47 protein-coding genes and 3 pseudogenes (1 of these 50 running past the window's edge) are annotated in these 57,671 nt (G+C 72.5%); 23 read left to right on the top strand and 27 right to left on the bottom strand.

All coding sequences use genetic code 11. The features are described 5' to 3' along the window. Positions 1-444 precede the first annotated feature (444 nt). From TU30_RS08955 to panD, 3 genes are all read right to left on the bottom strand, one after another. Complete coding sequence (locus TU30_RS08955; protein ID WP_042167160.1) at positions 445-1,083, bottom strand: aspartate/glutamate racemase family protein; 639 nt, start codon at positions 1,081-1,083, stop codon at positions 445-447. Positions 1,084-1,099: 16 nt separating this feature from the next. Next, the gene (locus TU30_RS08960; RefSeq protein WP_042167161.1) at positions 1,100-1,453 is read right to left on the bottom strand and encodes a GNAT family N-acetyltransferase; all 354 of its coding nucleotides are present in this window, start codon (positions 1,451-1,453) and stop codon (positions 1,100-1,102) included. Positions 1,454-1,529: 76 nt separating this feature from the next. Then, positions 1,530-1,949 carry an aspartate 1-decarboxylase gene (panD, locus tag TU30_RS08965; protein WP_042166874.1) on the bottom strand — a complete coding sequence of 140 codons (420 nt, stop codon included), beginning with the start codon at positions 1,947-1,949 and terminating at the stop codon, positions 1,530-1,532. Positions 1,950-2,489: 540 nt separating this feature from the next. Between panD and TU30_RS08970 the strand changes: the two genes are divergently transcribed. Continuing rightward, positions 2,490-2,735 (top strand): hypothetical protein, encoded by a 246-nt coding sequence (locus tag TU30_RS08970; protein WP_042166875.1) that lies wholly within the window; start codon positions 2,490-2,492, stop codon positions 2,733-2,735. 31 nt (positions 2,736-2,766) lie between these two features. On the opposite strand, the gene TU30_RS08975 is transcribed toward TU30_RS08970, so the two are convergent. From TU30_RS08975 to paaA, 9 genes are all read right to left on the bottom strand, one after another. Further along, a complete protein-coding gene (locus tag TU30_RS08975) occupies positions 2,767-4,032 on the bottom strand; it encodes a kynureninase (protein WP_042166877.1) in 1,266 nt (421 codons plus the stop codon). Further along, positions 4,029-4,877, bottom strand: a complete 849-nt coding sequence (locus TU30_RS08980) for a S9 family peptidase (protein WP_042166878.1) — start codon at positions 4,875-4,877, stop codon at positions 4,029-4,031. The genes TU30_RS08975 and TU30_RS08980 overlap by 4 nt, the downstream gene beginning before the upstream one ends. Further along, complete coding sequence (locus TU30_RS08985) at positions 4,867-5,715, bottom strand: tryptophan 2,3-dioxygenase (protein WP_042166880.1); 849 nt, start codon at positions 5,713-5,715, stop codon at positions 4,867-4,869. The genes TU30_RS08980 and TU30_RS08985 overlap by 11 nt, the downstream gene beginning before the upstream one ends. Before the next feature lie 25 nt (positions 5,716-5,740). After that, positions 5,741-6,517 (bottom strand): SDR family oxidoreductase, encoded by a 777-nt coding sequence (locus TU30_RS08990; RefSeq protein WP_042166883.1) that lies wholly within the window; start codon positions 6,515-6,517, stop codon positions 5,741-5,743. A 76-nt stretch (positions 6,518-6,593) separates the two neighbouring features. Then, on the bottom strand, positions 6,594-7,727 hold the full coding sequence (locus tag TU30_RS08995) for a 2Fe-2S iron-sulfur cluster-binding protein (RefSeq protein ID WP_042167163.1): 1,134 nt from the start codon (positions 7,725-7,727) through the stop codon (positions 6,594-6,596). Between the two features lie 8 nt (positions 7,728-7,735). Next, positions 7,736-8,257 carry a 1,2-phenylacetyl-CoA epoxidase subunit PaaD gene (gene paaD, locus TU30_RS09000; protein WP_370626598.1) on the bottom strand — a complete coding sequence of 174 codons (522 nt, stop codon included), beginning with the start codon at positions 8,255-8,257 and terminating at the stop codon, positions 7,736-7,738. Further along, the gene (gene paaC, locus TU30_RS09005; protein ID WP_176726176.1) at positions 8,251-9,042 is read right to left on the bottom strand and encodes a 1,2-phenylacetyl-CoA epoxidase subunit PaaC; all 792 of its coding nucleotides are present in this window, start codon (positions 9,040-9,042) and stop codon (positions 8,251-8,253) included. Before paaC ends, paaD begins: the two co-directional genes overlap by 7 nt. A 10-nt stretch (positions 9,043-9,052) precedes the next feature. Continuing rightward, a complete protein-coding gene (gene paaB, locus TU30_RS09010; protein WP_042166889.1) occupies positions 9,053-9,364 on the bottom strand; it encodes a 1,2-phenylacetyl-CoA epoxidase subunit PaaB in 312 nt (103 codons plus the stop codon). Beyond that, positions 9,361-10,404 (bottom strand): 1,2-phenylacetyl-CoA epoxidase subunit PaaA, encoded by a 1,044-nt coding sequence (gene paaA, locus TU30_RS09015; RefSeq protein ID WP_042166891.1) that lies wholly within the window; start codon positions 10,402-10,404, stop codon positions 9,361-9,363. The genes paaB and paaA overlap by 4 nt, the downstream gene beginning before the upstream one ends. Positions 10,405-10,776: 372 nt before the next feature. Between paaA and TU30_RS09020 the strand changes: the two genes are divergently transcribed. Together TU30_RS09020 and TU30_RS09025 are read left to right on the top strand one after the other, a co-directional pair. Then, positions 10,777-11,025: an acyl carrier protein gene (locus TU30_RS09020; RefSeq protein WP_042166893.1), complete on the top strand. Its 249-nt coding sequence runs from the start codon at positions 10,777-10,779 to the stop codon at positions 11,023-11,025. Continuing rightward, positions 11,025-12,509, top strand: coding sequence for a class I adenylate-forming enzyme family protein (locus tag TU30_RS09025; protein ID WP_042166895.1), 1,485 nt, complete (start codon positions 11,025-11,027; stop codon positions 12,507-12,509). Before TU30_RS09020 ends, TU30_RS09025 begins: the two co-directional genes overlap by 1 nt. A gap of 13 nt (positions 12,510-12,522) precedes the next feature. Here the strand turns inward: TU30_RS09025 and TU30_RS09030 are convergent, their stop codons facing one another. Beyond that, positions 12,523-13,731 carry an RNA-guided endonuclease TnpB family protein gene (locus tag TU30_RS09030; protein ID WP_042166899.1) on the bottom strand — a complete coding sequence of 403 codons (1,209 nt, stop codon included), beginning with the start codon at positions 13,729-13,731 and terminating at the stop codon, positions 12,523-12,525. A gap of 346 nt (positions 13,732-14,077) precedes the next feature. On the opposite strand from TU30_RS09030, the gene TU30_RS09035 reads away from it, so the two are divergent. Then, positions 14,078-14,707 (top strand): hypothetical protein, encoded by a 630-nt coding sequence (locus TU30_RS09035; protein WP_052479761.1) that lies wholly within the window; start codon positions 14,078-14,080, stop codon positions 14,705-14,707. Positions 14,708-14,755: 48 nt separating this feature from the next. On the opposite strand, the gene TU30_RS09040 is transcribed toward TU30_RS09035, so the two are convergent. The 4 genes from TU30_RS09040 to TU30_RS09055 form a co-directional block, all read right to left on the bottom strand. Continuing rightward, positions 14,756-14,953, bottom strand: coding sequence for an antitoxin (locus TU30_RS09040; RefSeq protein WP_042166900.1), 198 nt, complete (start codon positions 14,951-14,953; stop codon positions 14,756-14,758). A 67-nt stretch (positions 14,954-15,020) separates the two neighbouring features. Then, complete coding sequence (ccrA, locus tag TU30_RS09045) at positions 15,021-16,250, bottom strand: crotonyl-CoA carboxylase/reductase (RefSeq protein WP_042166903.1); 1,230 nt, start codon at positions 16,248-16,250, stop codon at positions 15,021-15,023. After that, positions 16,216-20,163, bottom strand: coding sequence for a type I polyketide synthase (locus TU30_RS09050; RefSeq protein ID WP_199816834.1), 3,948 nt, complete (start codon positions 20,161-20,163; stop codon positions 16,216-16,218). Before TU30_RS09050 ends, ccrA begins: the two co-directional genes overlap by 35 nt. Beyond that, complete coding sequence (locus TU30_RS09055) at positions 20,156-28,798, bottom strand: non-ribosomal peptide synthetase (protein WP_042166906.1); 8,643 nt, start codon at positions 28,796-28,798, stop codon at positions 20,156-20,158. Before TU30_RS09055 ends, TU30_RS09050 begins: the two co-directional genes overlap by 8 nt. Positions 28,799-29,270: 472 nt before the next feature. On the opposite strand from TU30_RS09055, the gene TU30_RS09060 reads away from it, so the two are divergent. Both TU30_RS09060 and TU30_RS09065 read left to right on the top strand, forming a co-directional pair. Then, the gene (locus TU30_RS09060; protein WP_042166908.1) at positions 29,271-30,578 is read left to right on the top strand and encodes a condensation domain-containing protein; all 1,308 of its coding nucleotides are present in this window, start codon (positions 29,271-29,273) and stop codon (positions 30,576-30,578) included. Positions 30,579-30,641: 63 nt separating this feature from the next. Continuing rightward, on the top strand, positions 30,642-31,160 hold the full coding sequence (locus tag TU30_RS09065) for an RNA polymerase sigma factor (RefSeq protein ID WP_042166910.1): 519 nt from the start codon (positions 30,642-30,644) through the stop codon (positions 31,158-31,160). A gap of 100 nt (positions 31,161-31,260) precedes the next feature. Here the strand turns inward: TU30_RS09065 and TU30_RS09070 are convergent, their stop codons facing one another. Continuing rightward, the gene (locus TU30_RS09070) at positions 31,261-31,941 is read right to left on the bottom strand and encodes a PAS domain-containing protein (protein ID WP_042166912.1); all 681 of its coding nucleotides are present in this window, start codon (positions 31,939-31,941) and stop codon (positions 31,261-31,263) included. Between the two features lie 687 nt (positions 31,942-32,628). Between TU30_RS09070 and TU30_RS09075 the strand changes: the two genes are divergently transcribed. From TU30_RS09075 to TU30_RS33860, 3 genes and pseudogenes are all read left to right on the top strand, one after another. Next, positions 32,629-33,975, top strand: coding sequence for a helix-turn-helix domain-containing protein (locus TU30_RS09075; protein WP_063837623.1), 1,347 nt, complete (start codon positions 32,629-32,631; stop codon positions 33,973-33,975). Between the two features lie 1,015 nt (positions 33,976-34,990). After that, on the top strand, positions 34,991-37,441 hold the full coding sequence (locus TU30_RS09080) for a SpoIIE family protein phosphatase (protein ID WP_042166914.1): 2,451 nt from the start codon (positions 34,991-34,993) through the stop codon (positions 37,439-37,441). 210 nt (positions 37,442-37,651) lie between these two features. After that, positions 37,652-37,852 (top strand): annotated as a pseudogene (locus TU30_RS33860) (leucine zipper domain-containing protein); the annotation flags it as partial. A 14-nt stretch (positions 37,853-37,866) separates the two neighbouring features. Here the strand turns inward: TU30_RS33860 and TU30_RS09085 are convergent. The 8 genes and pseudogenes from TU30_RS09085 to TU30_RS09115 form a co-directional block, all read right to left on the bottom strand. After that, positions 37,867-38,526 carry a nucleotidyl transferase AbiEii/AbiGii toxin family protein gene (locus TU30_RS09085; protein WP_042167176.1) on the bottom strand — a complete coding sequence of 220 codons (660 nt, stop codon included), beginning with the start codon at positions 38,524-38,526 and terminating at the stop codon, positions 37,867-37,869. Next, entirely contained in the window at positions 38,523-38,888 is a 366-nt protein-coding gene (locus tag TU30_RS09090; RefSeq protein ID WP_042166916.1) for a hypothetical protein, read from the bottom strand. Before TU30_RS09090 ends, TU30_RS09085 begins: the two co-directional genes overlap by 4 nt. Positions 38,889-39,094: 206 nt before the next feature. Then, positions 39,095-39,853 carry an STAS domain-containing protein gene (locus tag TU30_RS37025; RefSeq protein WP_370626606.1) on the bottom strand — a complete coding sequence of 253 codons (759 nt, stop codon included), beginning with the start codon at positions 39,851-39,853 and terminating at the stop codon, positions 39,095-39,097. A gap of 63 nt (positions 39,854-39,916) precedes the next feature. Beyond that, positions 39,917-41,008, bottom strand: a pseudogene (locus tag TU30_RS37030) (SulP family inorganic anion transporter); the annotation flags it as partial. Positions 41,009-41,029: 21 nt separating this feature from the next. Then, positions 41,030-41,374 (bottom strand): hypothetical protein, encoded by a 345-nt coding sequence (locus tag TU30_RS09100; protein WP_052479762.1) that lies wholly within the window; start codon positions 41,372-41,374, stop codon positions 41,030-41,032. A 10-nt stretch (positions 41,375-41,384) separates the two neighbouring features. Then, positions 41,385-41,996 carry a DUF1214 domain-containing protein gene (locus TU30_RS37035; RefSeq protein WP_234307813.1) on the bottom strand — a complete coding sequence of 204 codons (612 nt, stop codon included), beginning with the start codon at positions 41,994-41,996 and terminating at the stop codon, positions 41,385-41,387. Positions 41,997-42,071: 75 nt separating this feature from the next. After that, positions 42,072-43,304 (bottom strand): MFS transporter, encoded by a 1,233-nt coding sequence (locus TU30_RS09110; RefSeq protein WP_042166921.1) that lies wholly within the window; start codon positions 43,302-43,304, stop codon positions 42,072-42,074. A gap of 227 nt (positions 43,305-43,531) precedes the next feature. After that, a complete protein-coding gene (locus TU30_RS09115; RefSeq protein ID WP_042166924.1) occupies positions 43,532-44,461 on the bottom strand; it encodes a LysR family transcriptional regulator in 930 nt (309 codons plus the stop codon). Between the two features lie 124 nt (positions 44,462-44,585). On the opposite strand from TU30_RS09115, the gene TU30_RS09120 reads away from it, so the two are divergent. The 11 genes and pseudogenes from TU30_RS09120 (at position 44,586) to TU30_RS09165 (ending at position 53,627) form a co-directional block, all read left to right on the top strand. Next, a complete protein-coding gene (locus TU30_RS09120) occupies positions 44,586-45,584 on the top strand; it encodes a fumarylacetoacetate hydrolase family protein (protein ID WP_042166926.1) in 999 nt (332 codons plus the stop codon). After that, the gene (locus tag TU30_RS09125) at positions 45,581-46,543 is read left to right on the top strand and encodes a cyclase family protein (RefSeq protein WP_042166928.1); all 963 of its coding nucleotides are present in this window, start codon (positions 45,581-45,583) and stop codon (positions 46,541-46,543) included. Before TU30_RS09120 ends, TU30_RS09125 begins: the two co-directional genes overlap by 4 nt. A gap of 24 nt (positions 46,544-46,567) precedes the next feature. Then, a complete protein-coding gene (locus TU30_RS09130; RefSeq protein ID WP_042166930.1) occupies positions 46,568-47,698 on the top strand; it encodes an FAD-dependent oxidoreductase in 1,131 nt (376 codons plus the stop codon). Next, positions 47,695-48,696 (top strand): amidohydrolase family protein, encoded by a 1,002-nt coding sequence (locus TU30_RS09135; RefSeq protein WP_042166932.1) that lies wholly within the window; start codon positions 47,695-47,697, stop codon positions 48,694-48,696. The genes TU30_RS09130 and TU30_RS09135 overlap by 4 nt, the downstream gene beginning before the upstream one ends. Before the next feature lie 2 nt (positions 48,697-48,698). Further along, positions 48,699-49,637, top strand: coding sequence for a VOC family protein (locus TU30_RS09140; RefSeq protein WP_042166935.1), 939 nt, complete (start codon positions 48,699-48,701; stop codon positions 49,635-49,637). Positions 49,638-49,744: 107 nt separating this feature from the next. Then, on the top strand, positions 49,745-50,716 hold the full coding sequence (locus TU30_RS09145) for a fumarylacetoacetate hydrolase family protein (protein ID WP_042166938.1): 972 nt from the start codon (positions 49,745-49,747) through the stop codon (positions 50,714-50,716). Continuing rightward, on the top strand, positions 50,713-51,465 hold the full coding sequence (locus TU30_RS09150) for an SDR family oxidoreductase (protein ID WP_042166941.1): 753 nt from the start codon (positions 50,713-50,715) through the stop codon (positions 51,463-51,465). Before TU30_RS09145 ends, TU30_RS09150 begins: the two co-directional genes overlap by 4 nt. Positions 51,466-51,755: 290 nt before the next feature. Next, positions 51,756-52,511 (top strand): CoA transferase subunit A, encoded by a 756-nt coding sequence (locus TU30_RS09155; protein ID WP_042166943.1) that lies wholly within the window; start codon positions 51,756-51,758, stop codon positions 52,509-52,511. Next, positions 52,508-53,158 (top strand): CoA transferase subunit B, encoded by a 651-nt coding sequence (locus tag TU30_RS09160; protein ID WP_042166946.1) that lies wholly within the window; start codon positions 52,508-52,510, stop codon positions 53,156-53,158. The genes TU30_RS09155 and TU30_RS09160 overlap by 4 nt, the downstream gene beginning before the upstream one ends. A 74-nt stretch (positions 53,159-53,232) precedes the next feature. After that, positions 53,233-53,385, top strand: a pseudogene (locus TU30_RS33865) (LuxR C-terminal-related transcriptional regulator); the annotation flags it as partial. A gap of 65 nt (positions 53,386-53,450) precedes the next feature. Further along, positions 53,451-53,627, top strand: a complete 177-nt coding sequence (locus TU30_RS09165) for a hypothetical protein (protein ID WP_370626600.1) — start codon at positions 53,451-53,453, stop codon at positions 53,625-53,627. A gap of 322 nt (positions 53,628-53,949) precedes the next feature. Here the strand turns inward: TU30_RS09165 and TU30_RS09170 are convergent, their stop codons facing one another. Then, complete coding sequence (locus tag TU30_RS09170; protein WP_107068405.1) at positions 53,950-54,885, bottom strand: SDR family oxidoreductase; 936 nt, start codon at positions 54,883-54,885, stop codon at positions 53,950-53,952. Positions 54,886-55,063: 178 nt separating this feature from the next. Here TU30_RS09170 and TU30_RS09175 point away from each other — a divergent pair, with 178 nt between their 5' ends. From TU30_RS09175 to TU30_RS09185, 3 genes are all read left to right on the top strand, one after another. Further along, positions 55,064-55,510 (top strand): hypothetical protein, encoded by a 447-nt coding sequence (locus TU30_RS09175; RefSeq protein WP_052479763.1) that lies wholly within the window; start codon positions 55,064-55,066, stop codon positions 55,508-55,510. Between the two features lie 517 nt (positions 55,511-56,027). Beyond that, the gene (locus TU30_RS09180) at positions 56,028-57,395 is read left to right on the top strand and encodes an ABC transporter substrate-binding protein (RefSeq protein ID WP_042166952.1); all 1,368 of its coding nucleotides are present in this window, start codon (positions 56,028-56,030) and stop codon (positions 57,393-57,395) included. Between the two features lie 82 nt (positions 57,396-57,477). Further along, on the top strand, positions 57,478-57,671 hold the 5' end (the start) of the coding sequence (locus TU30_RS09185; protein WP_042166954.1) for a carbohydrate ABC transporter permease. It continues 754 nt past the right edge of the window; 194 of the gene's 948 nt are visible here — the first part of the coding sequence; its start codon is at positions 57,478-57,480; the stop codon falls past the right edge of the window.

Here is a 57,671-nt window from a genome sequence, read left to right on the forward strand (position 1 = left end):
GGGCGCCCGCGTGCAGTGCCGGCCGTCAGGTGAGCGGCGGGCCCGGCTCCGGGTTCGGCACGGGTTCCGGGCCCGGCGGAATCGGCGAGGGCGACGGTTCGGGCGGCCCCGGCGTCGGCGGCGGACCGGGAACGGGCGGCCCCGGGGCCGGCGGGCCCGGCGTCGGCGGCGGGGGCGTCGGTGCCGGGCCGGGGGGCGGCTCCGGGAGCGGGACCGGGTCGGGGTGGGGAGGCTGAGGAGCCGGGCCCGGGGCGGGTCCCGGCGGAACCGGATCCGGTGCGGGTCCGGGTGGGGCGGGGTCCGGGTGGGGTTGCGTCATGGCGGTGTCCTCCGGCCAGTCGGTCGGCCTCGGCTCTGGTGTGTCGGCTCTGGGCTACTCCCCCGCCTACCCGATGGCCGCGTCCCCAGTCACCCGCCCGCCTGAAGGGGGAGACCCGGGTGGCGCTACCGGCGCCCCACCCTCTCCGCGCCCGCCGCGAGTCCCGCCCGCGGGCTGGACAGCACCGGGACGGTGGTCGTGGTGAGGCGCTCCGCCGGGGCCATCGAGGCCTGGGCGAGCACGATCACGTCGGCGCCGGTGACGGCGTCGGCCGTGGCGGCGACCTGCCGCGCGTACGCCTTTGGGTCGCCCGCCTCGAAGCGGGCCCAGGCGCCCTCGACCAGCAGGGTGCGTACCTCGACGGGGCGGCCGGCGCGGTGTGCCTCCTCCACGACGAGTGCGGCCGTCGGCCCGAGCGTGCTCGCCAGGGCGGCGAGGACGGTCACACGCGGCCCGGCGGTCACGGCCGCGCGCGCCATCGGCCGGTCGACCCGCAGCACCGGCACACCGATCCGGTCGGCCGACGCCTCCGCGACCGAGCCGATGGTCGAGCACGTGCACAGCACGGCCCGAGCACCCGCGGCGACGGCCTCCCGCAGCCTCGCCCGTACGTCGTGGGCCACGGCCTCGGGCCCCTCCGCACGGGCCCGGACCAGCAGCTCCTCGTCGACGAGGTGCCGCAGCTCCAGCTCCGGACGGGTGTCGTCGCGCAGGGCGTCGAAGACCGGGACGTGGACAGGCGAGGTGTGCAGGAGGGCGAGCACGGGGGCGTCCAACGGCTCAGAAGCGCTCGGGACGCGCCGCCGGCCACTGCGTCGCCGTCCGGATCGGATCCGGGAGGACGGCCGGGGCCCGGCCTGGGTGACGTGCGGCCCACTGGGGGACGTACGGGCAGAGCGGGGCGACCACGACGCCCTCGTGGGCGGCGATGGCGTACAGCCCGCCCGCCGGGGAACCCGCGATGCCCTTGCCCTCGTGGGCGGGCCCGACAGCGGTGTGCGCCGGCACGAGTGCGCGCTCGGGGGATTCGAGGACGACGTACTCGACGATCCGGCCGACGGCCTCGCCGCCCTCGCCCGCCACCGCTTCCGGACGGCCCGCCGCCCTGTCGTCGCGGATCCCGATGTCACTCATGAACACGCCACGCCCCTGCCGCTGTCCGTCACGGGTACCACCGTGCGACTGCCACCGCCCGCTCCGGTCATGTCTCTCAGACCGTGGCGGCCTGTGGGCTGCGCTCCTGGTCCGACCCCGGCACCGGTGCGGACGGGTCGGCTCCCAGGGCGACGATGCGGTTGTCGCGGTCCACGTGCACCACCCGGGGTTCCAGCGCCCGCGCCTCGGCGTCGGTCACCTGAGCGTAACTGATGATGATCACCAGGTCCCCGGGGTGGACGAGATGCGCGGCGGCCCCGTTGATCCCGACGACACCCGAGCCGCGCTCCCCCTCGATGACGTACGTCTCCAGCCGGGCCCCGTTGGTGATGTCGACGATGTGCACGAGCTCACCGGGCAGCAGATCAGCGGCGTCGAGCAGATCGGCGTCGATCGTCACGGATCCCACGTAGTGCAGGTCGGCCTGGGTGACGGTGGCGCGGTGGATCTTGGACTTGATCAAAGTTCGCAGCACTTTAGACTCCTAGAAGACGGCTCCCCGCCAGCTTTCTGCAGGTCAGGGGCGTTGCTCACTGTACACCGGCACTCTTCACACTCGAAGATTCTGAGGAACATCGATCCCACTGGGCAAGAAGGTTCTCCACCTGCGCTTCCGCGTAGAATCAGGCTGTTTTGCCATCGCCGTCCAAGGAGCCGCTCGAGCACCTGCCTCGGAGTGTGCGAGGACTCATGCTGACCAGATGCCAGGCTCCCGACCGTGACCGGTCGATCGCGATCGCTACCACCTGGTGGGCAGCTGCGTTCCGGCCGCCTGCCCAGACTGCTACTCCAAGCCGCAAGGCAACGACAAGGAGAAGGAAGTGGAAAAACCCGAGCCGCAGAACGTCCCGCTGCACGTCTCGACAACAACCGGCGCCCCCCGAGTGATGACAGCAGGATGTTCGTCGAGGTACAGCGCGCGGATACGAAAGCGACAGCACTGAGTGGAGTAACCGGTGCCCTACTTGCGATCACTGCAGGGACGGCACTGTCCACACCGGTGAACTCGTCGCGCATGCTCAGCGTGGCTGTGGCGCTGGTGGGCGCACTGCTCGGGGCAGCCCTGGTATCGGCACTGATGGCCCTCCGCCCCATCTTCCCGAAGGACGACGGGCTCGTTTGGCGTGAGGAGTTCGTCGGCGGAGGCAGCGGAAGCAGGCACTCGCCGGCAGCCCTCCCGCCACGTCCGGTGAACTGCACCGCCCTGGTCGGTCCGGGCGCCGGTCCGGCACTGGGATCGCTCCTGCGCGGCCGACGCTGAGGGTGTTGGCCACACGTCCGGTCCGCCCCGTTCAGGTCACCGGGCCCGTGGTGGGCGGTGCCGGATCGTAGGCGGCCTGTTCGGTGAGGTCGCGCAGGCGCGTTGCGGCGGTGAGCATGTCCCGGTGGCTGGTGTAGAGGGCGTTGACGCCGAAGCGGAGCAGGTCGGGCGCGCGCATGTCCGCGATGACCCCGACCTCCGCGAGGGCGGCGGCCAGACCGCGGGCGTGGGCGTGGGCGTGGCGGAGGGTGACCTGGCTGCCGCGGCGGCCGGGTTCGGCCGGGGTGACGGGGGTGAAGCCCAGAGGGGTCAGGAGTTCGTCCGCGCAGCGCAGGAAGAAGCACGTCAGCGACAGGCTCTTGGTACGGAGCCGGGCCAGGTCGACGCCGTCGAAGGCGGTGAGGGCCGCTTCCAGGGCGAGCAGGGAGAGGATCGGCGGGGTGCCGATGCGGGCGCGGGCGATGCCGGGGGCAGGCGTGTAGGAGTCGGCCAGGGCGAAGGGATCGGCGTGGCCGGTCCAGCCCGGCAACGGGGTTTCCAGCGTGGTGTGGTGGCGTCGGGCGACGTAGAGGAAGGCGGGAGCGCCGGGGCCGCCGGAGAGGAACTTGTAGCCGCAGCCGACCGCCAGGTCCACGCCCAGGCCGTCGACGTCCAGGGGCAGGGCGCCGGCGGCGTGGCACAGATCCCACAGCGCCAGGGCCCCGGCGTCCTGCGCGGCCCGGGTCAGCGTCCGCATGTCGTACAGCTCGCCGGTGCGGTAGTCGACGGGCGAGTAGCTGACGACGGCGACCCGTTCACCCTCGGCGGCGAGGAAGTCCGGAAGGTCCCCCGGGCGCACGTGCCGGACCTCCAGGTCGCGGCGGCGGGCGACCGCGTCGGCGAGGTAGCGGTCGGTCGGGAAGTGCCCGGGGTCGGTGACCAGCAGCGGGCGGTCCGGGCGGAGGGCGGCGGCGGCGTCGAGGGCGGTGAACAGCTGCACGCTGGTGGAGTCGCCCGCGATCGTCTGCCCCGGCGCCGCCCCGATGAGCCTTCCGACGGCGTCGCCGACGCGCAGCGGCGCCTCCCACCAGCCGGCCGCGTTCCAGGAGCCGATGAGTCCGGTCGCCCACTGGCGCCGTACGACGTCGTCCAGGGCCGCCGGCACGGCTGCGGGCAGCGGGCCCAGGGAGTTGCCGTCGAGGTACACGACGTCCGGCGGGAGCAGGAAGCGGGCCCGGAGGTCGGCCAGGGTGTCGTCGGCGTCCAGCCGTGCGGCCTGCTCGTGCAGGGTGGCGGTTGCGGAGAGTGCGGTGGTCATCGATGTGCGGCCTCCTCGTCCGCGCGGCCGGCGTCCGCTGGGAAGTGGGCGGCCGCCATGTCCCGGAGGGTGTCGGCGACCGCGCGGGCGCCGGGTGCCCCGGGTTCGACGAGGGTGTAGTGGCCGGTGCCGGGCAGGACGACCGTCCTGAGGTCCTGGTGCGCGGCCGTGTAATCGCTGAACTGCGTGAGGGGGACCTCCTCGTCCGCGGAGCCGTGCAGGAGCACGGTGGGCACGCCCGTGGTCCCCGTGCCGCGCAGCAGGGTGAGGGGGTCGACCTCGGGCAAGCGGGCCGTGAAGTGCTCCTCGCCGCCGAGGAGTTGCAGGGCGGCGTCATCGCTGAGGCGGTCGCGGCGGGTGGCGGTGAGGTCGGTGATCGGGGCGAGGGCGAGCACGCTCGTCGGCAGGGTGCGGGTGTGCCAGCGGGAGGCGGGCGGCAGCAGGCCCCGGGCGGCGCACCACAGGGCCAGGTGGCCGCCGGAGCAGTGGCCTGCCAGGACGTAGGGGCGGCCTTCGGGCAGCGTGTCGACGATGCGGGCGATGTCGTCGAAGGTCTCGGGGTAGCCGCCCGCACCGCCGGACCGTCTGAAGCCCGGGAGCAGCACATGGAACCCCTGCGTGGACAGCCAGTCCGCGAAGGGGGTCAGGTGCATCCGGTCGTAGCGCCAGTAGCCGCCGTGCAGGAGGATCACCAGCGGGGCGTTCGGGTCCTCGGACGGCCAGGCGTCGTAGGACTGGTGGGGGTGGTCGCCGTAGCGGCCGTGCACCGGGGCCAGGACCGGCTTCAGGCTCAGGACCCGTCGCTCCTCCTCGGCCGCGAAGGCGGAGATCGGCCTAGAGGTCACCGCGCACCTCCCACAGTTCGGGAAAGACCGGCCGGGCCGCGCGCTGTTCGAGCCAGGCGAGCCCGGCGGATCCGGCGCTGCCCGGTTTGGCTCCCATGGCGCGGCGGACCACCAGGACGTGGTCGAACCGCCAGCGGGTGACGAGTTCGGCGATGTCGGTGAGCAGTTCGCCCAGGGCGAGGTGGGGGTGGTGCCGCGGACCGGCGTAGACGTTCCTCCACGCCTCCACCACGCCGGGGTCTGCGTCGTAGGGGCGAGTCACGTCCCGTTCGCGGACGTGGGCCGGGACCGGCAGTCCCTGGCGGTGGAGGTGGGCCAGCACGTCGTCGTACAGGGACGGTTCGCGGTAGGTCTCGGCGAGCGCCTCGTGGACGGCCGGGTCGCCGCGGTGGGCGCGCAGCAGCCCGGCGGACTTGTCGCCGAGGAGGAACTCCATGTGCCGGTACATCGCCGACTGGAAGCCCGAGGCCCGGCCGAACGCGGCCCTGAAGCCGTTGAACTGGGCAGGCGTCAGGGCGGCGATGGGCTCCCAGGCGCCGCTCAGAGCGGTCAGCGCGCGGCGGCTGCGCACCAGCGCGTCCATGGCGGCGGGCAGGTCGTCCTTGGCGAGGGCGACCTTGCCGGTGCGCCACTCGTGCACGATCAGGGTGAACCACAGCTCCATCACCTGGGTGGTGACGAGGAAGCCCATCTCGTCCGGGGCCTCGGTGAGCGGGTGCTGCAGCGTGTTGAGGACCGAGGCGCGCACATACGTGTCGTAGGGGCTGGCGCCCTCGAAGGGGCAGGTCAGGGTGGAGTCGGTGGCCGGTGCGTCGAGGGTGGTCGTGCGGTCGTTCATCACATCTCCCAGGAGTGCGTAGGGGTCACACACCGAGGTGGGCGCCGCCGGAGGCGTCGATCCACTGGCCGGTCACCCAGCGGGCGTCGTCGCTCGCGACGAAGGAGACGACGTCCGCGATGTCCACCGGGTCGCCGAGCCGGCCGAGCGTGGAGGCCTCGGAGTAGCGGCGGCGGATCTCCGGGACGGCGAGGGTGGGGTTGATCTCCGTCTCGGTGTAACCGGGTGCGACGGCGTTGACGGTGATGCCCCGCGGGCCGAGCTCCTGGGCCAGGGAGAGGGTGAGGTGGTCAAGGGCGGCCTTGGTCATGGTGTAGGAGACGATCGCCGGGAAGGCGACGCGGGTCGCGACGGAGGAGATGTTGACGATCCTGCCGCCGTCCCGCAGGCGGTCCAGTCCGCGCTGGATGATGAAGAACGGCGCCTTGGCGTTGATGGCGAAGACGCGGTCGTAGTCGGCCTCCGTCACCTGGGCGATCGGGCGGGGGACGGTGATGCCCGCGTTGTTGACGAGGATGTCCAGGCCCGCCGGGGCGTCCTGCTGCGCCAGGGCCTCGTCGAAGGCGGACCACAGGGTGTCGGCGTCGCCGGGGACGCCGAGTTCGGCGTGGACGGGGAAGGCGCGGCCGCCGTCGGCCTGGATCTCCTTGACGGTCCGTTCGGCTGCCGTCAGGTCGTGGCCGTAGTGGACCGCGACGAGGGCGCCTTCGCGGGCGAGGCGGTGACTGATGGCTCTGCCGATGCCCCGGCTGCCTCCGGTGACCAGGGCGGTCTTCCCCGTGTGGCGGGCGGTGGCGGTCATCGTGGGTCTCCTTCGCTGAGGGGTGGCGTGGCGCTGACGGATCAGGCGTGGAGTCGAACGTGCTCGGGATCGCCGATCAGGCGTCGAAGTCGAGGGTGATCTCGGGAGTGCGGGGCCTGGCGCGGCAGACGAGCGTGTAGCCGGCGGCGCGGTCGCGTTCGTCCAGGGCGTGCTGGCCGTCCGCCGTCACCTGTCCGGATACGACCTTCGCGCGGCAGCTGCCGCAGACGCCCTCCCGGCAGGCGTAGGGCACGTCGGGGTGGCTGCGCAGCAGTGCGTCGAGCAGGACCGGGTCGTCCGGCAGGACGGTGGCGGCACGGCGGCGCCCGTCGAGCAGGGCGGCGACCCGGTACTCCCCCGCCCTCGGCGCCTGCCCGGCCGGCTCCGGCTCCGGTGGCTGCCTGCCCTCGGCGGTGAACAGCTCCCAGCGGACGAGCGAGGGATCCGCGCCGAGGCCTGCCAGCGCGTGCCGGGCGGTGGCGACGAGGCCGGGCGGTCCGCACAGGGCGAACGTGGTGTCCGGGCCCGGCCGGGCGTCCACGGCGGCCAGCAGCCGGCGCACCCCGGACGCGTCCAGCCGCCGTGCGAGCGGACCGCCCCCACTCCCCCGGTCCTCCCGCGTCAGCACGTACAGGACGGTGAAACGGTCGACGAACTCGTCCTTGACCTCCGCCAGTTCATCGGCCAGCACGGCGTCGGCGGAGGTGCGCACCGAGTGGACCAGACTGACGCGGCAGGTCGGGTCCCGGCGCAGCGCGTGGGCGGCCATCGGGGCCAGGGGGGTGATGCCGGTGCCGCCCGCGAGGAGCACGTGATGGGCGCCCGGCAGCCGCGGCAGGGCGAAGGCGCCGGTGGGCGCGGAGAGTTCCAGACGCGCGCCCGGTACGAGCCGGGTGGTGGCGTACTCGCCGAAGCCGCCCGGGCCGGAGCGTTTGATCACCAGGCGGAGCGCCGAGGGGGCGTGCGGTGGTGGGCAGATCGAGTAACTGCGGCGCAGTTCGGTGCCGGAGGCCTGCCGGTGCCGGACGACGACGTGCCGACCGGGGTGGTGGGCGAAGACATCGCGCAGGTCGGTGGGCACGTGCAGGGTGACGGCGACCGTGTCGGCGCTCAGGTGACGGACCTCGCGAACGTCCAGCGGGTGCCAGCCGAAGCGGCGGGGCGGGCCTGCCGGTGCCTCGTCGAGGAGGGCGGGCGGGGCGGTGTTCACGGTGTGCCTCACAGCGCGGTCAGGTGGGGGAAGGGCTCGCGGCACGCGGTGCACCACAGCACCGACTGACAGCGGGCCGGGCCGAAGGCGCTGTGCGGCCGGGTGGCCCTTGAGCCGCAGTGCGGGCAGGGCACGGCGCCCAGCGCGACGGGGACCGGACTGTCGGGTGCCGGTGTCACGGGTGGCGCGATGCCGTGCGCGGCGAGGGCGCGCCGCCCCTCGGGGGTGATGCGGTCCGTCGTCCAGGGAGGCGTCAGGACGTGCCGGACGCGGCCGTCCGGGTGGCCGCAGGAGGTCAGGACCTCCCGCACGGCGGCGGTGATCTCGGGCAGCGCGGGGCAGCCGAGGTAGGTGGGCGTGATCTCCACCTCCAGCGCGCCGTCGGCGCCGGGGGCGACACGGCCCACCACGCCGAGGTCGCCGAGGCCGATCACCGGCAGTTCCGGGTCCGGGAGCGCGGCCACCCGCTCGCGCACCTCCTGGGCGGAGCGGCGGGCTGTGACCGGTGCGGGGGTGGGTGCGTTCACCACGTACCTCCGGGGAACTGCCGCCGAACAGACTGCAGTTCGGCGATCAGTGGCCCGAACTCCTCGGTGTGCAGGCCCGCGCGGCCGCCGGTGGCCGACCAGGTGGGAGCGGGCACGGCGAGGCCCGCCTCGGTGACGACGCCGGTGACCCGCCCGAGCCACGTGTCACGCAGGGGTGCCGGGGAGGGCACGGCGCCGGAGGCGGCCAGGCGGCGCAGGAGGTCGTCCTCCTCGAAGAGTTCGCCGGTGTAGGGCCACACCCGCTCCAGGGCGTGTCGCATGCGGCGCGCGCTCTCGGCGGTGCCACGTCCCAGCGTCACCGTCCAGCGGTCGGCGTGCAGCCGGTGGAAGGCGACCTCCTTGGCGGCCCGGGCCCCGAACGCGGCGAGCTCGGGGTCGGTGCAGTGCGCGAGGCTCTCGTAGTGGAGGACGGCGTAGTGGGTGTAGGCGAGTTGCCGGGCCACGGTCACGGCGAAGTCGCCGTTGGGCAGCTCGGTCAGCAGGGCGTTGGTGAACTCGCGCTCCGAGCGAGTGTAGGCGAAGTCGTCCTCGGTGCGGCCGGTTCCGTCGAGGCGGCCGGCGCGGGTGAGCAGCGCGCGGGCGTGGCCGATCAGATCGAGGGCGATGTTGGACAGGGCCAGGTCCTCGTCGATGGTCGGCGCACGGGTGATCCACTGGCACAGCCGCTGCCCGAGGATGAGCGCGTCGTCGCCGAGGCGCGTCACGTACCGGGCCAGATCGGGGTCGGCAGCGGACGGCGGCACGTCCGGCAGGGTGCCGGGGCGCACTGCCACAATGTCACTCGTCGTGCTCACCTTCGGGGCCTTTCTCGGTCAGCGGCGCGTAGTGCTCGGGGTAGCGGTACGGCTTGTGGCGGGCGCCCGCGAAGTACGGGTCGCGTTCGTCCGGCGAGGCCGTGTGCACGGCGTCGGAGCGGACCACCCACAGCGACAGGGGCTCGCCCCGGCGCGTGTACAGGTCGCGGGCGGCGGCCAGTGCCGTGTCCGGGCCGGCGGCACGCACCGACCCCACGTGCTGGTGCGCCAGGCCCCTGCGGGCGCGCAGGAACACCTCCCAGGACGCCGGCGCGCCCTGTCGTGCCGCGCTCATGCGGCCGCTCCCCGCGGCTCGTCCGTCCTCGCGGCGTACGCGACGGCGGCCTCCCTGACCCAGGCGCCGTCCTCGTGCGCGGCCAGGCGGCTCGCGATGCGCTGCCGCGCCCAGTGGGTGTCGTCGCCCAGGGCCGTGCGGTAGGTGTCCCAGTCGACGGGCGTGAAGTCGTAGTGCTCGCGCTCCTCGTTCCAGCGGATCGCCGGGTCGGGCAGCGTCAGGCCGAGGCGCTCGGCCTGCGGGACGCAGGTGTCGACGAAACGCTGGCGCAGCTCGTCGTTGGTGTGGCGCTTGATGCCCCAGGCCATCGCGCGGCGGGAGACCGCGGCCCCCAGCGCGGCGGTCCGCGCGTCGGTGCCGCCCGCCTCCGTGTCGGGCGGTCCGAACATCAGCGCCACCGCCGGCAGCCACCAGCGGTTCACCGCGTCCTGCGCAATCTCCTTCTGCTCCGGGGTCCCCTCGCACAGGGCGCGCATCAGGTCGTAGCCCTGACGCACGTGGAAGGCCTCCTCCTGGCAGACACGGCGCATCGCCCGGGCATAGGGCCCGTAGGACGTACGGCACAGGGGTGCCTGGTTGATGACGGCGGCGCCGTCCGTCAGCCAGGCGATGGCGCCGGTGTCCGCCCAGGTCAGCGCGGGATGGTTGAAGGTGGCCGAGGCGCGCTGCCGACCCTTGTGCAGGGCGTCCAGCAGGTCGGCGCGGTCCACGCCGAGTGTCTCGGCCGCGGAGTACAGGTACAGGCCGTGGCCCGCCTCGTCCTGCACCTTGGCGAGCAGGACCGACTTGCGATGCAGGGACGGGGCTCGGGTGAGCCAGGCGCCCTCGGGCTGCATGCCGATGATCTCGGAGTGGGCGTGCTGGGCGATCTGACGGACCAGCATGCGGCGGTAGCCGTCGGGCATCCAGTCGCGCGGTTCGATCGCCTCGCCGTCGGCGATGAGCGCGTCGAAGTGGGCGAGCAGGTCGTCCTCGTCCGCGGTGGCGGAGGCCGTGGTGGTGGCGGTGGCGGTGGTGGTGGCGGTGGTCGACGCGGTCACCGGACACCGCCCGGACGTGCGGCGGCCATCGTCACGGTGCTGTGCTCCCGGGCACCGCCCGGGCGTGCGGTGACCGTCGCGGCGGTGTCGTGCTGCGGGCACCGTCGCGGGGACCGGACCCGTACCGGCTGCCTGGGCACGCACATCACTCCTTCGGTTCGACGACCGCCCGTGCGGGGTGCCGGGCGGAGCGGGTTGCTTCGTTGCGGTAAGAGGCCGGGCGCGCGGCCCGGCTATCCCCGGCCCGCGAGGTTCGGGTGCGTGACAAAGCTCACGGGGCGGTCCGGGGAGTGCGGCCGGGCGCGGCGGCCTCTTGAGGAGGTGACAGTCGTAGACCGCGGCGGCCGGCACGCCGAGGCGAAAGGGGAAACCATGAGCACCATCAGGGAGTTGCTGGTCGAACTCACCGGCACCGTCGAGTACGCCGACCGGATCGGCAACGACGCCGACCTGGCCGCCAGCGGCATCGACTCCGGGGACCTGGTGCGCCTGGTCCTGCTGGTCGAGCAGCGGCTCGGGGTCGAGATCACCGCCGAGGACATGGAGGAGCTGCGCACGATCGGTGACTACGAGCGTTTCGTGGCCCAGCGCGCGGGCGCCGGCGCGAGCGGCGGTGCGTGATGTGGCTGACGCAGCTGCTGGAGCGCAACCGCCAGTGCCGGCCCGGCCGGATCGCGCTGGTCGACGACGAACGCAGCGTCACCTGGGCCGAGCTGCACAGCCGTACACGGCAACTGGCCTACGGCCTAGCTGAGTTGGGCATCGGGCGGGGTGACCGGGTGGCCGTGCTCTCCAAGGACCGGATCGAGGTCCTGGAGAGCTACTTCGCGCTGGCCCGCCTCGGCGCGCTGTTCGTGCCGCTCAATCACAGCCTGACCGAGCCCGAGGTCGCCGGGATCGTCGAGCGGGTCGGCGCGGTGGCCATCCTCGGCGAGTCCGAACTGCTGGACCGCCACGCCGAACTGCCGAAGTCGGTGCGCCTGCGGGTCGCCTTCGACAAGCCCGCCTTCGCGGCGCTGGGCACCCTGGCCGAAGAGCGGGAGCTGCCGGACGTCGCCGACACCGACCCCATCGCCGTACTGCACACCTCGGCGACCACCGGGCAGGCCAAGGGGGGCACGGTCGACAGCGCGTCCTTCCGCGCGATCGCCCTCGGCTGGCTGGTGATGGCCCGCCCCACCGACGACATCGTCATGGTCAACTGCTGCCCGCTGTACCACGGCAGCATGGTCGTGTCCCTCACCTACCTGGCGGCCGGCGCGACGATCGTGCTGATGCCCGGATTCACTCCGCAGCGGGCGCTGTCGGCGGTGGAGCGGCACCACGCCACGCACATGTGGCTGGTGCCTCAGATGCTGCGCTTCATGCTCCAGGCGAAGGCGTCCGGGCACACCGACCTGTCCTCCCTGCGGGAGGTGCTGTACGGGGCCGCCCCCATGCCGCTCGACGTCTACGCCGACGCGGTCGAACGGCTCGGGTGCGGCTTCCGGCAGGTGTACGGCATGACCGAGGTGGGGGGCCCGTTCGTCACGCTCGGTCCCGACGAGCACCCCGCGCCCGGGGACGTGACCGCCCGCATCCCGTGCGGACGGGTCGTGCCGGGCATGTCCGCCCGCGCCGTCGACGAAGCAGGCCGGGAACTGCCGCCCGGCGAGATCGGCGAGATCGTGGTGCGCGGGCCGGGCGTCATGCAGGGCTACTGGAACGACCCGGAGGCCACCCACGAGATCACCCGCGACGGCTGGATCAGGACAGGTGACCTCGGCTTCATGGACGACGAGGGCCGCATCAGCCTGGTGGACCGCACCAAGGACGTGATCATCCGCGCGGGTCAGAACGTCTACCCCTCCGAGATCGAGCGCGCCCTGATGACCCACCCGGCGGTCCGGGACGCGGCGGTCGTCGGCATGCCCGACGAGGACTACGGCGAGGTGCCGCTGGCCTACGTGTCCCTGGAGGCGGGCGCGGAGCCGAACACCGCGGAGTTGCTCGCACACGTGACGGGGCTGCTCGCGCCGTACAAGCGGCCGCGACGGGTGGAGTTCATCGAGCAGGTGCCGCGCAATCCCGCCGGCAAGATCATCAAGAAACTGTTGCGGGTTTGACTTCCTCCCCCGCCTAAAGGCGGGGGATTCCAGCGGTCGCCCGCTGGGGTTCCTGCTTCACCGACGACCGCCCCGTCCGGGAGGACTCCCGTTGAGGTCTTACACCGTCTCCACAGGCAGATGCCGCCAGCCCGGCGGCCAGGATGTTGCGTGCCGCGTTCACGTCGCGGTCATGCACCGCACCGCAGGTGCACGTCCACTCACGGACGTTCAGCGGCAGCTTCGCCGCGACCGTGCCGCAGCTTCCGCACAGCTTCGAGCTGGGGAAGAAGCTGTCGATCACCACGAGTTCGCGCCCGTACCAGACGCACTCGTACTCCAGCATCATGCGCAGCCCCGACCACGAAGCATCGGAAATGGCGCGCGCGAGCGCGCCGTTCTTCAACAGGTTGCGCACGGTGAGATCCTCGATCACGACCACTTGGTTCTCGTGGACGATGCGCGAGGTCAGTTTGTGCAGGAAGTCGCGGCGCCGGTCAGCGATCCGCGCATGGACCTTGGCAACACGACGACGGGCTTTCTCCCGGTTCGCCGAGCCCTTCGCCTTGCGGGACAACTCCCGCTGCGCCCTGGCGAGACGGGCACGGTCGCGGCGTTCGTGCCGGGGGTTGGCGATCTTCTCCCCGGTGGACAGGGTCACCAGGGAGGTGATCCCGGCGTCCAGACCGACCGCCGCATGCGTGGCAGGGGCCGGGGCGATGGCGTCCTCGACGAGCATCGACACGAACCAACGGCCCGCGGCGTCACGGGACACCGTCACCGTGGTCGGCTCCACACCCTCGGGCAGCAGACGCGACCAGCGGACGTCCAAGGACTCCGCCATCTTGGCCAGAGTCAGTCGCCCGTCGCGCCAGGTGAAAGCGCTGCGGGTGTACTCGGCCGAAGCACGGGACTCCTTGCGCGACTTGAAGCGCGGATACTGCGCGCGCTTGGCGAAGAAGTGGGCGAACGCCGTCTGCAGGTGGCGCAGCGCCTGCTGGAGTGGAACGGAGGACACCTCCGTCAGGAAGGCCAGCTCCTCCGTCTTCTTCCACTGGGTGAGCGCGGCGGAGGACTGCACGTAGGAGATACGGCGCTGCTCGCCGTACCAGGCCCGGGTGCGCTCCTCCAACGCCTTGTTATAGACGAGGCGGACGCAGCCGAACGTGCGCGACAGCTCCGCCGCCTGCTCGTCCGTGGGGTAAAAGCGGTACTTGAACGCCCGCTTGACCTGCTCCACCATATCTCACACTCCATCAGCTCCCTTGTGAGAGGCGGATGTTGGCCGGTGGGCGGTGGACGCCGATCCGCCCCGGAGGCGAACCGACTCCTCTTGCCCCGCTCCGCAGGAGCTTCGTTTCCTCCCCGGCCTGAAGGCCGGGGTATCCACGAAGGAAGACCCCGATGAGCGCGCGCGAGGGCTGACGGCGATGAACGAACGCCCGACGCGCACCGGGCCGGCCACGACGCGGACGCCGTGGCCGGCCCGAGCTGGTGCGGAGCTTGTGCCGGCGGTTCAGGGCTGCGGGAGACCCCTGTGGCCTGGCCGGGCTGAAGAGGGGCCGCACTGTGGCAAGCCGTTGCCGTGGGTGCGCGATGACCTGGCCGCGCTGCGTCCGCTCCTTCTCGCGGCCGGGCTCGGGCTCGGTGTCGCGGCCGTATCCGAACCGGGTGCGGAACCGGCCGGGCCCGCCGAGGCGGCTGCCGCGGCCTCGATGCCGGAGCAGCGGCGGCGGGAGTTCCTGGCCGGCCGGCGGGCCGCCCGGCGGGCCCTGTGGGCGGTGGGGCTGGACTGCGGTGAGATCCCCCGGTCGGGGCGCCTGCCGGTGTTCCCGCCGGGCCGGGCCGCGTCGATCTCGCACAGTGCGGGGATCGCCGTCGCCGTGGCGCGCGGTGCCGACGGGTTATTGCCTCTCGGCTGTGACCTGGAGCTGCGGCCCCTCCCCCGCGCAGCGGACCGTCTGGTGCTGCGTGCGGACGAGGAGCCGCTGCTCGCGGTCTGGTCGGTGACCGCGTTGTTCTCCGCCAAGGAATCTGCCTGGAAGGCCCTCGCCGTGGCGGACGGGGGCCTGCGGGACTTGCGGGCCTCGTCCTGCGGGGACGAACTGCGTGTCTGCCTTCGTGTGGATCCCGCGCGTGCCGTGCGGGTGCGGGTCGTGCACGTCGGGGCGGCGGGAGTCTTCAGCTACGTGACCGGCCGGGATGCCATCCCCGGCTGACGGAAGCCGCCCGTCCCCGGGTGCGCCGGGGACGGGCGGGGCGACGGGTCAGCGCTCCGGCGTCGTGCCGCCGTCCCGGTAGGAACGCCGCACTGCGTCGGCCGCCTTGTCGGTCTGGGCGTCGTACTTGTTGCCCGTGCGCTCGTCGGCCATGCGCTCGGCGCCCGAGACGCCCTTGTCCGCCTGGTCGGGGTGGCCCTTGGCCATCTCCTTGGCCTTGTGCATCATGTCGCCCAGCTTGCCCATGGGGGGTACCTCCAAGAGGTCGCGTGCGTCGTACCCCGCCGCAGGTACCCCTCAGGCCACGGGCGAATCACCCCAGGTCGCCGACCCGGGCCGCCATGTTGCCCGCCGGGTGCCGGTTGTCGTGGATGAGCTGGTGGGCGAGGCCGATCTCGTCGAAGTCGAAGGTCTGGGACAGGCACGGATCGATGATCCCCTGGTCGATCAGCCGGGTGACCTCACGTGCTTCCCGTGCCGTGGCGACGTGCGAGCCCTGCAGCCGCTTCTGTCGCATCCACAGGAACCGCAGGTCGACGTCGCCGTTGTAGCCGGTGGTGCCGCCGCACAGCACGACCATGCCGCCGTTGCCGCACAGGTACAGGGAGGTGGGGATGGTGTCGGCGCCGGAGTGTTCCAGCACGATGCGCGGGCTGCGGCGCTCGCCCAGCACCTCCCAGAAGGCCCGTCCGAAGGCCCTGGCTCCCGACAGCCAGCGTGCCATCGCCGCTTCGTCGGAAGTGTCCGGGAGCCTCCCCCAGTGGTCGAACCTCCGCCGGTCGATGAAGCCCTCGGCGCCCAGCTTGAGGCAGAACTCGCCCCGTTCCTCGCTGGAGACGACCGCGACGGGGATGCCGCCGACGTGCCGGACGAGCTGGATGGCGATGCTGCCCAGTCCGCCCGCACCACCCCAGATCAGTACCGGGTCGCCGGGGCGGACCGTGTGCGGCGGCCAGCCGAAGAGCTGGCGGTAGGCGGTGGCGGCGGTCGCCATGTAGCACGCGGCCTCCGCCCAGGACAGCCGCGCGGGCTTGGGGTGGCACATGTAGTCGTCGACGACGGCGAACTGGGCGAACGAGCCGTAGTTCTCCTCGTAGCCCCACACCCGCTGGCCGGCGGACCACGTGGGGTCGCCGCCGAGACGGATGTCCTCGGCCTTCTCGTCCCAGCGGTTGGCGAGGACGACGACCTCGTCGCCGAGCTCCACCCCGCGTACGTCCTCGCCGACCGCCCACACGATCCCGGACAGGTCGGAGCCGCCGATGTGGAAGTCCTCTGTCGCGCCCGCCTTCTGCCGTGCGGCGATCACGTCGAGCGGCGAACCGAGCGCCGCCCAGACGTTGTTGTAGTTGATGCCGGCCGCCATCACCTTCACCAGGACCTGGCCGCGCCCCACGGGCGGCACGTCGACCACCTCGGTACGGAAGGCGTCGACGGGCTGTCCGTAGCGCTCACGGCGGATGAGCGAGGCGTACATCTTCTTCGGGGCGGTGCCGATCTCGGGGGCGTCACCGAGTTCGTAGAGGTCCTGGGTCGCTTGCACGCTGGTTCTCCTCGTCGCGGGTTTCACGGGGAAGGGGTGTGCGGGCGCGGTCGCCGAGGGCGCGCAGTGCCTTCGCGACCGCTTCGCCGATGCGGGCGATGGGTCCGGGTTCGGTCATCTCGTAGTGGCCGCCGGGCACGCGGTGGTCGTGGAGGGTTCCGTCGACGTGCGGCCGCCAGCTGTCGGCCTTGCCGGGCAGCACCGCCAAATCCGCCGGGTGTTCGGTGTGCTGCTCCTCGGCGGCGCTGAAGAACAGCACGTCACCGCGGTAGGTGCCAGGGGCGAACTGGGGCGCGATGCGCAGGTTGTTGCGCATGACGGCGGCGATGGCGGCGGCCTCGGCGCCGGTGACGGGGACGCTCGCCGGGTCGGCCGCGACGCGGGCGTCGATCTGGTCGAGGACCGCCTCCACGGGGGCCTGTGCGTCGGCGGGGAGGCCGGCCACCCTCGACAGCAGGGCGGCGACCTGACGCTCTGTGGCGTCGGCGTCGTGTGCAGTGCCGTGCGGCTGGGGTGCGTCGAGCATGGCGAGGAGTTCGACCTGCTCGCCGTCGCGTTGCAGGGCGCAGGCCATGGCGTGGGCGACGAATCCGCCGTAGGACCAGCCCAGCAGCCGGTAGGGGCCGCGGGGTTGCACCTGGCGTACCAGGTCGAGGTAGTGGGCGACCATGGCGGCGGCGTCCGGAGCGGGCGGCCGGGTGCCGTCGAGGCCGGCGGCCTGGATGCCGTACACCGGCTGGTCGCCGCCGAGGTGGGGCAGCAGGCCCGTGTAGCGCCAGGCGACGCCCGCGCCGGGATGGACGCAGAACAGGGGGGCGGCGCTGCCCTCGGCACGCAGCGGCAGCAGCGGGCCGAGCGCGGAGGAGGTGACCTCCGGGGTCTGCCCGTCCGGCCGGCCGGCCGCGGCGAGGACTCCGGCCACGGTGGGCGCGGCCAGCAGGGTCGCCGCGGGGACGTCGAGGACGCCGGTCTGGCGCAGCCGTCCCGCCAGCAGCACGGCGCGCATCGAGTCGCCACCGAGGTCGAAGAAGTTGTCGTGCACCCCGATGCCGCCGATGCCGAGGGTCTCCTCCCAGAGCCGGGTGACCTCCCGTTCGCGGTCGTCGCGGGGCGGTACGTGTTCGGTCGTCAGCCGGGGCCGGGGGGCGAGGCCGGGGCCTGCCGCTGTCGTGGTGTCGTCGGAGGGGGCGGGCTCCGTCCGGGCGCCGGGCGCGTCGATCCAGTGACGGTGGCGCTCGAAGGCGTACGGGGGCAGCGGCACCCACCGGGGCGCGCCCGGCACCGGGGGCAGCGCGCGGTCCACGCCCGCGCTCCACAGCCGTCCCAGCGCTTCGGCGAGGACGAAACCGTCGGACGCCTCGGCCTTGGCGTGGCGCATGGTGGTCACCGTCACCGGCGTCCGGTCGGTGAGGCGGCCGGCGGCGAGCTTGCTCAGGGTGTCGCCCGGCCCGATCTCCACGAGGACGGGGTGCAGCCGGTCCCACAGGGCGGTGATGCCGTCGGCGAACCGCACGGTGTCGCGGGTGTGGGCGAGCCAGTGCTGGACGGAGGTGGCCTGGGCGTCGGTGACCCAGGTGCCGGTGACGTTGGTGACGTACGGGATGCGCGGCGGGCGCAGGGTGACCTGGCGCAGGTGGGTCTCGTAGGCCGGCAGGACCGGGTCCAGGACGTGCGAGTGGGCCGCGACGGGGATGCGCAGGCGGCGGAACGGGATGCCGCGCCGGGTGAGTTCGGCCTCGAAGCAGGTAACGGCGCCGAGGTGTCCGGCGACGGTGCAGGCGGTGGGGCCGTTGACGGCGGTGAGGGACAGGTCGGCGTCGAGCAGCGGCCGGATCTGTTCGGCCGGGGCGGCGACGCCGACGGTGGCTCCGCCGGCGGAGCTGATGAGCCGGATGCGTTCGGTGACCAGGGGCAGCATGTCGGCGAGGTCGATGACGCCGGCCAGGCAGGCGGCCGTGTACTCGCCGAGCGAGTGGCCGATCAGCGCGTCGGGGCGCACGCCCGACTCCATGAGTGTACGGGCCAGGGCGTACTCGGTGACGACGAGCCCGAGGAAGGCGGAGGTCTCGTCGGGCCGTTGCTCCTCGAAGAGGGCGGTGCGCAGGTCGGCGTCGAGGACGGGCCGCAGGATGCGGGCGCACTCGTCGACGGTGTCGCGGTAGACGGCCTGGTCGCGGTACAGCTCCTTGCCCATGCCCGGGTACTGGGTGCCGCCGCCGGGCAGCAGGAACGCCACGCGGGCCGGGCCGTCGGCGAGCGGAGGGGTGGCCGGGGTCGCGGAGCGCAGTGCGTCCAGGGCCTCCTCGCGGGTGGCCGCCGTGACGGTGAGCCGGTGGCGCAGTGCGGGCCGGTCGGTGCGCAGGGAGTGGGCCACGTCGTCCAGGCGCAGGTCGGGCCGGCGTTCGAGGTACCGGGCGAGTGCGGTGGCCTGGCCGCGCAGGGCGCCGGCGGTGCGCGCCGACAGCGGCAGCACGAGACGGCGACCGTCGTGGGGCGGGCGGGGCGGGGCGGGGGGCGTGCGGGGGGCTTCCTCCAGGACGACGTGGGCGTTGGTGCCGCCGATGCCGAAGGCGCTGACGGCCGCCCGGCGGGGGTGGTCGCCCTCGGGCCACTCCTCCAGTGCGGTCGGCACGCGGAAGGGGCTCGCGTCGAAGTCGATGAGCGGGTTGGGCCGGTCGAAGTGCAGGCTCGGCGGGATCTGCCGGTGCTCCAGGGCCAGGACCGCCTTGATGAGTCCGGCGATGCCGGCGGCGGCTCCGAGGTGGCCGATGTTGGTCTTGACCGAGCCGAGCGCGCAGAACCTGGTGCGATCCGTGCTGTGCCGGAAGGCTTCCGTCAGGGCGGACACCTCGATGGGGTCGCCGAGTTTGGTGGCGGTGCCGTGCGCCTCGATCAGGCCGATGGTGGCGGCTTCGACCTCGGCCTGGGCCTGCGCGGCGAGGATGACCTCGGTCTGTCCGGCGGCGCTGGGCGCGCTGAAGCCGACCTTGCGCCGGCCGTCGTTGTTGACGGCGCTGCCGCGGATGACCGCGCGGATGCGGTCGCCGTCGGCGAGGGCGTCCTCGAGCCGCTTGAGTACGACGGCGCCCACGCCGTCGCCGGAGGAGGTGCCGGCGGCGTCCGCGGCGAAGGCGCGGCAGTGCCCGTCGGGCGAGAAGGGCCCGTCGGGTACGTGGCGGTAGCCCAGTACTGCGGAGGGGTTGAGGGAGACGGCGGCGGCGAGCGCGGTGTCGCAGCGGTGGTCGAGCAGGTCCTGGCAGGCGGTGTGCACGGCGACCAGCGCGGTGGAGCAGGCGGTCTGCAGGGACACGCTGGGCCCGGTGAAGCCCAGTTCGTAGGAGACGCGGGTGGCGAGCGTGCCGAGGGAGTTGGCGGTGGCGGCGTGGACGAGCGCCACCGAGCCGGGCTGTCCGGCGTAGCGGGGGTGGACGTGGGCGGGGTAGTAGCGGCTGTCGCCGGCCCCCGCGTACACGCCGAGCGCCTCCCCCGCACGGTCGCCGCCGAGGCAGCCGGCGTCCTCCAGGGCGTGGTAGGCCGTCTCCAGCAGCAGCCGCTGCTGGGGGTCGACAACGGCGGCCTCGGCGGGGCTGTAGCCGAAGAAGCCGGAGTCGAAGCGGTCGATGCCCTCGACCACCGACGCCATGCGGATCAGGGCCGGGTCGTCGAGGTCTCGCGGGTCGCCGCCGGCGGCGAGGAACTCCTCGTCGGTGACGGGCCGTACGGACTCCCGGCCGACCGCGAGGTTGTCCCAGAAGGCGTCGAGATCGTCGGCGCCGGGGAAGCGGCCCGCCATGCCGATGACGGCGACGGCGGGCAGGTCGTCGTCGTGGGGTGCGGTGGTGTCGTGCACGGCCTGTGCCTCGTCCTCTCCCGGTTCGGTGGTGTACGCGGTGCGGTCGGTCCGCTCAGACATGGCCGCGGTCCTTGCCCTGGCGGGCGGAGCGGCGGGCGCGGGCCGCGCGTTGCCGGCGGGCCTGTTCCCTGGCGCGGTCCAGGCCGTCGTCGCTCTCCGGCCGGGAGGCCGCTTCGACTTCGGCCGCCGGGCCCGCACCGGTGGCCGACAGGTGGCGGGCCAGGTCCCGGACGGTGGGGTGCGCGAAGAGGTCGACGACGGACAGCTCGCTGCCGAAGGCACGGTTGACGGCGCTTTGCGCGGTGACCAGGAGCAGCGAGTTGCCGCCCAGGTCGAAGAAGTTGTCGTCCAGGCCCACCCGGTCGCGGTCCAGGACCTCGCGCCACACCTGGGCCAGCCGGCCCTCCAGGCGCCGCAGGTCTTCTTCCGTCTCGGGCTTGTCCGGGCGGGCGCCGGTGCCCGCCGAGCGCAGCGTCCACGCGTCGTCGGACAGGCCGGCCGCCTGCGCGCCGGCTGCCGCGGCGCGGTACAGGGCTCCCAGGTCGCTGCCGTCCTCCAGGCCGACGCGGGCGGCCAGGCGCCGGGTCTGGCGCACGGGTGCCACGACGTGGCTGCCCACCCAGGGGGCGGTGCGGTCGGCGCCGATCAGCAGGTGCGGTTCGTCCAGGGTGCGGGCGAAGTCGAACGAGCGCAGCGCGGCGGGCGGGTCGAGCAGCCGGTAGCCCCGGGCCTCGGTGAGGGCGGTGAGACCGTAGCCGCGGCTCATGCCGCGGTCGCGCCACATGCTCCAGGCCAGCGACTGCGCGGGTAGGCCGAGGCTGCGGCGGTACTCGGCGAGGGCGTCCAGGTAGGCGTTGGCGGCGGCGTAGGCGGCGTTCATGGCGCCGCCGAAGAAGCCGTTGACCGTGGAGAAGGTGACGAACGAGACGTGCGGGTGGTCGGCGGTGAGCCGGTGCAACGTCCACGCGCCGCGCACCTTCGCCTCCAGCGCCCGGCGCCAGGTGGTGGTGTCCAGGTCGCCCACGGGGCGTTCCACGAGCGTGCCGGCCAGATGCAGCACTGACGTCAAGGGCACGCCCCAGGTCTCGGCGGCGGCCTCGACGGCGGCCCGCACCTGGTGTTCGTCGGTGACGTCGGCGCGGGCGTAGCGGACCTCTCCCCGCTCACGCAGCCCCGGCAGGGCGCGGGCCTCGTCTTCAGGGGTGCGGCCGAGGACGAGCAGCCGGGTGCCGGGGGTGCGCAGCAGGTGGGCGGCGATCTCGGTCCCGACACCACCGAGGCCGCCGGTGATCAGGGTGAAGCCGCCGTGCGCGGGGGGTTCGGCGCGGGAGGGGGTTTCGGGCAGGGGGGCGAGGCGGCGTACGTAGCGGTGTCCGTCGCGGTGGGCGACGTCCGCGCCGTCGTCGGTGTGCGCCGCCTCGGCCGCGAGGACGGTCAACGGGTCCGCGGTGTCGTCGGCGGGCAGGTCGAGGTGGCGGGCCCGCAGCGCGGCGGACTCCTCGGCCAGCGACTTCAGCAGGGCCGCGGCCATGGCGTGCGCCGGTGAGGGCCGGTCGCCGGGGCGCACGGCCTGGGCGCCCGCCGAGACGTACAGCAGGTCCACGGGACGCTGCGGGCCGGACCGGCCGGCGAGGGCCCGGGCGAACGCCAGCAGTCGCTCCACGCCCGTCGTGTCGTCCGGCGCCACCGGCGGCTCTCCCGTGCCGCGGAGCCCGTCGAGGTACAGGACGGCGTCGACGGGCCGCTCGTCGTCCGCCAACTGGCCCAGCAATGCGGCGTGGTCGGCGGTCTTCAAGGGCCGGACCCGGTAGTGGGCGGCGTCCACCCGCTCGTACGCGGCTGCCTCCTCGACCACCGTGCACAGGCCGCCCGCCGAGCGCAGCGCGTCGGCGAGCCGCTTGGCGAGTGCGCCGACCCGAGGGTCGCCGCCCGCCAGGACGAGGGTGTGCCGGCCCGGCGCCACGGCGGGGGCGTCGGGGCGCTGCGTCCGCTGCCACACCGGGCGCAGGAACCAGTCGGGGACGGTGGCCGCGGTGCCCAGCAGCACCTGGGTGCGGCGTACCTCGTCGTCGAAGTCGCCCGCCTCGAAGCTCTTGCGCAGCTTGGTGCGCTGGATCTTGCCGATCTCCGTCTTGGGGACGGCGTCCCGCGCCACCGGGATGAGGAAGGCCGGGCTGACGCCGATCTCCCGGGTGACCTTGCCGGCGATCTCACGCAGGGCGCGGGCCGGGTCGGCGCCGGCCTCGGGGGTGAGGTGCAGGAACAGGGCGAGTTCGTCGGTGGGCGAGGCGGGGTCGGTGCGCACCGCGACCGCGGCGGTGAAACTCCGCTCCGCGTACGGCAGTTCCTCTACGCAGGCTTCGATCTCGTGGCTGTAGTGGTTGACGCCGTTGACGATGATGACGTCCTTGGCGCGGCCGGTGATGTAGAGCTCGCCGTCGCGCAGGAACGCCAGGTCGCCGGTGTCGAACCAGTCGTCGTCGGAGAACGCCTCCGCGTTGGCGGCCGGATTGTCGTGGTAGCCGCCGGTCACCGAGGTGCCGCGGACCTGGAAGCGGCCCGCCTCGCCCTCGGGCAGGACAGTGCCCTGTTCGTCGACGACTCGCATGGCGAAGCCCGGGTAGGGGCGGCCGCAGCTCACGAACGTGCCCTCGCCCGGTACCGGTTCGGCGGGCAGGACAGCGTCGGTGACCACCGAGCAGGTCTCGGACATGCCCCAGCCGGGGTGCATCACGTCCTGCGGCAGGCCGAAGGGCCTCAGCGCGTGCAGGAAGCCTCGGGCCGCGGACGCGACGACGACCTCGCCGGCGTTCATCACCAGCCGCATCGGCGACAGGTCCCAGTCACGGCCGGTGAAGCGGTGGGACTGTTCGGCCAGGAGCCCGAAGGCGAAGTTGGGCGCCCAGGTGACGGTGACCCGGTGCCGGTCGGCGAGGTCCATCCAGCGCAGCGGGTCCTGCAGGATCCAGGGGGCGGGGGCGTGGATCTGGCGGCAGCCCAGGTACACGTCGCGCAGATGGAACATGACCACGCCGGTGACGTGGTCGAGCGGGATCCAGTTCAGGGAGACGTCGTCGGCGCCGAGGCCGTTGAGCTGCTCGGTGGCGGCCGAGCGGGTCAGCACGTTGCGGTGGGTGAGCCGTACCGCCTTGGGCAGGCCGGTGCTGCCGGACGTCATCAGCATCAGCATCAGGTCGTCGGGCCGGGCGGGGTACCAGTCGTGGTCCTCGGGCGCGGCGCGCAGGGCGTCGGCCGTGGTGATGCGCGGCCCGGGCCCGTCCTGCCGGGCGGCAACCGCGCGCAGCCCGGCCTCGCGCCCGGCGGAGCAGACGATCCAGGGCCGGCCGAGCATCCGCCAGATGCCCTCCAGCTTGGTCAGCGCCGCGGAGGGGGTGTCGTAGGAGGGGGGGACGGTCAGCGGGACGGCGGCGAAGCCGCCGAGGACGCAGCCCCACAGCACGGCGAGGAAGTCCTCGGTGACATCGCACTGGAGGATGACCCGGTCGCCCGGGCGCAGGCCGGCCCGGCGCAGCCCGGCCAGGACGCGGGATGCCTCGGGGATCAGGGATGCGTAGGTGCGCCGGTGCTCGCTGCCGTCGTCGTGGACGTGGACGATGTCGCCCTTCTCGCGTGCGGCGGCGCGGCGCAGGGCCTCGGCCCAGCTCGGCACGGACGGTTCGGTCAGGGCGGGGCCCTCGCTGACGGCGGGGACGGCGCGGGCCGGCTCGGGGCGGGTGGTGGGGGCGGCCTGGGCGGGGTGGTCGGGCAGGCCGGTGTGGCGGCGTTCCAGTTCCTCGGGGGCGTTCTCCACCGCCACGTCGACGGCTGTGACGCCGGGCAGATCGGCCAGCCGTTGCCGCCAGGTCCTGGCCGCGGTCGTGTCGACGGCGGGCAGGGCCCGCAGTGCCGCGCTGTCGACGCCGCCGTCCTCGGTTCGGGGCAAGGCGTTGACGGCCGTGACACGGACCGTGCCGTTGCCCGCGCGGGCCAGGAGCTCCTCGACGCGTTCGGCGGCGTCGGACCGCCCGGGCACCACGTACAGGCGGGCCGGGGCGTCGCTGTGGCCGGGCGGCACATGGGCCTCGCGGATGCCGGGCACGGACCGGGCCGCGTCCGCGAGCTCGGCCGTGTCGGTCGCGGCGGGGACGGCGGTGCGCTCGGGAAGCGCGGGCAGCTGCCCGAGGCGGACGGCGGGGTCGGTGCTCACCGTGCGCAGGACGTCGTGCAGGGCGCGGACGAACGCCTCGGCGGTCCGGGCGTAGTAGAGGTCGGTGGCGTACTCGACGTGCAGGGTCAGGCCGTCGGGGGCGCCCGCGGCATCGTGGCGCTGAAGGACGTCGACGAACAGGTCGAACTTGGCGGTGCCGGTGGCGGTGGGCCGCAACCGGGTACGGGTGCCGTCGAGTTCGAGGACGGCGGGTGCGTTGTTCTGCAGGGCCAGCATCACCTGGAACAGGGGGTGCCGGCCGGGCGTGCGGGGCGGGTTGAGGTCCTCCACCAGCCGGTCGAAGGGCAGGTCCTGGTGGTCCAGGGCGGCCAGGTCGGCGGTGCGCAGCCGGGCGAGGAGGTCGAGGAAGGCGGGGTCGCCGGAGGTGTCGGCGCGCAGCACCAGGGTGTTGGTGATCAGGCCGATCAAAGGGTCGAGGCCGGGCTCGGTGCGACCGGCGACGGGGGTGCCGAGGACGATGTCCTCGCCGGCGCCGCAGCGGGTGAGCAGGGCACTGACGGCGGCGTGCAGCACCATGAACAGGCTGGCGCCCTCGCGATCGGCCAGACGCAGCAACGCACGGTGCAGGTCGGCGTCGACGGCGACTTCGACGTGCGCGCCCGCGCCCCGCGGTGCGGTGGGCCGGGGCCGGTCGCCGGGCAGGGTGCACTCCTCGGGCAGGCCGTCCAGCGCGCCCCGCCAGTGGGTGGTGAGCCGCTCCAGGCGGCCGGGGCCGTCGGGACCGGGCGCGAGCAGAGCGCGCTGCCACAGCGCGTAGTCGGCGTACTGCACCGTCAGCGGGGTCCACACCGGTGCCCGGCCAGCCCGGCGGGCGGCGTAGGCGGCGGACAGGTCGGCGGCGAAGGGGGCGAGCGACCAGCCGTCGGCGGCGCTGTGGTGCAGTACGAACAGCAGGACCCGGTCGCTGCCGGTGCCCAACAGCCAGGCCGCCAGGGGGCTTTCCGCGGTCAGGTCGAAGCGGCGGCGCGAGGCGGCGTGGACGTGGGCGGCGATCTCCGCGGCGGGGCAGTCGACGCAGCGCAGCACCGGGCGCAGCTCTCCGGGCGTCAGGATGCGCTGGGAGGCCGTCCCGTCCTGCTCGGCGATCACCGTGCGCAGGCTCTCGTGCCGGTCGGCCAGGTCCCCGAGCGCGGCCCGGAGCGCCTCGGCGTCCAGGCCGGTGCCGACGGGCACCAGGAGCGGGATGTGGTAGGTGGCCGCGCCCTCGTCGAGCCGGTTCAGGAACCACATGCGTTCCTGGGCGAAGGACAGCGGCACCCGCTGCGGGCGAGCGGCGGCGCCGAGGACCGGCCGGGGCGGGGTGCCCTGCGTGCCCGCGGCGAGCCGTTCGGCGAGCGCGGCCGGGGTCGGCGCCTCGAACAGGGCGGTGATGGGGATCTCCGCACCGGTCCGCTGCCGCAGCCGGGCCAGCAGCCGGGTGGCGAGCAGGGAGTCACCGCCCAGGTCGAAGAAGCGGGCGTCCACGCCCACGGACTCGCGTGGCAGGTCCAGCAGGTCCTCGAAGAGGGCGCACACCAGGCGCTGGTGCGCGGTCGCCGGCCGGGTGCCGGACGCGGCGGCGGTGAAGTCGGGGTCGGGCAGGGCCTGCACGTCGAGTTTGCCGTTCGCGGTCAGTGGCAGCGCGTCGACGGGGACGCAGGCGGCCGGGACCATGTGCTCGGGCAGGTGCGCGGCGGCGTGGGTGCGCAGGTCGGCGGAGTCCGTGGGAGTGTCACCGGAGGGGACGGTGTAGGCGATGAGGTGCAGGGCGCCGTTGCCGGTGCGGCGGGGCACGACGGCGGCGCGGGCGACGCCCGGGTGGGCGGTGAGGACCGCCTCGATCTCGCCGGGCTCGACGCGGAAGCCGCGCAGCTGTACCTGGGCGTCGGCGCGGCCGATGTAGTCGAGGGTGCCGTCGGGGCGGCGCCGGGCCAGGTCGCCCGAGCGGTACATGCGGGTGCCGGGCGGGCCGTAGGGGTCGTCGAGGAAACGTTCCGCGGTCTGCTCGGGGCGGTTGAGGTAGCCGGGGGCGACGCCGGCGCCGGAGACGTACATCTCCCCTGTCGCGCCGGGCGGTACCGGCCGTTCCTCGGGGTCCAGCAGGTGCACCCGCAGGTCGGCGAGCGGCCGGCCGATGACGCTGACGCGGCGCGGGTCGTCCAGGTCGGCTTCGGTGAGGCGGTGGTGGGTGACGTGCACGGTGGTCTCGGTGATGCCGTACATGTTCACCAGCGCCGGTCGGTCGAGGCCGTGCCGGTCGGCCCAGGGGCGCAGCCGCGCCGGGCGCAGGGCCTCCCCGCCGAAGACGACATAGCGCAACGCCCCACTGCCACGGCCGTGTTCGAGGTCGGCGTCGATGAGTTGCTCGAACGCGGACGGCGTCTGGTTGAGGACGGTCACGCCCTCGCGGTGCAGCAGGTCGAGGAAGTCGCGCGGCGAGCGGCTGACGGCGTAGGGCACGACGACGATCCGGCCACCGTGCAGCAGGGCGCCCCAGATCTCCCACACGGAGAAGTCGAAGGCATAGGAGTGGAACAGCGTCCACACGTCGTCGGCCCGGAAGTCGAAGTGCTCGGCCGCGGCGGCGAAGAGACGTACGACGTTGGTGTGCGGCACGGGTACGCCCTTGGGGCGGCCGGTGGAGCCGGAGGTGTGGATGATGTACGCGGTGTCGGACGGGCTGAGCGGGCCGTGCCGTTCGCTGTCGGTCAGGTCGGTGCCGGAGCGGCGGGCGAGATCCGCGGCCACCTGGGGGTCGTCCAGCAGCAGGGTGGGGACGGCGTCCTGGGCGAGGTGGGCGTGGGCGTGTTCGGTGATGAGGACGACGGGGGCCGCGTCCTCGACGACCAGCCGCAGCCGCCCGGCCGGCTGACCCGGGTCCAGGGGCAGGTAGGCGGCGCCGGTCTTCAGGACGGCCAGCAGGGCGGGCAGCAGCCGGATGCCGCGCTCAAGGGCGAGCGCCACGACCCGGCCGGGGCCCGCGCCGTGCTCGGTCAGCAGCCGGGCGATCCGGTTGGCCTCGGCGTTGAGACCGGCGTAGGTGAGCCGCTCGTCCCCGTGGCTGACGGCCGTGCGCTCGGGCCCGGCCGCGGCCCGCTCTTCGAACAGCTCCGTCAGGGTCCGCCCGACCGGATACGTGTGCGCGGGTGTGTCGCGGGGGTGTTCGCCTGGCAGCAGGATGTCCAGATCACCCAGCGGCGTCGCCGGGTCGGCCTCGGCCAGCAGGCGCAGCAGCGTGCAGAACCGGTCGCGGTGCAGCGCGAGTTCGTCCTCGTCGTACAGGGCGGGGTTGGCGTCGAGGGCCAGCCACAGTGCGCCGCCGCGCTGTCCGGGACGCACCGAGATCTGCAAGTCGTCGACGGCTCCGCCGGACAGGTGGTGCCAGGTGGTGGGGTGACCGCCGAAGACTGGGGACTCGTCGAACGGGACGATGTTCAGCACCGGCCCGTACAGTCGGCGTCCGGTGCCCAGCAGGCCCAGGTCGCGGCGGAGGAACTCGCCGCGGTAGCGCTGGTGGCGGCGCAGGGCCTGCAGTTCGTCGGCGACGGCCCGGGCCAGCTCCGCGACGCTCGTCGCGGGGGCGGCGGCCACGCGCAGCGGCAGGACGTCCGAGGCGGTGCCGGGGGTGCGCAGGGCGGCGCTGCCCAGCCGGCTCATCGTGGCCATGCCCAGGACCAGGTCGTGGGCGCCGGTCATCCGGTGCAGGTAGACGGCGGTCGCGGCGGTCAGCAGGTCGGTGCGCCGGACACCGAGGCGGGCGGCCGCGGTGTCCAGGGCATCGGTCTCGGCGGGCGTCAATTCGGCGGTGCGGCGCAGGAAGGGCGCGGGGGGCGGCGCCGTGCGGGCAGTGAGCCGGGCGGGTTCGGGCAGGCCGGCCAGACGCTGCGCCCAGTGGTCACGGTCGCGGGCAAAGCGCTCGGAGGCGAGGTAGGCCGCCTCCTCCTCCTGGAGCCGACGCACCGGCGCGAAGGCGCACGGCTCCGGTTCGCGGTCCTCGGCCAGCGCGTTGTACGTCTCGGCCAGGCGGCGCCCGAGGAGCTTGTAGCTGTAGCCGTCCAGGAGCAGGTGATGGGCCCTCAGCAGCCACAGGTGCCGGTCCTCGGCGAGGGTGAGCAGGGTGTGCGCGAACAGGGGGCCCTTCTCCGGGTCCACCGGGGTCGCGAGGTCGGCGCGGACGTACTCCCATGCGGTGGCCGCCGGATCGGCGGCGCCGCTGACGTCGGCCCGGTTCAGACTCCAGTCGTCCGCGTCCGGAGCCGGGTGGCAGCGCGGACCCTCGTCGGTGTCGGCGAACCGCAGGGCGAAGGTGTCGGCCTCGGCGACGACGCGCCGCAACGCGGTCTCGAACAGGGTGCTGTCGAGGAGTCCGTGGATCTCCACGGCCTCCGCGGTGTTGTACGCGGCGCTGTCCGGTGCGAGCCGTCCGGCGTACCAGAGGCCCTCCTGGGCTCCGGACAGCGGTCGACGTGCGTCCTCCTGGAGTGACATAGCGCAAACCTCACGTGGCAAGCCGAAGATGTCCCGGACGGCGAGGCCCGGCCGGATCGGACGGGTGCGGCCACCCCCGTGCCGCCCGCGCGCGGCGTACGGCCGCACACCGGGCGCGGCCCACAGGGGGATACAAAGGCCGCACACCGGGGTCAGGGCGATCACGCCGTCTGCCCTGGTTTCACGGCACAGCACGTTGAGGCACCCGCACCGGCCGGGTCAAGGCGAACCGGCCCGCCGGCCGGAGATTCAGGGATTTCCCTGAAATCCGCCGGGCCAGGGAGTGCGGAACGCTGCTCAACTTCTAGGGAAATCACGCGACTTCCCCGCCCGGGGGCCTCTGGTCTGGATTCCGCCGCGCTCCGCCGTGCACCCTCGAAAAGCCCCCGACCTCCCCGCGGACCACCGCGGCGGCAACCCCGTCCCGGGGTCGTGGACTTCCGGAACGAACGACGGAAAGAAGGCTGACGGCATGCACCGTGCGCTGTGTCCGGTCGAGACGCTCTACGTGGGCCAGAGAAGCAGGGCCGTGCTGTCCTGCACCCTGCGTGGACCGGTGGACGTCGCGGCACTGTCGGCCGCGTTCGACGCCACGACCGAGGCGAACCCGCCGCTGCGCTCCCGCATCGAACAGGACGGGGCGGAGCACGTGTTGCGCGTCCTCGATGCCGACGAGCGGCCCCGGCTGATCACCCGGACCGGCGACGAGGCCGAGGCCTACGCGGCGGAGCTGAACAGGTCACTGCCGCTCGGAGGCCCCCTCAGCCGGGCCGTCCTGGTCAGCGCACCGGACGGGGACAGCCACCTCTTCGTGTTGGTGATCGACCACACCATCACCGACGGCCACAGCAGCATCGCGCTGCACAACGCCCTGTGGGACCGCTACCGGCAGTCGGTCGAGCAGAGCACTGGCGGGAGCTCCGATCCGCAGGGCCCCCGCTGGCCGGAGCCGGTGAGCCGGCTGCTGCCCGCCGTCGACGACGCCGACACGGCGAAGTACCTGGACGGCCGCCTGGAGGAGATACGGCGCCACCCGGTCGCACTGGTCCCCTACGACGCCGCCCCCGGCGAGGGGGCCGACGCCGGCGGGCACATCGAGGTCCGCAGGATAACCCTGGACGCGGATCTCACCTCACGGCTGCGCCGGACGGCGCGCGCCTCGGGCGTCTCGGTGCACGCTCTGATCTCCGCGACCCTTCTGGTGACGGCGAGACGGCGGCTGCCGGGGGACGACGGAGCCCGCACGCTCGGCTGTCTCTCCCCCGTCGACCTGCGCTCGCGGCTGTCCCCGCCGCTGCCCGCCTCCGCCCTGGTCCCCGCGGTCACCACCCACCTGCAGACCCTTCAGGTGCCCGGGGGCTCCCAGCCGTTGGAGGTGGCCCGTGCCGTGCACGCCCGCCTCAGCGACTTCCTCTCCCGCGGCGACCACGTGCACGAGATGCGCATCACGCCGGAGATCCCCCACAACCCCGCCCTGCAACTGGCCACGGTGATCGCCACCAACATGGGCGTGGTCCCGGGCCCGCGCCTGCCCGGCGGGCTGCGGGCCGTCGACGTACGGCTCGTCCCGGGCCGCGAGCACTACTTCCCGCAGGCCGGCCGCAGCCCCGTCATGGCCTGCGCCGTCTCCTTCGAGGGCCGGCTCAGCATCGAGTTCCCGCACTCCACCGCCTGCTACAGCCCTGACTTCATGAGGGCGTTCCGCGACGACGTGCGCGCCGGACTCCTGGCCTTCGCGGATGCGGCCGAGCCCGGGCACGCCCTGGCCGCCCCCGGCTGAGTACGACCGCCCGTCCGCCCCCTCCGACCCCGCCCGCCCGGCCGTAAGGAACATCTGTCCGTCATGACGACCGTCAGCGAACTCCCCTCCCCCCTCACCCTGCTCCCCCGAGCCCAGGCGGGCGACGAGCACGCGATGAACCACCTGCTGACCGCCATCACTCCCTACGTCGCGCGAATCTGCCGGTCCATCACCCATGACGACGGCGCCGACGCCACGCAGGAGGCACTGCTCGCCGTCTACCGCGGCCTGGGATCCCTGCGCGAACCGGCGGCGTTCTACGGCTGGGTGCGCTCCGTGACGGTCCGGGAGGCCGTCCGCACCGCCAAGCGCTACGGCGCGGAGAGCTGCTGCTCCGAGGTGGAAGCTCAGCAGGAGACCAATCCCATGGACGCGGTGTACATCAGCGACGTGCTGGAACGCCTGTCGCAGGCGCACCGGCAGGTCCTCACCCTGCGTGCCTACGGGCTCAACGAGGAGGAGATGGCCGAGGTGCTCGCCCTGCCCGTGGGCACCGTCCGTTCCCGTCTCTTCCGTGCCCGCCGCCGGTTCCAGGAAGCCTGGCAGCCCTCGGCGGCGTGAGGCCGGTCCGGCCCCTGCTGGGGCCGGGCCGTTACGACGGTGGCCGTGGCGGTGTTTCCGCCACGGCCGCCGTGCGGGGCCCGGCAGGCCCCGTTCCGCACTACCGCACGCGTTCCGGGAGGACACGCGGGGGCCACTGCCCCGCGGCGAACGTCCCGAGGGCGTGCGCCCGCGCCACGAGAGCGGGCCGGTTGGGCGCGTCGAAACGACGCAGCATCTGGCCGACGCGGTACTCGATGCCCTGGCGGCTCAGATACAGACGGGAGGCCAACTGCACCGTGGATTCGCCACTCGCCACACCCTCCAGAACCTGCGCGTCGAGGGCGCTGAGCACGGGCCCGCCGGTGATCGCTTCCGCCGTCCGGCGCAGGAGGACGACGACACCGACCATCTCACCCGAGGGCTGCCTGACGGCGATGGCAGTGATATCGGCAGGGAAACTGCGGCCGTCGCCGTCCCGGCCCGTCACCTTCTGCTTGAATCTCCGGCAACGCCCCGAGGAAAGCGCGGCAAATTGTTCCCGCAATTGGCCCGGGGCCGGGGAACGGAGCAGTTCGAGAAGTCCGCGTCCGCAGATCTCGTCGGCGCTCAGGCCGAATTGGCGGGCGAATTCGGGTTCCGCGGCCGTGACCGCGAGGTCCCGCGGGGAGAGGTGGGCCGTACAGGTGGCCGCCGGGGTCACGGGGTCCTGCGCGGCGATCAGGTCTCGGCGGTCGGGAACAGCTGTGGCTGCGGCCTTCTTCTTGCTGGGCGAGGCGTCGGGGAAACTCGTGGTCGCCACGGACGTACCGTCCTTCTTTCTGCACGTGGGGGGCTGGGAAGGGTGTCACGGACGCGGAGCGGACCGATGCGCTGTACCTGGGTGTCGACGAGCGCCCGGTGACGGCACGCGCCACCTCGTCGGTGGCCGGGCCGGAGTTCCGCGTCGTTCCCGGCCGGCGGCAGGCCCTGGAACCGAGATCGGGTCAGTTAGCGGAGGGAACGGTGCCGAGGCGACCGTCACCCGGGTCTGTTGGGCAACGTTGTCATCACTGCTGTTCGAGCCAGAGGTGCGGTCCCGTCGACGGGCCGCCCAAGGGCGGGGCGGGCGACACATAAGCCCTGCCGTGACGCGAAGCCCGTTCGGGCAGTGGGAAACACGAAAACCTCCACGAGACGAAGAGAGGATCGTTCGGGGGAAGCCGCCTTCGAGATTAAAGGGAGACAACCCCTGAGACAAGAGTTTGCCAGGTGACCTCGGCAACGCGTCAGCTCTTGTGCGAACGGGCCGAATTCGGGCCCCGCGAACCCCCGTCATCAACAATCCCGACCGCCCGGGACGCTGCCCACGGGAATGCGCTTACCCGCCACGTCAAACGGCTTGTCTCCCCTTGCCGCACTCCCTGAAGTGCTGACAACTCACCTGCCCGATCGGGCAAGCGGAACCACGGCTACCGTGCCGACCGGGCCACCGAACCCGAGGAGGGAGATGCTCGACCAGCCGCAGTTCGGCCGTCGGCTCAAAAGACTCCGGACCGCACGCGGCCTGAGCCAGGCCGACGTCGTCGGCGACGGCATGTCGACGGGACACCTGTCACGCCTGGAGTCCGGCGACCGGCGCCCCACCGAGCGCACCGTGGCCTACCTCGCCCAGCGACTCGGCGTCGATGCTTCGGCCCTGACCGGCCCGCAGGACGGCCGGTCCCTGAGCGGAGTGCTGGCCGCCGTGGCCTCGGCGCCGCCCGGGACGGACAGCACCGCGGCGCTCAGCCGCGCGGTCGAGGACGACCCCGGCGAGGACCCCGCTGCCCGCCGGCAGGCCCTGTGGCTGCTCAGCCAAGCCGCTGATCGCGACGGCGACCACCAATCGGAGCGCACACGGCTGCTGGAACTCCTGGCGCTGAGACGCTCGTTGGACGCCCCCGACCTCCACACCCGCTCGCTCGTTCGCTACGCGCGCTGCACACGGGCCATCGGCGACCTGCACACGGCGGAATCGGCGGCAACGGAGGCGCTCTCCCTCGCCCGCACCGCGCACCTGTGCGTGCCCGACACCCTGGCCGCCCTGCTGGAGCTGATCAACAGTGAGACGGAACTCGGCCGGTGGGAGGCGGCCTCGCAGCACGTCGACGAGTTGGACCGCGATCTGCTACCCCGGGCCTCTGCCCTACAGGCAGCCGAGGCCCTGTGGACGGCCGCCGTGGTCAGCAGCCGCAAGGGCGACGACGCGGCCGCCATGGCCCGGCTGAACAAGGCCCTGGGTCTACTCGAGGACGGCCGCGAGGACCTGACCGCGTGGGCCCGGCTGCGGACCGCCGCCGCCGCTGCGGCCCTGCAGATGTCACCGCCCCGGGTGGCCGCCGCGGAGGAGTGGCTGACAGAGGCCGCCTCCGTCCCCGATCTGACCGGCACGCCTGCGCAGCTCCAGGAACTGCACGCCCTCCAGGCTCATCTCGCCTTCGCACAGGGCCGGTTGGAGGACGCCGCGCTGCTCAGTCGGACCGTGCTGTCCGAGGAGGACCTGCGCCTCCCCTACCGTGACCGGGTACGGCTGTCGGTCCTCGACGGCCGGCTGGCGATCCACGCGGGCCGGGTCGAGGAGGGCGTCGCCGCGCTCCAACAGCTCGCACGACAGGCCACGCAGTCCAGGCACGTCGGCCTCGCCGCCCACGTCTGGCAGGCGCTGGCCACCGCCCTGGCTGCCCGCATCCACCCCTCCGGGGCGGCCCCCTGCCAAACGCGCCCGGGCCGGTCGGGCGGGCCGCGGTCCGTCAGCCGGCTGGGCACTCGCACCGGCGGGGCGGACGGCATCGCAGAGAGCAGAGGGAAGCCGTGACGACGCCGCGACGGCCCACCGGCGCGAAGGGCCTGGGTCTCGCGCCGAGCGGGCACTGACCGGCCGGAGAGCCGCCCAGGCGCCGCCGTTGTCTTCTTCTCCGCCTAGATCTGCGTGAGACGCCCGACAGCGCCGTCCTGCGTGTCGTAGTCGGCTTCTTCACGTTGCTTGCTGAGAAGGTCCCGGAACCGAATCGTGTACGAGTGCGAGCAGCGGGTCGGCCTGGAACAACCCCACTCCTTGAAGAACGACCCCATCCCACGGGCGAGCTGTCGAGCCACGTATCAAGCCTTCCGAGCAGGGCGTCGGGCGGGGCAGCCGATGCCTGCCGCGGGTGCAGGTCAGCAAGCCGGACACCGTCCGGCCTGATGCTGACCGTTTGCCGACCTGGAGGCGGCGATCGGGGCCCTGACCTGCGAAAACACCCAAACGCTAGATCTTGGATCTTAATACTGTACGAAACATGAGGAAACTCCCGATTCGTCTGCTCCCTGCCGACTATGGCCGGTCAAGGGCGGTCTTCGGAGGCTACATCGATTCGCATGTTCGGTCAGCTGTCACCAGATGTTTCAGGCCTCACACTGACCAGTCACCGACTTTCCTGACGCCCCGTCAGGTGACTGGAGGAGGGCTTCGCCCACTCTCGCGGGCCCCACCGTGGCAACGGCCCAAGCCTACGCAGCACCCCCCGAAGGACGTCCGCGATCACCGCCACGCGGACGGTCTGGACGGCAGTCAGGGGGAGGTGCTCGACCGGACATGCGGCGCTCCTCGCACGGCCCACTCGGAAAGCGCTTGCACTCGGAAGGTGACCCCAGGCGCGAGAGAAAGTCTCGACCCCTGCAGCGACCTGCGCACGGTCTGCCCGAGCATCCCCCGGCCTGGGAGGAGATGCCGATGGTTGCCAACGCCATGGAAACGACGTTCCCCGCGTTTCCGAAGGGGCTGACCCCTCGCCCGGAGCATGCGCATCAGGGCCCGGGCGGGAACATACTGGCGTGTAGAGGTGAGAGCCATGGCGCCTGTGCGAGACGGATTCGATGCGCCTCCGCCCGTAGGACCGCACGACCTCCTCGATGCGTCCGCCGACGCGGTAGCGCTGGTGTCCGCGGCCGGCAAGGTGATCGGCTGGACGCGGGGGGCCGAAGCACTCCTCGGCTACTCCAGTGCACAGGTGGTCGGGCGTCCCGCCGCAGAGCTGCTGGCGATGCCCGGGGGCCCGGTACGCGTCGCCCGTATCGCGGAACGATGCCGCGCGGGAACGGGCTGGAGCGGCCGGGTCGCCGTCTGGCGCGACAGTGCTCCCGTCGAGGTCAGCCTGCGCGTGTCCGGGTCCTTCCACATCGGCGAGGACGAGTGTTTTCTGATCTCGGCACGACCGGAGCGGCAGCAGTGGACCATGGGCGAGTCCGTCCTCGACGGCTTTCTGACCCGCTCTCCGGTCGGCATGGCGGTGATGGATCTGGAGATGCGCTACGTCTGGGTCAACGACACCCTGGAGCGTTTCGGCGGTGTGCCACGTGAACAACGGCTGGGGCGCCGGCTGAGCGACCTGCTGCCGGGCCTGCAGGGGGAGACCCTCGAGGGCGTGATGCGCAAGGTGCTCACGACCGGCGTGCCGGTCACCGACTACGAGTACATGGGATGGAGCTGGGCGGACCCGCACCGTCAGCGCGCCTACTCCACCTCGTTTTTCCCGCTGGTGGATGCCAACGACTCCGTCACCGGGCTGTGCTACATGGTCATGGACGTCACCGAGCGCTGGAACGCCCGCCGACTGCTGTCGCTGGTCAGCGAGGCCGGGACCAGCATCGGCAGGACGCTGGACGTGATGCGCACGGCGCAGGAACTCGCCGACTTCGCTGCTCCGCGCTTCGCCGACTTCGTCATCGTCGACCTACTCGAGCCGGTCCTGAGCGGCGAGGGCCAGGGGACCTGGTTGCCCGACGCCGGGCCGGCGCCGGCCCGGCCGGTGATGCGCCGGGCCGGAATGAGCTCCGTACGACCGGGCTGCCCGGAGGCCGTCGCGCGGACAGGAGACAAGGTCGACTTCGTTCCCCCGCCGCACGACGCGAACCTGCTCGTCAACGGCGAACCGATCTTCATACCCGCGCTCGACCCGAGCGATCCCCTGTGGATCACCGAGCAGCCGGCCAGGACGGCCAGCATCCGCGAGTTCGGTCTGCACTCCCTCATCTCGGTGCCGATGCGGGTGCGCAACACCGTCCTCGGTCTCGCCACTTTCGCCCGGTCGGTGAACCCCACCTCGTTCCAGCAAGACGACGTGCTGCCGGCCCGGGAGCTGGTGGCGCGGGCGGCGCTGTGCGTCGACAACGCCCGCCGCTACACCAGGGAACACACCGCGGCGGTCACGCTGCAGCGCAGCCTGCTCCCCCACGCCCTGACCGGTGGAACAGCACTGGAGGTGGCCTCCCAGTATCTGCCGGCGGACGCGTCGGGCGGGGTCGGCGGCGACTGGTTCGATGTGATCCCGCTGTCCGGTGCCCGTGTGGGTCTGGTCGTCGGTGACGTGGTCGGCCACGGCATCACCGCGGCGGCGACCATGGGCCGGCTGCGCACCGCCGTGCAGACCCTCGCCGACATGGACCTGCCCCCCGATGAGCTGCTGGCCCACCTCGACGACCTGGTGCTCCGGCTGAGCGAGGAATCGACCTCCGACCCCGCCGACCAGACCGCCACCGCCTTCCTCGGAGCGACCTGCCTGTACGCCGTCTACGACCCGGTGACACAGCGGTGCACGCTGGCCCGGGCCGGCCATCCACCGCCGGTCGTCGTCACCCCGGACGGGCAGTTCTCCTTCCCGGAGCTTCCCGCCGGTCCTCCGCTCGGGCTGGGCAGCATGGCCTTCGAGGCCACCGAGATCGAACTCCCCGAGTACAGCATCTTCGGCCTCTACACCGACGGCCTGGTCGAGGGGACCGACCGCGACATCGAGGGCGGCATGTCCCGTCTCGGGCATCTGCTGTGCTCGACCGGCTCCGACCTGGAAACTCTGTGCGCGAAAGCGGTGCGCCGGCTCGTTCCCGCGCCGCAGCCCGACGACGTCGCCCTGCTGCTCGCCCGCGCCCTGGGCCCCGATCAGGTCGCCTCCTGGGACGTGCCGCTGGACCCGGCCGCCGTCGGTGACGTCCGCGCAGCCGCGACACGTCAGGTCGAGACCTGGAGCTGCCGGGAACTGGCCATGACGACGGAGCTCATCGTCAGCGAACTCGTCACCGATGCGATCCGCTACGCCTCGGGTCCCGTACGCCTGCGACTGCTCCGTGACGCTCGCCTGACCTGCGAGGTCACCGACGGCAGCAGTACGGCTCCTCGCCTGAGGCACGCCCGCAGCATGGACGAGGGCGGCCGCGGCCTCTTCCTCGTCGCCCAGCTCTCCCATCGCTGGGGTGCCCGGTACACGCCCGGAGGGAAGATCATCTGGGCCGAGCAGGAGCTCCCATGACGCACCGTCCTCATGCGGACCATGGGCGCTGGAGTGCGGGCAGAACCGGAGCGGCCGCGTCCCGCCGCCCGTCAGGCGCTGGCCCCAATGAGCAACTCGAGGTCTAGCTGTTCTGTCCGGGGAGGTTGTGGACGGTGAGCCAATCTTGAACAGGTGAGGGCCTTCCGGTTCGGTGTGGATTGCGACGTCTACACCAACCAGAAAGGCCCTCTGGTCCACCGTAATGCACCCCTGACCGAGACCGGACGCCTGCGTCTGGCCCGCTGCGTGGTCCAGGACCGCTGGCCGTTGCGGCGGGCCGCCGAGCGGTTCCAGGTTTCACCCACCACGGCCCAGCGATGGGCTGAGCGCCACCGACAGTTCGGCGAAGCCGGAATGTCCGACCGTTCCTCCCGACCGCGCACAAGCCCAGCGATGGCCGCCTCTCAGGGGTTCTCGTCATGGATCCGCGCACCCAGATCCTCCGCCCACTCCAGCGCCCACGCCTTGAGTTCTTCGATCTGCCGGGAGGTGAGCCCGTACGCGGTGTAGTCCTCATCCTCGTACCAGTCAGCGCCGATCAGCCGGTCCCGGAGGTCTTCGAGGCTGAACTCGTCGTGGGCGCGACGACGGCCCAGGGATTCGAGGTCGGCGAGGGAGCGGTGGCGGGAGGCAGCCTGGACGTCGATGAGGTCGCGGACGGTACCGCGGTCGGCGAGGGCACGGACCTTGGTGCCGATCACGTCGTCGAGGGAAAGAACGGGGCCGTAGGGGGTCTGGGCGGGCGGAGCCCAGAACGCCTCCTTGAGGACGTCGACCTCGCACTCCTCGCCGGTGTCCGGATCGGTGACGAGGAACCGGCCGCTGAGCGGATCGGTCTGGACGTGCGTGGTCCGCCATCCGCGCGCGCTGAGGCCGGCTGTGAGGGAGGCGACGATCTCCTGCATCGGAGCGGGGTTCTCGGTGGCGACGTCGAGGTCGCGGCTGAAGCGTTCGACCAGGCCGTGGGCCTGCACGGCGTATCCGCCGGTGAGGACCAGAGGGTAGGGGGAGCCGAGGTCGAGGATGTCGGCGAGGAGACGCTCGTGGAGCGGAGTGAGCTTCATGCGGCGGTCGTGCCGGCCGGAGCGGTGCAAAGCAGCAGCTCGGGGAAGGCGTCCTCCCAGACCTCGCGGATGTAGGGACTGATCAAGCGCCGCAGCACGGGCCACTGCTCGATGAGCAGCCGGTGGTGCAGGAGGGCCATCAGGTCCTCGCGCAGTCCTTCGGCGAGGACGGTCCGGTAGAGCGTCATGCGGGACTTCGGACGGTCCAGGCTGTAGCTCGTCCGCCCGGACCAGACGATGTGGAGCGGCAGGTCCACGTTGCCCTCGACGGGGCCGGCCAGCTCCTGCAAGCGCTCGGGCAGTCGGCTGCGGTAGCGGTCCCGCAGCACCTCGGCGCGGGGGGCGGTGATCGTCGTGTCCATGCATCCAGTATCGCTGCTGGGAGGCGGCGGCATGGCGGATACAGGGCTCCCTGTCGTACGTACGGGTCGGGCACCGCCCGCCCCTCCCTCGCACATCTCACCCAGTGGGCGCTTAGCGCATCATGGTCTACCCGTGCAGCCCACAGTGACGCGGCAACGGGCCACCCTGCCGACCCGGGACCGGCCCCGCTCTCGGGCGCGGGTGATCATGACGCACGCAGGTCACGTGGAGGGCCGCCGCGGTGGAGTCGGCTGCGGCTGCGGTCTCGGTGTCGTAAATGACGACGGTGCCGAAGCCGAGGCCCACGGCGCCGGGGACGAGAAGGACACCGGGACGGGCGGGGTCGCGGTAGCTGCCAGAGGAGGCAATCGGCATCCATGAGGCACGCCGCTTCAGTTTCCCCCCGGACCGCCGCCGACGGCTCGGCAGGCGTCGTATCGAAAGGTCGAGTCATGCCGGTCCTGGCCGCGTCGACCGCCGCCCGCACAGTGGGACACACACGCCTCAGCTCCGTCCTGGCTTCGGCAGTGCGCAACACGTCCCTCACTTGGCCCACGTCGCGGGCGAGCAGGAGCCGGACTCCGAGATCCTCGAGTTCCTCGGCCAGGTTGTCGAGCATGCGCACGGCGCTGACATCGACGAAGGGAACTGTTTCGGCGTCGATCACGACCGCCGTCACCCCTTCACGGGCGGCGGCCCCCCGGGCCTCGGACCGGATCCGCTCGGCGTTGGCGAAGTAGATGCCGGCCTCGACGCGCAGCACGATCACTCCGGGAATCCTGCGGCTCTCGCTGTGTCTGTCGAGTGCGGCGAAGCGTCCGTTCCCGGGCAGTTGCCCCAGTTCGCTGATGACCGGACGCGAGGAGCGGTACAGGAGCAGGAGCAGGGAGACGCCGATGCCGATGAAGAGGCCAGGCAACGTGTCGAAGACCATCACCCCGAGCATTGCCGCGACCGCGGCCATGAAATCCGGCCGCGCGGCGACGCCGTAGGCCTGGCCGGGCCTACGAGTGAAGACGCGGTAGAGGGAGACCAGCGAGTGGGAGTCGACCAGTTCCACCACTGCCGCGATCACCACCCCGGCGAGCACCGCCTCGGGGAGCGGTTCGAAGAGGCCGGTGAGAAAGAGGAGCGTGATCACGGTCAGGGCGGCCACGAGGATCCCGGAGAGCTGGGTGCGTGCGCCCGCCGACCAGTTGACAGCGGTCTTCGAGAGGCTGCTGTTGACGACCATGCCGCTGGACAGGCCGGCGGCGCCGAGCCCGATCAGCTCGCGGTTGGCGTCGACCTCGTAGTGGTCGCGGGCGGCGTAGTTCTCCGCCGCACCGAGCCCCTCGGCGAAGGCGACGAGCGTCACGCCGACGCTCCCGGCAGCGAGGCCGCCGAGGTCGTCGACCGAGACATCGGGGAAGCCGAACGAGGGCAGACCGGTCTCGATGCTGCCGACGACATCGACACCGTGGTCCTCCAGATCAAAAACCGCAGCTACGGCAATTCCCAGCGACACCGCGATCAGCGAGCCGGGTACCCCCGGGGCGGCCCGCTTGAGAACGAGGATCAAGGCGAGGCTGCCGACGCCGGCCAGGACGGTGAAGCCGCTGGTGCCGCCGAGGTCTCCGATCAGGGCCCAGATCTTCTCGAAAAAGTTCCCGGACCCGCCCTCGACACCGAAGAGCTTCGGCAGCTGGCCCGCGATGATCGTCAGTGCCAGGCCCACGATGAAGCCCTTCAGCACCGGCTCGGAGATGAGATTCGCAAGGAAGCCGAGGCGCAGCAGTCCGGCGAGGAGCGCCGCGATGCCCACCGTGACGGCCAGGGCCGCCGTGAGCGCGGCGGAGTGCGCGCCGGGACCGCCCGCGGCCTCACCGACGATCGCCGCCGAGAGTGCCGCCGTGGCCGCCATCGGCCCGACCACCAGGTGTCAGGAGCTGCCGAAGGCGGCGTAGAGGATCAGGGCCGCCGGCGCGGCGTAGAGGCCGACGACGGGCGAGACGCCGGCGATCGTCGCGTAGGCGAGCGCCTCGGGCACGAGAACCGCCCACACGGTCATCGCGGCCGACGCGTCCCGCCCCAGCCACTGCCACCGGTAACCCCGCAGTGAGGGGAACAGCCAGTGCATGTCCGTCCTCACGAGGAGAGATCACTTATGGCATCGCCCATCAGCTTCGCGGCGAAGAGCAGGCAGGTCACGGCCATGATCGTCGTGTTGTTCCGCTCCATCCAGAGCTTGAGACCGTCGAGGATGCGCTTCGAGCGCCAGGTCGAGCACGCTGACCCAGTCGGCGGGCTGCCCCTGGTCGTTCGGGCCGGCGCCGCCGGAGACCAGCAGCACGATCGTGCCGACCAGGGCCAGGCCCAGGAGCAACGCCGGCCCGTTGGAACGCGCCCCGGGGGTGGCGAGCATCAGCACCACACCGATGATCGGGAACGCGCTCAGCGCCACGGCGACGCCGTAGGACAGAACCTGACCGATCGCCTCACCCACGGCCGTCTGCCTACGCCGGTTCGATCTCGCCCGGCCGCCAGCTCTTGTCGAACCAGCTTTCGAGCGGGCCGTGGAGCCGCAGCATCACGAAGAACCCCTTGCCGGGCACGGTCTGGACCCAGTTCGCCTTCTGGCCTTCCGGCGCGGTGGGGCCGAAGTGGACGACGGTGTCGCCGTTGCTCTCGTGCCGGACGCCTTCCGACTGGCTGTTGACGCTCGGGTAGGGGTGCTCCGTGCGCAGCAGCGACCGGGGCTGGGGGTCGTAGGCGTTGACGGCCCAGAAGTTCTTCACCGGGATGCCGCTCGGCAGGGCGAGCGTGTAACTCCTACCGCCATCGAGCCACTCGCCCGTGGAGTCCTCCGCCGTGTAGGCCGGCCACGGTGGCCACTCTGTGGTGGGAGCGGCACGCGGCGAACCCGGTGCTGCCCGTGGACATGCTGCGCCGCCGCCCCCTGCTGCTGTGCTCGTTGCTCGCCCTGCTGCCCGGCGCCGGCCTGTTCGGCGCCCTGGCGTACCTCCCCTCCTGGATCCAGCGTGCCTACGGCGCCTCGGCGACGACGGCCGGCCTGATGACTGCTGCCGGTCACCCCGGGGATCGTGAGCCGAGCCGCACGACGGCACGAGGGGAAGGCTCGGACACCGACCGGTGCGCCGCCGACGTCGGGTGGACGTCGGCGGCGCACCGGTCCCACCGTGTCAGGCCCCCTCGGGAGCGGGGTGCGGCAGCGCCACGGGGGGACGGCGGGTCAGCGGCAGCAGTACGCCCGCGAGCAGCAGGGTGACCAGGCCGAGCGCCGCGACGGCCGTGGCCAGACCGCCGAGCGGTCCCTGTCCGCCGAGGAGGACCAGGGGGCAGAGGAACTGGCCCAGGAAGAACGCCGACGTCCACAGTCCGGTACCGCGCCCCCGGTCGGCGAAGTCGAGCCGGGACATGGCCAGCGTCAGCAGGGACGGCAGCAGCAGTCCGGTGCCGACGCAGTTGACCACGGCGGCGGCGACCAGCAGGGGGACGCTGTCGGCGAATCCCATCAGGAGGAATCCGGCACCGCACAGCAGAAAGACGGCGGGGAGCCGACGGCGCGGGCTGTCGGTGAGCCGGGTGAAGACGACGGAGCCGGCGACGGTGGCCGCGCTGGCGATCGCCGTGGCGGCACCGATGACGCCGGTGGAGCCGACGCCCAGGTCGTCGAGGAGGTAGGACATCTCCACGGGCACGGTGTAGAAGACGACGGCGCCGAACACGGTCAGCAGGCAGATGCCGGCCATCCGGCGCACGGGGAACGGACGGGCCTCCGTCCCGGCACGGGCCTGCCCGTCTCCGGCCGACGGCTGCGGGTCCGGCAGGGCCCGGGCCATGGCGAGGGCGAGCAGCAGTCCGACCGCGTAGAGCCAGAAGGGGGCGCGCCAGCCCGCCGACCCCAGTGCTCCGCCGACCACGAAGAAGACCGTGGCGGACGCCGACGCGCACATCGTCTGCAGTGCGAGGTACCGGTCGCGGACCCGTCCCGTGTAGTAGTCGCCGATCAGCGTGGTGCAAGCGGTCATGACGGCCGCCTCGGCGACGCCCACCAGGACCCGGCTGGCCAGGATGGTGTGCAGCGAGTCGAGCCACAGCGGGGCCGTACCGAACAGCGCGTACAGGACGGTCGCCACGACCAGCAGGCGCTTGCGGCCGAGCCGGTCGACGACGGCACCCGCGAAGGGGGCGAGCAGGGCGAGGGACAGCGCCGGGACGGTGAGTACGAGGGGGACCAGCGCCGCGCTGCCGGCGACGCCCTCGAAGTGGTCCTGCATGCGGGGCAGCACCGGGGCGAGCAGCACGGCGCCGAGGACGGGCAGGCAGCTGCCGGCCATCAGCAGAACGGCGGGCAGCCTGCCCGCCGGCGGGCCGACGTGGTCGCGGGCGGGCGGGGAGGCGGGAGCGGGCATGGCGGCACTCCGGGACGCGAGAGGGGAGGGATGGCGCCGCACGGCGGGCGGGCCCCCGGTGGGGGGAACCGGCACGTGGGCGGTCGGCGTGGCACGACTATGCGTTCCTGACGCGGGTTCTGCACACCCCCGCCACCATCCGCATTCCGGATGCAGCCGATCCAGCGCCTGGATATCGGGCCGGACGGTGACACGCGCCCGGGCCGGTCCTCGGCACACCGGCTGTGTCAGGACGGGAGTCGCTGCTCGTCCGCACCGGTCATGCGCCTGGCGACCCTGGCGGCGGTCTCGCGCAGCCAGATGTGGGCCGCGTCGTGCGTGTGCACCGGATGCCACCACAGCGCTTCCCGCAGCGGCACCGCCTCGTACGGCGGCTCCACCACCCGGACGGGGGCCAGGGGTGCCATCAAGCGGGCGAGGCGGGCCTGCGCCAGGGCGATCCGGCGCGTGCCGGCGACCATCAGGGGCAGCAGATGGAAGCTGTCCACGGAGACCTCGACGCGCGGCTCGATACCGAGCATGCCGAGCTGGCGCACGGCGGGCGCGTCGTAGGTGCGCTGGTAGATCACCCACGGCAGGCGGGCCAGGTCCTGCCGGGTGAGGCGGTCCTCGACGCTCGGGTGGTCCTTCGACACGAGGAAGACCCAGCGGTCGTCGTAGAGGTCGGTGGCGGGGAAGTCGCTGATGACGCCGTGCGGCATGAGGAGGCCGTCGGTGGCGCTCAGCAGGGTGGCCGTGTCGTCGGTGACGCTGGGCGGGGTCTGGGTGAGGCGCAGCCGGATCCCCGGGGCCTCCTCGTGCACGGTGCGCGCGAGTTCGGCGCCGAAGACGGCGACCGCGTAGTCGGAGGCCAGCAGCCGGAACTCGCGGTTCTCCCTGGTCGGGTCGAAGTCGGCCTGGCTCGCGAAGAGGCGTTCCAGTACGTCGTGTGCGGTGGCGGTGCGGTCGAGCAGGACCTGGCCGAGGGCGGTGAGTTCGTAGTGACCGCCGACACGGGCGAGCAGGTCGTCGTCGAAGTGCCGGCGCAGCCGGGCCAGGGCGGCGCTCATGGCGGGCTGGCTGAGCCCGACGCGCTGCCCGGCCCGGGTCACGTTGCGCTCCTCGAGCAGGGCGCGCAGCGCGACGACGAGGTTGAGGTCGAGACGGGCCAGGTTCACGGGACTCCCTTGGGTGCGGCACCGACGGCAGCGCGATAAACACGGTGGATGCCGGTCATCCACAGAATCTATTTCCGCGATCACTGGTGCGGGGTTCAGAGTAGTCGCACGCCATCAGGAGGACATGTCCGTGAAACCCGAACCCACGTCCGCACTGTTCGCCGGACCGTTCGCGCTCGCCACCCTCTCCGCCCCCGACGGGCCGGCCTTCCCCGCTCTCGTGACTCCCGACGGTCGGGTGACCGACCTCAGAGCGGCCCTGTCCGACGACTCGCTGACGACGCGAGGGCTTCTGGAGAGCTGGGACACGGCCCTGCCTCGACTGCGGGACCTGGTCGCCGGCGGTGATGTGGAACGCCGACCGCTGGGCGGCTTCCGGGTGCACGCTCCGGTCGAGCCGCGCCAGGTGTTCCAGTCGGGCGCGAACTACCGGCAGCACGTGATCGACCTGCACGTGGCCCACCGCGCCCCCGGCGACGACCGGCCCGAGGAGGAGAGGCGGGCCGAGGCGGCGGAGATCATGGACCGGCGGGCGGCCGAGGACCTGCCGTACGTGTTCATCGGCCTGCCGAGCGCGATCACCGGCCCGTACGACGACGTCGTGCTGCCCGCCTGGGCCGAGAAACCGGACTGGGAACTGGAGTTGGCCGTCGTGATCGGACGGACCGCCCACCGGGTCTCCGTCGCGGAGGCCGCGCGGTGCATCGCGGGGTACACCATCGCCAATGATCTGACCGACCGGGCGACCGTCTTCCGCCGGGACATGCCGGCCATCGGCACCGACTGGCTGCGCAGCAAGAACGCTCCCGGGTTCACCCCCCTGGGCCCGTGGATCGTGCCCGCCGAGTCGATCGCGAACCCCGGCGACCTGCGCGTCACGCTCGAGCTCAACGGCGAGACCATGCAGGACGAGTCCACCCAGGACATGATCTTCGACGCCGCCCGCATGGTGGCGTACGCCTCCCAGACCGCACGGCTCCTGCCCGGCGACCTGGTGCTGACCGGCAGCCCGGCGGGCAACGGCATGCACTGGGGCCGGCTGCTGCGCGACGGCGACGTCATGGAGGGCTCGATCACGGGACTCGGTGTACAGCGCACCCGGTGCACGGCGGAGGTGTCGTGACCCTCGACCGGCACGACCCCGGGGGCGCGATCGCCGAGGCCGCCAGGACGTGCTCCAACTGGGGCCGTTGGGGCGAGGGCGACGTGCTCGGCACGCTCAACTTCCTCGACGAGGCCAAGCGCCGGGAAGGCGCGTCCCTGGTGCGGCGCGGTGTCAGCTTCTCGCTCTCGCAGCGCTTCGACATGAACGGCCCGCAGAAGGGCTGGCGGCGCCGGACCAACCCCGTACACACCATGCTGGACACCGGCACCGACGCCGCCCTCGGCAACCAGGGCTTCCCGCACGGCATCGGCGGCGCCGACGACGTCATCAGCATGCCGCTGCAGTGCTCGACCCAGTGGGACGGGCTCGGTCACATCTTCGACCACGGCAGGGCCTGGAACGGGAGGGCGGCCGAGAAGGTCGTCACCTCCGACGGCGACCTGGTCACCGGCATCGAGCACATGGCGCCCCATGTCGCCGGACGCGGCGTGCTGTTGGACGTGGGCCGGGTCGTCGGTGGGAACGGTGAGCTGCCGGACGGCTTCGCGATCACCGGGAAACACCTGACCGCGACCGCCGCCGCCCACGGCGTGGAGGTCGGCCGGGGTGACATCGTCCTGGTGCGCACCGGTCAGCTCGCCCGGGTCCGCCGCGGCGGCTGGGGCGACTACGCGGGTGGCCCGGCACCCGGTCTGTCGTTCACCACGGCCGACTGGCTGCACCGCACCGAGATCGCCGCGGTCGCCACCGACACCTGGGGCTTCGAGGTACGGCCCAACGAGTTCGAGCACGCCTTCCAGCCCCTGCACCAGGTGGCGATCCCGCACATCGGTCTGCTGATCGGCGAGATGTGGGACCTGGAGGCCCTCGCCGAGGACTGCGCGGGCGACGGCGCGTACGCGTTCTGGCTCACCGCCGCACCGCTGCCCATCACCGGCGCCGTCGGCTCCCCGGTCAACCCCGTCGCCGTCAAGTAAGCAGCGGAACGAAGGAGTTCCCCCATGAGCACATCCCCTACCGTCCTCGTCGTCGGCGGCGGCGCGTCCGGCTGCGCCGTGACCGTCCTGCTGCGCCGGGCCGGTGTCGCCGTCGACCTGATCGAGGCCAGGGACGACTGGAACGCCACCGCCGGCTCCGGGATCACCCTCCAGGGCAACGCCCTGCGCGTCCTGCGCGAACTCGGCGTGTGGGAGCAGGTGGAGGAGTCCGGCTTCGGTTTCGACTCGGTCGGCATCACCGCCCCCGACGGCACTGTCCTGCACGTCGCCCGGGACATCCGCACCGGCGGCGACGACCTGCCCGCCACCATGGGCATGCAGCGCCCTCAGCTCCAGCGGGCCCTGACCGACGCCGTCCGCGCGAGTGGCGCGGCGGTGCGGCTGGGCACCAGGGCCGAGACGTTCGACCAGGACGGCGACGGGGTGACGGTCCGCTTCAGCGACGGCACCGAGGGCCGCTACGACCTGGTGGTCGCGGCCGACGGACTGGGCTCCGCCACCCGCGCCGCGATCGGCATCACCGACAAGCCGGAGCCGACCGGCATGGCCATCTGGCGCATCGCCGCCCCGCGGCCCGCCGGTGTGACCCGTACCGACCTCGCCTACGGCGGCCCCGCCTACATCGCCGGCTACTGCCCCACCAGCGACAGCACCCTCTACGCGTACGTCGTCGAGGCCAACCGCGACCGGGCGTCCATCCCGCCGGAGACCTACGCGGACGAGATGCGCCGCCTGGCCTCCGCCTACGGCGGCTGCTGGCCGGAGATCACCGGGCACATCACCGACCCGGCGAAGGTCAACTACACCTGGTTCGACCGGCTGCTGGTGGAGGGGGCGTGGCACCGCGGCCGCGTGGTCCTCGTCGGGGACGCCGCGCACTGCTGCCCGCCCACCCTCGCCCAGGGTGCGGCGATGTCGATCGAGGACGCCTGGGTGCTGGCCGGGCTGCTCACCGGCGGCCGGGCGTGGGACGACGCGCTGTTCCAGGCGTACTACGAACGCCGCGTTCCGCGCGTGCGCGCGGTGGTGGAGGCGTCCGTGCAGCTCGGGCAGTGGCAGCTCGACGGGGTGCGCGACGCCGACGTGGCCGGGCTGATGGGCCGCACCATGGCGATGCTGCGGGAGCTGCCGTGACCACGCCCCCCACGGTGGACGTGCACGCGCACGTCCTGCTGCCCGAGGTCGACGCCCTGGTGGCCGGTCTGCCGGGGCTGGCGGAGGCGAAGGCGCTGGACGCCCGCCGCAACGGACCCGCCGCGCCGGCGGTCAGCGGCCCGATGGTGCGCGAGCGCATCCCGCGGCTGACCGACGCCGGCGTGCGGCTGGCCGCGATGGACGCCCAGGGGGTGGACGTGCAACTGGTCAGCCCCTCCCCCTCGCACTACCACTACTGGACCGGCGCGAAGACGTCCGAGAAGGTGTACCGGCTCGCGGGCGAGGCGACGGCCGCGCACTGTGCGGCCGCCCCGGACCGGCTGAAGGGGCTGGGGCTGGCTCCCCTGCACCATCCCGGGCTGGCCGTCGACGCCCTCCGGCACGCCCTGGACCAGGGCCTGCTGGGCGTGGAGATCTCCAGTCACGCCCCGGGGCGCGAGCTGTCCGATCCGGCGTACGAGCCCTTCTGGTCGCGGGCCGAGGAGACGGGCGCGATCGTCTTCCTGCATCCCTTCGGGTGCACGCTCGACGAGCGCCTGGACCAGTGGTACCTGTCCAACACCGTCGGCCAGCCCACCGAGAACGCCGTCGCGCTGTCGCACCTGATCTTCTCCGGGGTGCTCGACCGCCACCCCGGGCTGAAGGTCCTCGCAGCGCACGGCGGCGGCTACCTGCCCACCCACATCGGACGCTCCGACCACGCCTGGTCCGCCCGCTCCGACGCCGGCACGGGCTGCGCCCACCTGCCCAGCAGTTACCTGAAGCGCCTGTACTTCGACTCGCTCGTCCACGATCCGCACGTGCTGCGGGAGTTGATCCGCGTCGCCGGGCCCGACCGGGTGCTGCTCGGCTCCGACTTCCCCTTCGACATGGGCACCGAGGACCCCGTCGGCGCGTTGCGCGCGGCCCGGCTGCCCGACTCCGACTTCCACGCCGTACGCGGCGGCAACGCCACCGCCCTCCTCTTCAAGGAGTGATCATGAGCGCACGTCTGCTCACCCACCTCCGGCACGTCGACCTCGCCGTGCCCGACTACGACAAGCAGCTCGACTTCTACGCCGGTGTCTGGGGCCTGACGAAGGTCGCCGAGGACTCCGGCATCTCCTTCCTCGCCGCCGAAGGCTCCCCCGAGCAGTACGTGATCCGGCTGCGCAGGGCCGACGAGAAGCGCTTGGACCTCGTCTCCTACGGCGCCGCGAACCCGGCCGACGTCGACGCCCTCGCCGAGCGACTGCTCGCGGGCGGCGTGCAGCTGACCTCCCGGCCGGGCAAGGTCGACACCCCCGGCGGCGGCTACGGCTTCCGCTTCTTCGACGTCGACGGCCGCACCGTGGAGGTCTCCGCCGACGTCGAGGTGCGCCGGCACCGCAAGATCGAGGAGAGGGAGTCGATCCCGGTCAAGCTGTCCCACGTCGTGCTCAACTCCCCCGACCTGGACCGCACCCGGGAGTGGTACGAACGCCACCTCGGCTTCGCGCTGTCCGACACGCTCAGCTCGCCGCACATGGGCGAGGTCATGCACTTCATGCGGATCAGCAACCAGCACCACTCCATGGCGCTCGCCAAGGGCCCGCACACCTCCCTGCACCACGTCTCCTTCGAGATGCGCGGCATCGACGAGTACATGCGCGGCTCCGGCCGCGTGATGCGCGCCGGGTACCGGAAGATCTGGGGGCCCGGCCGGCACATGGCCGGAGACAACACCTTCACCTACTTCCTCGACCCGCACGGCAACACCGTCGAGTACACCACCGAGCTGGAGTGCCTGGACGAGGACACCTGGCACCCCCACGTCCACGACTTCTCCCAGCCCGAGGTCACCGACCAGTGGGGCACCGCCAACCCGATGAACGAGCTCGTCGCCAAGGAGTCCTTCAACGACCCCGACCGCGGCGTCTTCGTCGCCCCACCGGTCTGATCCTCTCCCCGTCCCCCGTCCCCCGGCGCCGGGGGCGCGGCACTCCCCCGGCAGGCCCCGACTGCCGCCGCGTCCCCGGCCCCACCACCCCCGCCAGGAGCCCTCGCATGCGCTTCGCCACCTACGAACACCGGCACCGGTCCCGCCTCGCGGTGGTCGACAAGGAGGGTGTGCTGTACCCGGTGCCCGGTACCCGCTCGCTCACCGAGGTCCTCGCCGACGGAACCGGACTCCCCGCTCTGCTCGACCTCGGCGCCGCCACCCTCGGCGTCCCGGCCGGCCCGCACGTCTCCGAGGTCCGCCTGCTGCCACCGCTCCGCCCCGCCTCGGTACGGGACTTCGTGACCTTCGAGGAGCACGTGGAAGGCGTACGACGGTCCGTCGACGGCGCGGCCGGCGTACCCGGGCAGTGGTATGCCGCCCCGACCTTCTACTTCACCAACCCGCACGCCGTGTACGGCCCGCGCGACGACATCCCGGTGCCGCCCGGCTCGGCAGTCCTGGACTTCGAGCTGGAGGTCGGCGCGGTGATCGGCCGCGAGGGCCGTGACCTCACCCCCGAGCAGGCCCGCGACCACATCGTCGGCTACACCGTCTTCAACGACTGGTCCGCCCGCGACCTGCAGTCCGCGGAGATGACGGTCGGCCTCGGCCCCTGCAAGGGCAAGGACACCGCCACCACCCTCGGCCCGTACCTGGTCACCGCCGACGAACTGGAGCCGTACCGCGACAACGAGGGTTTCCTGCGGCTGGCGCTGACCGCCGAGGTCAACGGCGAGGTCGTCGGCAGGGACCTGCTGTCCAACATGAGCTGGACGTTCGAGGAGATGGCCGCCTACGCCGCGCGCGGCACCCGGGTCGTACCGGGTGACGTCCTCGGGTCGGGCACCTGCGGAAACGGCGGCTGCCTCGCCGAACTGTGGGGCCTGCGCGGCGAGCAGAGCCCGCCGCCGCTGAAGCCCGGTGACACCGTCACGCTCACCGTGGAGGGCATCGGGACGGTGTCGAGCACCGTTGTTCCCGGCGCCGATCCGGTGCCTCTGCCCACCGGCCGGCGCCGAAGCCGGAAGCGGCCGTGAACGAACTCCGCCCCCGGAGACTGCGGGGCCGGGTGGTCGTCGTCACCGGCGCGGCCCGCGGTCAGGGCGCCGCCGAGGCCGAGGCGCTCGCCCTGGAAGGAGCACGGGTGATCGCCACCGACGCGCGGCCGGAGGGCGACTGCCGCCGCCTCGACGTCACCAGCGAAGCGGAGTGGGCCGGCCTCGCCGCCGAACCGAAGGAGGCGTACGGGCAGGTCCACGGCCTGGTCAGCAATGCGGGAGTCACCTGGCGGGCGCGGCTCGGCGGCGTACGGGCGGAGGACTTCGACCGGGTCCACGCGGTCAACGTCACCGGCCCCCTGCTCGGTATCCAGCACCTCGCCCCGCTGATGCCTCCGGGCTCCTCGATCGTCAACGTCGGTTCCTCCGCCGCGCTCACCGCCCACTACCCGGTCGCCTACACCGCCAGCAAGTGGGACCTGCGTGGCCTGTCGAGGACCGCCGCACTCGAACTCGGGCCGCGTGGCATCCGGGTCAACATCATCCATCCCGGCTACATCGAGACCGGCATGACCGCCTCGGTCACGCCCGCCTTTCGCGAGGCCAACGTCCGGGAAACCCCGCTGGGTCGCACCGGGACCGCCGCCGAGGTCGCCCCGCTCGTGGTCTTCCTGCTGTCGGACGAGTCGTCGTTCATCACGGGCGCCGAGATCCCCGTCGACGGCGGCCTCACCGCGCACGGCGGCGTGAAGTCCATGTCCGACGCCCTGCGCGAGGGAGTGCCGTGAAGCAGAACGGAGGCGAGACCGCCCCGGAAACCGGCTGCGGCCGGGACCGGGCCGGCCCCCTTGCCCGCCGGGCCCCCGGCTCCGCACACGGAGAGGGTGCTGCCCCGTCGTCGCCGAGGGCGCGCCCGTGGCCCGCGGGGGGCCGCTGCACGGGGAGACCGTCGGGACCCGGCGGCTCATCGCCCGCGGGGGCGGTGCCGCCCGCCCCCAGGGCCACCGGCATACACGTCGTCGGCGCGGGACGGTCCACCGTCCGGCCCGGCGCGGCACACTGAAAGGAACACCTCACCGTGGACAAAGTCATCGGCAGCGCCGCCGAGGCCGTGGCCGACCTCCCCGACGGCGCCTCGCTCGCCGTCGGCGGCTTCGGCCTCAGCGGCGTGCCCGAGGTCCTGATCCGTGCTCTGCACGCCCGAAGGACGGGCGGCCTGCGGGTCGTCTCCAACAACTGCGGGGTCGACGGCCGCGGCCTCGGCGTCCTGCTCGCCGCCGGCCGTATCGCCCGTGTCACCGGGTCCTACGTCGGCGAGAACAAGGAGTTCGCCCGCCAGTACCTGTCCGGAGAGCTGGAGGTCGAACTCGTCCCCCAGGGCACGCTCGCCGAACGCCTGCGCGCGGGCGGCGCCGGCATCCCCGCCTTCTACACCCCGGCCGGCGTCGGCACCCAGGTCGCGAAGGGCGGTCTGCCCTGGCGCTACGCTCCCGACGGCACGGTCGCCGTCGCCTCACCGCCGAAGGAGACCCGCGACTTCGCGGGCCGCCCGCACATCCTGGAGCACGGCATCACCACCGACTTCGCCCTCGTCCGCGCCTGGCGCGGCGACCGCCACGGCAACCTGCTCTTCCGCCGCGCGGCCGCCAACTTCAACCCCCTGGCCGCCATGGCCGGCCGCGTCGCCATCGCCGAGGTCGAGGAACTCGTCGAACCGGGTGAGCTGTCCCCCGACGAGATCCACCTGCCCGGCGTCTACGTCCAGCGAGTCGTACGGCTCACCCCCGGGGAAGCCGCGGACAAGCAGATCGAGAAGAGGACCGTACGCGCATGAGCTGGAACCGCGACCAGATGGCCGCCCGCGCCGCCGCCGAACTCACCGACGGCTCCTACGTCAACCTCGGCATCGGCCTGCCCACCCTGATCCCGGGTCACCTGCCGCCCGGTGTGCACGTCGTACTGCACTCCGAGAACGGCATCCTCGGCACCGGCCCCTGTCCGACGGAGGACGAGGTCGACCCCGACCTGATCAACGCCGGCAAGGAGAGCGTCACCGTCCTGCCCGGCGCGAGCTTCTTCGACTCCGCCCTGTCCTTCGGCATGATCCGCGGTGGCCACATCGACATCGCCGTCCTCGGTTCCATGCAGGTGTCCGCCCGCGGCGACCTGGCCAACTGGATGGTCCCGGGCAAGATGGTCAAGGGCATGGGCGGCGCCATGGACCTCGTCCACGGCGCCCGCCGCGTCGTCGTCCTCATGGAGCACACCGCCAAGGACGGCAGCCCCAAGATCCTCGAGGAGTGCACCCTGCCGCTCACCGGTGAACGGTGCGTGCACCGCGTCGTCACCGACCTCGGCGTCCTGGACGTCAGGCCGGAGGGCCTCGTACTGGTCGAGACCGCCCCCGGTGTCACAGTGGAGGACATCGTGGTGCGGACCGGGGCCGAGGTGCTGGTGGACCACGCGGCAGCGGCGTACTGAACGCGCCCGCCCCGGCCCGTCGCCGCACGACCTGGTCGTGACGGCCCTCTCCCACGACCGCTACGGCCTGCCCGGCCGCGCGACTGCCGCTCAGCCCCCGCACCGTGGACCACCACCTGCGCAACAGCTTCAGCCGGCTGGGCGTCCGCTCACGGGTCGAGCCGGCACTGCTGATGAACGGCGATCGAACGGAACGGAGCGGCGGCAGCGGGGGCGGGATCGCCTGACCGGGGGGCGGCCGCGGCAGGGTCGGGCGGAGAGCCCGCCCTCCTCGGATTCGGCAGAGGCGGTGATGCGCGGGCACGTCGACGCGGACGGTGGCACGGGAGTGGGCCTGGCGGACGCGATGAACGTTGCCCTGGCGGCGGCCTTCCGGACGGCCGACGTCTTCACGACGGACGGCCACTTCCGCATGATGCGGCCACTGACCGGGCAACCCTCCTTCCGGCTGCTCCCCGACGATCTCTGACAGCCGATTGAGCGGCGAGACGGTGCGGGAGGACGAGCCGCGCTCCGGCCCAGGGCGGTCGTCCAGTGGTGGGCCGGAGCGGTCCCGCGGACGGCGGCGGTCCGATGAAGGCCCGGGTCTCGGATGCCGCGGAATCCCGGTGCCGCGGATCACGTGAAGCAGGGTACCCCCGTGCCGGCTCAGCCCGGCCACGTCCGGGGTGGCCGGGCCCGTGAGGCGGGTCAGGGGCCACAGCCGGCCGCCATGAGTGTGGCCGGACGGCTGGAGAGGTCTACCCCTTACCGGGCGGCCTTTCAGCACCCCGGCCCGTGAGCGGCGCCCGTCACCGATACCCGGTGGCGTCTGCCGGTCTGCCGGCGTTGTCGACTTCGACCAGGTAACGCCAGCAGTCGGGGCGCGAGCCGTCGAGATCAGTGAAGTCGTATTCCTGCGCGACCTGCCCGCTGGACAGCGACCGACCGTTCCAGCGCGCGATGTCGGCGTCGCCTGCCAACGCCGCGACCGCGCGTCCGACGTACGCCGGACTCTCCGAAATACAAAAGTGCGGCACCGTGGTCAGCGCGTCGCGCCAGTTGTCCTCGGTGACGCCGAGCGTGTCGAGCATCATCTCTGAACGCATCCAGCCCGGGGTGAGTGCCACCGCCGTCCCGCCATGCGGCTTCAGCTCGTGTGCGAGCACGAACGCCATGCGTAACACGCTGTTCTTGGCCAGATCGTAGAAGTACGAGTTGCGGTAGCGCGTTCCGTTGTACGCGGACGTTCCGTCGGTCATCTCGACCACGAGTCCGCCCGGTCGACGCACGAGCAGCGGCAACACGAAGTGGCTGGTGATCGCGTGGGTCTCCACGCCGAGTCGGAGCAGCCGCAGCCCGTTGTCGAGGTCGTGTTCCCATACCGCTTTGTCGAAAGCGAACAGCCGCTCTCCGCCCCAGATGTCGTTGACCAGCACGTCGAGCCGCCCCTGTTCGGCGTCGATGCGCTCGGCCAGCGCACGGACCTGCTCGGGTACCAAGTGGTCGGTCGGCACCGCGATGCCGGTTCCGCCCGCCGCGGTGACGAGCTCCGCGGTCTCCTCGATCGTTTCGGACCGGTCGTACTCCGAGCGCCGTTCCCGAGTCGTGCGGCCGGTGACGTAGACCGTCGCACCTGCCGCACCGAGCTGGACGGCGATGCCGCGTCCAGCTCCCCGTGTCGCACCCGCGACCAGCGTGATCCTTCCGCGGAGGTCTGGTGCCGATGTGTCGGGCATGAATCTCATCGAGTTCCTTGTCTGTCTGCACGAGCCGGCCCACGTCAGTCGTCGACGCCGACCGGTGACACCATGATCGATCCAAAACCCGACACCTTGTGTCGCATTTTTCACTGTTCGACACGACGGAGGGACCGAGGTTTTTCCCACCTGTCTGCCGAGCACGGCCGTCGAGGAAGCAGGAGGGGTGTCGAGTCCGTACCGTCACGCCAGGAGCTTCCGCACGCTTGTCCGCCCAGCCGGCGCCGATCCGCCCACCTCCACCACCGGACTGGCGGCACGTTGCCGTGGGCACGGCACGCGAGGGCGCCTCCTGCCCGCCGGACGACAGCCACTGCCGGTACCGGCCCTTCCGCGCCGCGGTCACACCTACGCCCAGCCCGCTGCCGGGTTCGACACAGGCACCACCACCGCCCGTCGGTACGTCACCGGGGCCGCCGACGTCCTGACCACCTTCGCCCCGGCGCTCGCCGAAACAGTGGAGCCCGCCTCCGCCAAGGCGTTCGTGACCCTGGACGGCACACCACCGCCGGCCGACAGGATCGCCGCCGACCGCTCCTTCCATTCCGGGGAGCACAAGAAGCACTGCATCGACGCGCACGTGGTCACCGCCCCGCACGGGCGACTGCCGTGAGGGCGCGGCCGCGGCGAGCGGGGCCCGAGCGGTACGGAAGCACATATGCACGAGCGCAACGCCGCATCAGGCGCGGGGTGACGCTTCCGGCGGTTCCCCCCTGCGGGCCCAGGAGGGCCGCTCCACCGGCCCGGGGCACCGCTCCGCGGCGCGATTTCCCCGTTCAGCCGGTCGAACGAACTCTCCGGACGGCGGCGCACCGAAGGGGCCGCCGACGGTGCGCCGGTGGCACCAAGAGGTCCGACGGGAACGTCCCACCCACCACATCGTTCGCTCACGCACATTCACTGAATCGTTTTCTGGCAACGTTCGACAATCCCGTCCCAGGATCGGCAAAGCCAACTCCCGCAGGTGGAGACCGCTGCCCCGCACCCTTGTGACGTCGATAACGGTTTGTGTTTGGTTCCGTGATTTCCCGATGGACTGTGTTGACTTTACGAGTCGTTAACAGTCAATGTGTGCGCACCCCGACCGCTCCGGGACACGTAGCAGAGCGGCACGCACCTGAGGAGACGCCATGTCACTGCGGACCCAACGCCCCGTGTTCCGCCGGGCCCTGGTGGCCCTTGCCGCCCTTCCCCTGCTCGCCACGGCGGCGTGCGGCGGCGGCTCCGGCACCGAGGACAGCGCCTCGGGCGGTCAGGGCACGTGCGAGAAGAGCGAGGGCAAGGTCAAGCTGACGTACTGGTCCTGGATCCCCGGCGTCGAGAAGGCGGTGGCCGAGTGGAACCGCCAGAACCCGGACGTCCAGGTGTCCGTCAAGTCGACCCCGAACGGCAACGCCGGCACGTACCAGAACATGTCCAACGCCCTGAAGGCGGGCAACGCCCCCGACCTCGGCCAGATCGAGTACGACTCGCTGGCGAACTTCCGCCTCCAGGAGGGCCTCACCGACATCGCCGCGTGCGCGGGCGTCAAGGAGGCCGAGGACGACTTCGTCGAGTGGACCTGGTCGCAGGTGACCTTCGGGTCCGGCGGCGAGGACGGGGTCTGGGCGGTGCCGCAGGACACGGGCCCGATGGCCCTCTTCTACCGCAAGGACCTGTTCGAGAAGCACGGCATATCCGTCCCGGGAACCTGGGAGGAGTACTACGAGGCGGCCAAGAAGCTGAAGAAGGCCGACCCGAAGGCGTACATGACGCACTTCTCGCAGACGGACCCGAACTGGTTCAGCGGCATGCTGTGGCAGAAGGGCGCGAACATGTTCGCCCAGGAGGGCGACGCGTGGAAGGTCGACGTCGACAGCCCGGCCGCCGGCGAGGTGGCGGACTACTGGCAGAAGATGATCGACGAGGAGCTGGTCGCGACCGATCTGCAGGGCTTCTCCCCGGCGCTCTACAAGGCGTGGAACAACGGCGAGGTGGCGACCTGGGTCAGCGCCGCCTGGGGCTACAGCACCATTCGTGACAACGCCAAGGCGACCTCCGGCAAGTGGGGCGTCGCGCCGATGCCGCAATGGTCGGCGGGCGACGACAGGGCCGGCAACTGGGGCGGCTCGACCACGGCCGTCCTCGGCAAGAGCGAACACCCCCACGAGGCGGCGAAGTTCGCGCTGTGGCTGAACACGGACCCGAAGGCGCTGGAGATCCTCAACCGTGAGGGCGGTCTCTACCCCGCGGCCACCGAGGGCCTCGAGCTGGAGGCCCTGCAGCAGCCGGTGGACTTCTACGACGGCCAGAAGATCTTCGACGTCTTCGCCGACGCCTCCAAGAACGTCACCACGGACTGGACCTTCGGTCCGACGATGACGGACACCTACCGCTTCATGGGTGACGGCATCGCGGGAGCGCTGGGCGGCAAGGGAACGCTCGAGGACGCACTCGCGCAGACGGATGCCAAGACGGTGGACTCCCTGGAGAAGCAGTCCCTCGAGGTCGCGAAGTAAGTGACGGGCACCGGCGGTGCGTGGGAACACGCCCGCCGGTCCTTTCCCCCCTCGTCAAGGAAGCCTGGGAAGAGACCACGACATGACCGTCGACCGGACAGCCGCGGCAGCGGCGCCGCCAGCGAAAAACACCGCAGTTCCCGCTCCGCCGCGCCGCAGGCGGAACTGGGCGCCCGCCTTCTTCCTCCTGCCGTTCTTCATACCGTTCGTGCTGTTCACCCTGGCGCCGGTCGGCTACGCCTTCTACCAGAGCCTGCTCAGGACGGAACGGACCGG

This window comes from Streptomyces sp. NBRC 110035, from assembly GCF_000829695.1.
Taxonomy (GTDB): Bacteria; Actinomycetota; Actinomycetes; order Streptomycetales; family Streptomycetaceae; genus Streptomyces.

Bases quoted from the DNA above. Each gene is read 5' to 3' on its own strand.
- TU30_RS09065 (WP_042166910.1), top strand. From the start codon at position 30,642: ATGACGACCGTCAGCGAACTCCCCTCCCCCCTCACCCTGCTCCCCCGA.
- TU30_RS09080 (WP_042166914.1), top strand. From the start codon at position 34,991: ATGGCGCCTGTGCGAGACGGATTCGATGCGCCTCCGCCCGTAGGACCG.
- TU30_RS09060 (WP_042166908.1), top strand. From the start codon at position 29,271: ATGCACCGTGCGCTGTGTCCGGTCGAGACGCTCTACGTGGGCCAGAGA.
- TU30_RS09145 (WP_042166938.1), top strand. From the start codon at position 49,745: ATGCGCTTCGCCACCTACGAACACCGGCACCGGTCCCGCCTCGCGGTG.
- TU30_RS09110 (WP_042166921.1), bottom strand. From the start codon at position 43,304: ATGCCCGCTCCCGCCTCCCCGCCCGCCCGCGACCACGTCGGCCCGCCG.
- TU30_RS09025 (WP_042166895.1), top strand. From the start codon at position 11,025: ATGTGGCTGACGCAGCTGCTGGAGCGCAACCGCCAGTGCCGGCCCGGC.
- TU30_RS08975 (WP_042166877.1), bottom strand. From the start codon at position 4,032: ATGACCACCGCACTCTCCGCAACCGCCACCCTGCACGAGCAGGCCGCA.
- TU30_RS09130 (WP_042166930.1), top strand. From the start codon at position 46,568: ATGAGCACATCCCCTACCGTCCTCGTCGTCGGCGGCGGCGCGTCCGGC.
- TU30_RS09075 (WP_063837623.1), top strand. From the start codon at position 32,629: ATGCTCGACCAGCCGCAGTTCGGCCGTCGGCTCAAAAGACTCCGGACC.
- TU30_RS09160 (WP_042166946.1), top strand. From the start codon at position 52,508: ATGAGCTGGAACCGCGACCAGATGGCCGCCCGCGCCGCCGCCGAACTC.
- TU30_RS09180 (WP_042166952.1), top strand. From the start codon at position 56,028: ATGTCACTGCGGACCCAACGCCCCGTGTTCCGCCGGGCCCTGGTGGCC.
- TU30_RS09030 (WP_042166899.1), bottom strand. From the start codon at position 13,731: ATGGTGGAGCAGGTCAAGCGGGCGTTCAAGTACCGCTTTTACCCCACG.
- TU30_RS09170 (WP_107068405.1), bottom strand. From the start codon at position 54,885: ATGAGATTCATGCCCGACACATCGGCACCAGACCTCCGCGGAAGGATC.
- TU30_RS08960 (WP_042167161.1), bottom strand. From the start codon at position 1,453: ATGAGTGACATCGGGATCCGCGACGACAGGGCGGCGGGCCGTCCGGAA.
- TU30_RS09055 (WP_042166906.1), bottom strand. From the start codon at position 28,798: ATGTCACTCCAGGAGGACGCACGTCGACCGCTGTCCGGAGCCCAGGAG.
- TU30_RS09120 (WP_042166926.1), top strand. From the start codon at position 44,586: ATGTCCGTGAAACCCGAACCCACGTCCGCACTGTTCGCCGGACCGTTC.
- TU30_RS09050 (WP_199816834.1), bottom strand. From the start codon at position 20,163: ATGTCTGAGCGGACCGACCGCACCGCGTACACCACCGAACCGGGAGAG.
- TU30_RS08985 (WP_042166880.1), bottom strand. From the start codon at position 5,715: ATGAACGACCGCACGACCACCCTCGACGCACCGGCCACCGACTCCACC.
- TU30_RS09090 (WP_042166916.1), bottom strand. From the start codon at position 38,888: ATGGACACGACGATCACCGCCCCCCGCGCCGAGGTGCTGCGGGACCGC.
- TU30_RS09165 (WP_370626600.1), top strand. From the start codon at position 53,451: ATGCGCGGGCACGTCGACGCGGACGGTGGCACGGGAGTGGGCCTGGCG.
- TU30_RS37025 (WP_370626606.1), bottom strand. From the start codon at position 39,853: ATGGCCGCGGTCGCGGCAATGCTCGGGGTGATGGTCTTCGACACGTTG.
- TU30_RS09020 (WP_042166893.1), top strand. From the start codon at position 10,777: ATGAGCACCATCAGGGAGTTGCTGGTCGAACTCACCGGCACCGTCGAG.
- TU30_RS09085 (WP_042167176.1), bottom strand. From the start codon at position 38,526: ATGAAGCTCACTCCGCTCCACGAGCGTCTCCTCGCCGACATCCTCGAC.
- TU30_RS08990 (WP_042166883.1), bottom strand. From the start codon at position 6,517: ATGACCGCCACCGCCCGCCACACGGGGAAGACCGCCCTGGTCACCGGA.
- TU30_RS09040 (WP_042166900.1), bottom strand. From the start codon at position 14,953: ATGGGCAAGCTGGGCGACATGATGCACAAGGCCAAGGAGATGGCCAAG.
- TU30_RS09140 (WP_042166935.1), top strand. From the start codon at position 48,699: ATGAGCGCACGTCTGCTCACCCACCTCCGGCACGTCGACCTCGCCGTG.
- paaB (WP_042166889.1), bottom strand. From the start codon at position 9,364: ATGAGCGCGGCACGACAGGGCGCGCCGGCGTCCTGGGAGGTGTTCCTG.
- TU30_RS08970 (WP_042166875.1), top strand. From the start codon at position 2,490: ATGCTCAGCGTGGCTGTGGCGCTGGTGGGCGCACTGCTCGGGGCAGCC.